The sequence below is a fragment of the Megasphaera intestinihominis genome (assembly GCF_040096415.1).
GTDB lineage: Bacteria > Bacillota > Negativicutes > Veillonellales > Megasphaeraceae > Megasphaera > Megasphaera intestinihominis.
Genome location: NZ_JBBMEU010000001.1, coordinates 1 through 57,671 on the forward strand (window position 1 = coordinate 1; position 57,671 = coordinate 57,671).

52 protein-coding genes (1 of these 52 running past the window's edge) are annotated in these 57,671 nt (G+C 55.9%); 45 read left to right on the top strand and 7 right to left on the bottom strand.

Annotated elements, in window-relative coordinates:
* The first annotated feature begins 336 nt into the window (after positions 1 to 336).
* The 5 genes from WMO23_RS00005 (at position 337) to WMO23_RS00025 (ending at position 4,535) form a co-directional block, all read left to right on the top strand.
* The gene (locus WMO23_RS00005; RefSeq protein ID WP_302511991.1) at positions 337 to 2,028 is read left to right on the top strand and encodes a glutamine--tRNA ligase/YqeY domain fusion protein; all 1,692 of its coding nucleotides are present in this window, start codon (positions 337 to 339) and stop codon (positions 2,026 to 2,028) included.
* Positions 2,029 to 2,126: 98 nt separating this feature from the next.
* On the top strand, positions 2,127 to 2,402 hold the full coding sequence (locus WMO23_RS00010; RefSeq protein WP_014016527.1) for a DUF4321 domain-containing protein: 276 nt from the start codon (positions 2,127 to 2,129) through the stop codon (positions 2,400 to 2,402).
* An 18-nt stretch (positions 2,403 to 2,420) separates the two neighbouring features.
* Positions 2,421 to 2,981, top strand: a complete 561-nt coding sequence (locus tag WMO23_RS00015) for a Maf family protein (RefSeq protein WP_349172980.1) — start codon at positions 2,421 to 2,423, stop codon at positions 2,979 to 2,981.
* Entirely contained in the window at positions 2,978 to 3,667 is a 690-nt protein-coding gene (radC, locus tag WMO23_RS00020; RefSeq protein ID WP_020309747.1) for a RadC family protein, read from the top strand. Before WMO23_RS00015 ends, radC begins: the two co-directional genes overlap by 4 nt.
* A 106-nt stretch (positions 3,668 to 3,773) precedes the next feature.
* Positions 3,774 to 4,535 carry an EFR1 family ferrodoxin gene (locus tag WMO23_RS00025; protein ID WP_349172982.1) on the top strand — a complete coding sequence of 254 codons (762 nt, stop codon included), beginning with the start codon at positions 3,774 to 3,776 and terminating at the stop codon, positions 4,533 to 4,535.
* Positions 4,536 to 4,587: 52 nt separating this feature from the next.
* On the opposite strand, the gene ppx is transcribed toward WMO23_RS00025, so the two are convergent.
* Positions 4,588 to 6,123 carry an exopolyphosphatase gene (ppx, locus tag WMO23_RS00030; RefSeq protein ID WP_020724024.1) on the bottom strand — a complete coding sequence of 512 codons (1,536 nt, stop codon included), beginning with the start codon at positions 6,121 to 6,123 and terminating at the stop codon, positions 4,588 to 4,590.
* 183 nt (positions 6,124 to 6,306) lie between these two features.
* Between ppx and WMO23_RS00035 the strand changes: the two genes are divergently transcribed.
* From WMO23_RS00035 to WMO23_RS00195, 33 genes are all read left to right on the top strand, one after another.
* Positions 6,307 to 7,851, top strand: coding sequence for a Ppx/GppA phosphatase family protein (locus WMO23_RS00035; RefSeq protein ID WP_349172983.1), 1,545 nt, complete (start codon positions 6,307 to 6,309; stop codon positions 7,849 to 7,851).
* A gap of 7 nt (positions 7,852 to 7,858) precedes the next feature.
* Positions 7,859 to 10,015: a polyphosphate kinase 1 gene (ppk1, locus tag WMO23_RS00040; RefSeq protein ID WP_292281951.1), complete on the top strand. Its 2,157-nt coding sequence runs from the start codon at positions 7,859 to 7,861 to the stop codon at positions 10,013 to 10,015.
* A gap of 57 nt (positions 10,016 to 10,072) precedes the next feature.
* The gene (locus WMO23_RS00045) at positions 10,073 to 11,080 is read left to right on the top strand and encodes a resuscitation-promoting factor (RefSeq protein WP_020309743.1); all 1,008 of its coding nucleotides are present in this window, start codon (positions 10,073 to 10,075) and stop codon (positions 11,078 to 11,080) included.
* Positions 11,081 to 11,306: 226 nt separating this feature from the next.
* Positions 11,307 to 12,050: a 30S ribosomal protein S2 gene (gene rpsB / locus WMO23_RS00050; RefSeq protein WP_020309742.1), complete on the top strand. Its 744-nt coding sequence runs from the start codon at positions 11,307 to 11,309 to the stop codon at positions 12,048 to 12,050.
* A gap of 109 nt (positions 12,051 to 12,159) precedes the next feature.
* The gene (gene tsf / locus WMO23_RS00055) at positions 12,160 to 12,807 is read left to right on the top strand and encodes a translation elongation factor Ts (RefSeq protein ID WP_020309741.1); all 648 of its coding nucleotides are present in this window, start codon (positions 12,160 to 12,162) and stop codon (positions 12,805 to 12,807) included.
* Positions 12,808 to 12,887: 80 nt separating this feature from the next.
* Positions 12,888 to 13,613, top strand: a complete 726-nt coding sequence (pyrH, locus tag WMO23_RS00060; RefSeq protein WP_020309740.1) for a UMP kinase — start codon at positions 12,888 to 12,890, stop codon at positions 13,611 to 13,613.
* A 46-nt stretch (positions 13,614 to 13,659) separates the two neighbouring features.
* Positions 13,660 to 14,220, top strand: a complete 561-nt coding sequence (frr, locus tag WMO23_RS00065; protein ID WP_292105450.1) for a ribosome recycling factor — start codon at positions 13,660 to 13,662, stop codon at positions 14,218 to 14,220.
* A 23-nt stretch (positions 14,221 to 14,243) separates the two neighbouring features.
* Entirely contained in the window at positions 14,244 to 14,471 is a 228-nt protein-coding gene (locus WMO23_RS00070; RefSeq protein ID WP_239639542.1) for a hypothetical protein, read from the top strand.
* Entirely contained in the window at positions 14,464 to 15,231 is a 768-nt protein-coding gene (uppS, locus tag WMO23_RS00075) for an undecaprenyl pyrophosphate synthase (protein ID WP_020309737.1), read from the top strand. Before WMO23_RS00070 ends, uppS begins: the two co-directional genes overlap by 8 nt.
* Before the next feature lie 19 nt (positions 15,232 to 15,250).
* Positions 15,251 to 16,078: a phosphatidate cytidylyltransferase gene (locus tag WMO23_RS00080; RefSeq protein WP_020309736.1), complete on the top strand. Its 828-nt coding sequence runs from the start codon at positions 15,251 to 15,253 to the stop codon at positions 16,076 to 16,078.
* A gap of 13 nt (positions 16,079 to 16,091) precedes the next feature.
* Positions 16,092 to 17,237 (top strand): 1-deoxy-D-xylulose-5-phosphate reductoisomerase, encoded by a 1,146-nt coding sequence (locus tag WMO23_RS00085; RefSeq protein WP_301876918.1) that lies wholly within the window; start codon positions 16,092 to 16,094, stop codon positions 17,235 to 17,237.
* A gap of 14 nt (positions 17,238 to 17,251) precedes the next feature.
* Entirely contained in the window at positions 17,252 to 18,274 is a 1,023-nt protein-coding gene (gene rseP, locus WMO23_RS00090) for an RIP metalloprotease RseP (RefSeq protein ID WP_020309734.1), read from the top strand.
* A 15-nt stretch (positions 18,275 to 18,289) separates the two neighbouring features.
* Positions 18,290 to 19,357 carry a flavodoxin-dependent (E)-4-hydroxy-3-methylbut-2-enyl-diphosphate synthase gene (gene ispG / locus WMO23_RS00095; RefSeq protein ID WP_020309733.1) on the top strand — a complete coding sequence of 356 codons (1,068 nt, stop codon included), beginning with the start codon at positions 18,290 to 18,292 and terminating at the stop codon, positions 19,355 to 19,357.
* 3 nt (positions 19,358 to 19,360) lie between these two features.
* Entirely contained in the window at positions 19,361 to 21,094 is a 1,734-nt protein-coding gene (locus WMO23_RS00100; protein WP_292108033.1) for a proline--tRNA ligase, read from the top strand.
* 114 nt (positions 21,095 to 21,208) lie between these two features.
* Positions 21,209 to 21,694: a MarR family winged helix-turn-helix transcriptional regulator gene (locus WMO23_RS00105; RefSeq protein WP_020309731.1), complete on the top strand. Its 486-nt coding sequence runs from the start codon at positions 21,209 to 21,211 to the stop codon at positions 21,692 to 21,694.
* Between the two features lie 101 nt (positions 21,695 to 21,795).
* Positions 21,796 to 22,518 (top strand): hypothetical protein, encoded by a 723-nt coding sequence (locus WMO23_RS00110; RefSeq protein WP_020724023.1) that lies wholly within the window; start codon positions 21,796 to 21,798, stop codon positions 22,516 to 22,518.
* A gap of 41 nt (positions 22,519 to 22,559) precedes the next feature.
* A complete protein-coding gene (gene mazG / locus WMO23_RS00115) occupies positions 22,560 to 23,585 on the top strand; it encodes a nucleoside triphosphate pyrophosphohydrolase (protein ID WP_020309729.1) in 1,026 nt (341 codons plus the stop codon).
* Between the two features lie 40 nt (positions 23,586 to 23,625).
* Complete coding sequence (locus tag WMO23_RS00120) at positions 23,626 to 23,904, top strand: HU family DNA-binding protein (RefSeq protein WP_044504084.1); 279 nt, start codon at positions 23,626 to 23,628, stop codon at positions 23,902 to 23,904.
* Between the two features lie 114 nt (positions 23,905 to 24,018).
* Positions 24,019 to 25,164, top strand: coding sequence for an MGDG synthase family glycosyltransferase (locus WMO23_RS00125; RefSeq protein ID WP_292108035.1), 1,146 nt, complete (start codon positions 24,019 to 24,021; stop codon positions 25,162 to 25,164).
* A 68-nt stretch (positions 25,165 to 25,232) separates the two neighbouring features.
* Positions 25,233 to 26,021, top strand: coding sequence for a sulfite exporter TauE/SafE family protein (locus tag WMO23_RS00130; protein WP_020311575.1), 789 nt, complete (start codon positions 25,233 to 25,235; stop codon positions 26,019 to 26,021).
* A 10-nt stretch (positions 26,022 to 26,031) separates the two neighbouring features.
* Positions 26,032 to 26,769 carry an SDR family NAD(P)-dependent oxidoreductase gene (locus tag WMO23_RS00135; protein WP_020311574.1) on the top strand — a complete coding sequence of 246 codons (738 nt, stop codon included), beginning with the start codon at positions 26,032 to 26,034 and terminating at the stop codon, positions 26,767 to 26,769.
* A 57-nt stretch (positions 26,770 to 26,826) separates the two neighbouring features.
* The gene (locus tag WMO23_RS00140) at positions 26,827 to 27,753 is read left to right on the top strand and encodes a hypothetical protein (protein ID WP_020724167.1); all 927 of its coding nucleotides are present in this window, start codon (positions 26,827 to 26,829) and stop codon (positions 27,751 to 27,753) included.
* An 11-nt stretch (positions 27,754 to 27,764) separates the two neighbouring features.
* Entirely contained in the window at positions 27,765 to 28,109 is a 345-nt protein-coding gene (locus tag WMO23_RS00145) for a YkvA family protein (protein WP_020311571.1), read from the top strand.
* Between the two features lie 261 nt (positions 28,110 to 28,370).
* Positions 28,371 to 28,820 (top strand): acyl-CoA thioesterase, encoded by a 450-nt coding sequence (locus tag WMO23_RS00150; protein WP_020311570.1) that lies wholly within the window; start codon positions 28,371 to 28,373, stop codon positions 28,818 to 28,820.
* Complete coding sequence (gene murI, locus WMO23_RS00155; protein WP_020311569.1) at positions 28,810 to 29,613, top strand: glutamate racemase; 804 nt, start codon at positions 28,810 to 28,812, stop codon at positions 29,611 to 29,613. The genes WMO23_RS00150 and murI overlap by 11 nt, the downstream gene beginning before the upstream one ends.
* Positions 29,614 to 29,650: 37 nt before the next feature.
* Positions 29,651 to 30,193 (top strand): hypothetical protein, encoded by a 543-nt coding sequence (locus tag WMO23_RS00160; protein WP_020311568.1) that lies wholly within the window; start codon positions 29,651 to 29,653, stop codon positions 30,191 to 30,193.
* A gap of 14 nt (positions 30,194 to 30,207) precedes the next feature.
* Positions 30,208 to 30,870: a coenzyme F420-0:L-glutamate ligase gene (locus WMO23_RS00165; RefSeq protein ID WP_020311567.1), complete on the top strand. Its 663-nt coding sequence runs from the start codon at positions 30,208 to 30,210 to the stop codon at positions 30,868 to 30,870.
* A gap of 12 nt (positions 30,871 to 30,882) precedes the next feature.
* The gene (locus WMO23_RS00170) at positions 30,883 to 31,473 is read left to right on the top strand and encodes an XTP/dITP diphosphatase (RefSeq protein ID WP_349172990.1); all 591 of its coding nucleotides are present in this window, start codon (positions 30,883 to 30,885) and stop codon (positions 31,471 to 31,473) included.
* Entirely contained in the window at positions 31,470 to 31,967 is a 498-nt protein-coding gene (locus WMO23_RS00175) for a metallophosphoesterase family protein (protein WP_020311565.1), read from the top strand. The genes WMO23_RS00170 and WMO23_RS00175 overlap by 4 nt, the downstream gene beginning before the upstream one ends.
* A gap of 27 nt (positions 31,968 to 31,994) precedes the next feature.
* A complete protein-coding gene (gene speD, locus WMO23_RS00180) occupies positions 31,995 to 32,759 on the top strand; it encodes an adenosylmethionine decarboxylase (protein ID WP_020311564.1) in 765 nt (254 codons plus the stop codon).
* Positions 32,760 to 32,771: 12 nt separating this feature from the next.
* Positions 32,772 to 33,404, top strand: coding sequence for a class II aldolase/adducin family protein (locus WMO23_RS00185; protein WP_292298847.1), 633 nt, complete (start codon positions 32,772 to 32,774; stop codon positions 33,402 to 33,404).
* A 149-nt stretch (positions 33,405 to 33,553) separates the two neighbouring features.
* Positions 33,554 to 35,257, top strand: coding sequence for an Rqc2 family fibronectin-binding protein (locus tag WMO23_RS00190; protein WP_020311562.1), 1,704 nt, complete (start codon positions 33,554 to 33,556; stop codon positions 35,255 to 35,257).
* Positions 35,258 to 35,358: 101 nt separating this feature from the next.
* Positions 35,359 to 35,679 carry a zinc ribbon domain-containing protein gene (locus tag WMO23_RS00195; RefSeq protein WP_020311561.1) on the top strand — a complete coding sequence of 107 codons (321 nt, stop codon included), beginning with the start codon at positions 35,359 to 35,361 and terminating at the stop codon, positions 35,677 to 35,679.
* Between the two features lie 64 nt (positions 35,680 to 35,743).
* Here WMO23_RS00195 and gltB read toward each other — a convergent pair whose 3' ends face one another.
* The 6 genes from gltB to WMO23_RS00225 form a co-directional block, all read right to left on the bottom strand.
* A complete protein-coding gene (gene gltB / locus WMO23_RS00200; RefSeq protein ID WP_292281993.1) occupies positions 35,744 to 40,306 on the bottom strand; it encodes a glutamate synthase large subunit in 4,563 nt (1,520 codons plus the stop codon).
* Positions 40,307 to 40,493: 187 nt separating this feature from the next.
* Positions 40,494 to 41,174: a uracil-DNA glycosylase gene (locus tag WMO23_RS00205; RefSeq protein ID WP_292106047.1), complete on the bottom strand. Its 681-nt coding sequence runs from the start codon at positions 41,172 to 41,174 to the stop codon at positions 40,494 to 40,496.
* Positions 41,175 to 41,190: 16 nt separating this feature from the next.
* On the bottom strand, positions 41,191 to 42,801 hold the full coding sequence (locus WMO23_RS00210; RefSeq protein WP_292106050.1) for an ArnT family glycosyltransferase: 1,611 nt from the start codon (positions 42,799 to 42,801) through the stop codon (positions 41,191 to 41,193).
* 11 nt (positions 42,802 to 42,812) lie between these two features.
* Positions 42,813 to 44,372 (bottom strand): ArnT family glycosyltransferase, encoded by a 1,560-nt coding sequence (locus tag WMO23_RS00215; RefSeq protein WP_296819046.1) that lies wholly within the window; start codon positions 44,370 to 44,372, stop codon positions 42,813 to 42,815.
* The gene (locus WMO23_RS00220) at positions 44,369 to 44,962 is read right to left on the bottom strand and encodes a DedA family protein (protein WP_292106054.1); all 594 of its coding nucleotides are present in this window, start codon (positions 44,960 to 44,962) and stop codon (positions 44,369 to 44,371) included. The genes WMO23_RS00215 and WMO23_RS00220 overlap by 4 nt, the downstream gene beginning before the upstream one ends.
* Before the next feature lie 90 nt (positions 44,963 to 45,052).
* Positions 45,053 to 46,003, bottom strand: a complete 951-nt coding sequence (locus WMO23_RS00225; protein WP_020309690.1) for a hypothetical protein — start codon at positions 46,001 to 46,003, stop codon at positions 45,053 to 45,055.
* A gap of 129 nt (positions 46,004 to 46,132) precedes the next feature.
* Here WMO23_RS00225 and WMO23_RS00230 point away from each other — a divergent pair, with 129 nt between their 5' ends.
* The 7 genes from WMO23_RS00230 to addA all read left to right on the top strand — a co-directional run.
* Positions 46,133 to 46,855, top strand: a complete 723-nt coding sequence (locus tag WMO23_RS00230; RefSeq protein WP_020309691.1) for an MgtC/SapB family protein — start codon at positions 46,133 to 46,135, stop codon at positions 46,853 to 46,855.
* A gap of 165 nt (positions 46,856 to 47,020) precedes the next feature.
* On the top strand, positions 47,021 to 48,280 hold the full coding sequence (locus tag WMO23_RS00235) for a pyridoxal phosphate-dependent aminotransferase (protein WP_036200726.1): 1,260 nt from the start codon (positions 47,021 to 47,023) through the stop codon (positions 48,278 to 48,280).
* A 372-nt stretch (positions 48,281 to 48,652) separates the two neighbouring features.
* Positions 48,653 to 49,717: an ADP-ribosylglycohydrolase family protein gene (locus tag WMO23_RS00240; RefSeq protein WP_349172995.1), complete on the top strand. Its 1,065-nt coding sequence runs from the start codon at positions 48,653 to 48,655 to the stop codon at positions 49,715 to 49,717.
* 111 nt (positions 49,718 to 49,828) lie between these two features.
* Positions 49,829 to 50,590 carry an IclR family transcriptional regulator gene (locus tag WMO23_RS00245; protein ID WP_296819057.1) on the top strand — a complete coding sequence of 254 codons (762 nt, stop codon included), beginning with the start codon at positions 49,829 to 49,831 and terminating at the stop codon, positions 50,588 to 50,590.
* A 237-nt stretch (positions 50,591 to 50,827) separates the two neighbouring features.
* Positions 50,828 to 51,811 carry a 4Fe-4S cluster-binding domain-containing protein gene (locus tag WMO23_RS00250; protein WP_192813528.1) on the top strand — a complete coding sequence of 328 codons (984 nt, stop codon included), beginning with the start codon at positions 50,828 to 50,830 and terminating at the stop codon, positions 51,809 to 51,811.
* Positions 51,812 to 52,047: 236 nt separating this feature from the next.
* Positions 52,048 to 55,458, top strand: coding sequence for a PD-(D/E)XK nuclease family protein (locus tag WMO23_RS00255; protein WP_349172997.1), 3,411 nt, complete (start codon positions 52,048 to 52,050; stop codon positions 55,456 to 55,458).
* Positions 55,442 to 57,671, top strand: the 5' portion of a protein-coding gene (addA, locus tag WMO23_RS00260) for a helicase-exonuclease AddAB subunit AddA (RefSeq protein ID WP_292281979.1). It continues 1,406 nt past the right edge of the window; the window shows 2,230 of its 3,636 coding nt (coding positions 1-2,230); it begins with the start codon at positions 55,442 to 55,444; the stop codon falls past the right edge of the window. Before WMO23_RS00255 ends, addA begins: the two co-directional genes overlap by 17 nt.

Sequence of the window (57,671 nt, forward strand, 5' to 3'; positions counted from 1 at the left end):
CATGTAGGCGATGGGGAATAACGCTGGCAGTCTGCCATAAAAAATACACGGACATTGGCCGAATTGTAGGGGCTTCCTGTGGGAAGCCCGCCAGAGATATTCGACCACAGCCCGTTCGGGTATAATAACAGAATTTTACGATGGATACGAAAATGGCGATGTCGTCAGTTTGAGTGTCTGCCGCCGCGTTGCGGCATCGGAGTCCGGGCGGCCTGTGAACTGTGCTCTGTGTCCTCATTTTCCTAAATCTACTGGAAACAGTTGCAAAATAGGCGCTAATCACGGTATAATGTGATATTGAAGGCATTTATACATATATGAAAGGGAGATACATCGATGGATAACGAAACGACCAAAAATTTTATTGAAACTATTATCGATGAAGACAACGAAAAGAATACATATGGCAAGCGGGTCCATACCCGTTTCCCGCCGGAACCGAATGGCTATCTCCACATCGGCCACGCCAAGTCGATCTGCCTGAATTTCGGCATTGCCAAGAAATATGGCGGAATAACGAATCTCCGCTTTGATGACACGAATCCGTCGAAAGAAAATACGGAATATGTAGAATCGATTAAACGCGATGTCAAATGGCTCGGTTTTGACTGGGACGACCGCATGTTCTATGCGTCGGACTATTTCGATAGACTCTATGAATACGCCAAGAAATTGATCCGCCTGGGCAAGGCTTATGTCGACGATTTGTCGAGTGATGAAATCCGCGAATACCGCGGCACGTTCAATACGCCGGGGAAGGAAAGCCCGTACCGTAACCGCAGCGTCGAAGAAAACCTCCAGCTCTTTGAAGATATGAAAGCCGGCAAGTTCGCCGATAGCGAAAAGGTACTGCGCGCCAAGATCGATATGGCCAGCCCGAACCTCAACATGCGCGATCCGGTCCTTTACCGTATCGTCCATGCTTCGCACCATCGGACAGGCGACAAATGGTGCATCTATCCGATGTACGACTTCGCCCATCCCGTATCGGACGCCATCGAACGCATTACTCATTCTATCTGCACCTTGGAATTTGAAGCTCACCGTCCGCTGTACAACTGGGTCCTCGAAGACTGGGACGATCCGGAAGGCCAGAAACCGCGGCAGATCGAATTCGCCCGCCTGAATGTCACTAACATGATCACGAGCAAGCGTAAACTGCGCCTCCTCGTCGAAAAGGGCATCGTCAGCGGCTGGGATGATCCCCGTATGCCGACGGTTTCCGGCATCCGCCGCCGCGGCTATACGCCGGAATCAATCCGCGACTTCTGCGAACGCATCGGCGTCGCCAAGGCAGACAGCATGGTCGATATTTCCCTCCTGGAATACTGCATCCGCGAAGACCTGAAGATGAAAGCACCGCGCTTGATGACGGTCATCGACCCGATCAAGGTCGTCCTCACCAATTATCCAGACGGCAAGACGGAAACGATGACGGCCGACAACAATCAGGAAAATGAAGCCATGGGCACGCGCGAAATGACGTTCAGCAAGAACCTTTATATCGAACGCAACGACTTCATGGAAGAACCGGTCAAGAAGTTCTTCCGCCTGGCTCCGGGCAAGGAAGTCCGCCTCAAGTATGCATACATCATCAAATGCGAAGAAGTCATCAAAGACGAAGATGGCAACATCGTCGAACTGCACTGCACGTATGACCCGGAAAGCAAGAGCGGCAGCGGTGCCAACGCCAACCGCAAGGTCAAAGGGACGTTGCACTGGGTCAATGCCGAAGATGCTGTCGACGTCGAAACCCGCGTCTATGACTATCTCTTGAAGGACGACGGCAGCGAGGAAGAAGGGGAAAGCAAGGATTTCCTCGACCAGATCAATCCCCACAGCCTCGACGTATACCACAGCAAGGCCGAAAAGGCATTGGCAACGTATCATGTCGGTGATAAGTTCCAGTTCCTGCGCCAGGGGTATTTCGTCATTGATCCCGATACGACGGCAGACCACCTGGTCGTCAACCGCATCGTCGGCCTCCGCGACACCTGGGCTAAGATGCAGAAAAAGAAAAAACAATAAGCGATTATTAAAAAAGGGGCTGCCTTTCTCAGAATGGATTAGAATTTCATGAGAAAGGGCGGCCCTTTCGTATCTTGCGTGTATAATGGAGGTAGGCCATGAAAACCCCTGGCTCACACAGTCTGTTGTTCTTCTTTATTTTCCTCATCGTCGGCGGTATCCTCGGTGGCATCGTCGGAGAGGCCCTGTATGCTGTTCCGGCCTTGAAGGGTATCCTGCCGGCCCTGACGCAGCATTATGAAATCTTGAATATCCAGAATATTCACCTCAATCTCTATCTCATGGAATTGCAGTTTGGCATCCATCTGGCACCGAATATGCTCAGCATCATCGGCGTCATCCTGGCAGCCATTCTCTTTCGTCATCTTCAATAATTTAGGAGGGATTATTACATGCTCATCTTAGCTTCTGGTTCGCCTCGTCGTCGCGAACTGCTGACGCAGATCGGCGTCGCCTATATGGTCAATCCGAGTACGTACAGTGAAGAATCACCGAAGAAAAAGAATCCGGAAAAATACGTCCAGGCCCAGGCGTTGGGCAAGGCACGCGATGTAGCTGAAAAATTCCCGGGACAGTGGGTCCTCGGCGCCGATACGATTGTCGCCATCGATGGGGAAATGCTGGGCAAGCCCCGCAATGAAGCCGCTGCCGTCGAGATGCTACGGGAATTGTCCGGAAAGAAACACTCCGTCTATACGGGCATCGCTTTGATCAATGGCCATAAGGAATACACGAAGGTCGTCGAAACGAAAGTCTGGTTCCGACGACTGAGTGAAAAGGAAATCAAAGCCTATGTCGCTTTTGGGGAACCGCTGGACAAAGCCGGTGCCTATGGCATACAGGGCCGGGCTGCGGCTTTCGTCGATAAGATCAATGGTTCCTATACCAACGTCGTCGGCCTGCCCTTGTCCCAGGTATGCAAGTTGTTCCACAAAGCCAAGGTCCATGTATGAGCGACCCTTTCCGCAGCCTCGCTGTTTGTGAGAAACCGCGGGAAAAATTCCTCCGTCACGGTCCTTCGGCTGTGACCGACCAGGATTTGCTGGCGATTCTATTGCGGACGGGTACGAAGGGACAATCCGTCCTCGATGTGTCGCGGCAGGTCCTTCATTCCCTGCCAGGGGAAAATATTTGTTATCTCAGTGATACCAGCATCGGCGACCTCTGTCAGATTCCCGGCATCGGGACGGATAAGGCCGTCACGGTCTGTGCCGCCGTCGAGCTGGGACGGCGTATTTCCCGGCAGCACGTAAAGGAAGCGGCGCCTGACTTCAGTACGCCCCAGGCCATTGCCGGCTATGTCATGGAAGATCTGCGCTTTTTGCCGCAAGAGCAGTTCGGCGCCGTCTATTTATCGACGAAGAACCAGCTCATCGCCTATCGCACGCTGACCATCGGCACGATCAATGCCAGCCTGGCCAAGTCGCGGGAAGTCTTCCGCTATGCCCTGCGCTACAATGCCGCAGCTGTCGTCCTGGTCCATAACCATCCGTCAGGCAACCCCGAACCGAGCCACGAGGATATCGTCGTGACCCAGCGCATTGCCGACGCCGGCCAGATCATGGAAATACCCGTCCTCGACCACATCATCATCGGCGACGGGACCTTCGTCAGCCTTTGCGAGCGCGGTTACGTGTAAAGACAAATGTATCAAGACAAATGACAGGGTTTCATGATATAATGGATGTAAAATACCGTCCGCCTGCAAGCGGGAAACTGGCAGTGCGGTCTCTGAGGTGAGCCTTATGATTCTTTACTTTTCAGGAACGGGAAATTCATTATATGTGGCCAAGAAGCTGGCTGAACTGACTGGTGATACGGCCGTGCCGATTTCGGCTATCCATGAACGGTGCCAGCGTATCCAGGATCGCATCATCGGCTTTGTCTTTCCCGTCTATTTCGGGGATCTTCCCGAACCCATACAGGATTTCATCAGACAGGTCCGTTTCCAGAAATCGACCTATTTTTATGGCATTGCTACTTGCGGCAGTGCGCCTGGCCGGTCGCTCAGGACGATGGACCGGATCCTCCGGCGTCAACATTGTTCTTTGTCCTACGGGGCTGTCCTGCCGATGATCGCCAACAGTACTATCGCGTCGCGGCGCCATATCCGCTACGATATGAACCGCCTGGACCACGCCGATGAACTGGTCGATGCCGCAGCCGATAAGATACGCGGGCAGGTCCGGGATACGACGGCCATCCATTCGTCGCTGTCGGCCTGGCTCATGAACCTGGGCCTGATCCGCCATGCTGGGGAACGCTGGCTGACGCCAGCTGTCGATGGGGGACGCTGCGTTGCCTGCGGCCTCTGTGCCCGCATCTGTCCGGTGAGCAATATCATCTGTACGGCGAAAGGGGCCGTCATCGGCTCTCATTGCAGCCATTGCCTGGCCTGTGTCCACTGGTGTCCCCAGCAAGCCGTCACCGTCCATGGTAAACAGATCCTTTCTGAGGACCAGTACCACCATCCCGACGTCACGGCTGAAGACATGATGCGGCGATAAGAGTAAAAAGGGGCTGTCGCATGTGCGACAGCCCCTTTTTTTATCCGGACCCTTACTTCCAGACGAGGAGCAGGGAAGCGCCGAATTCTTTTTTGAATTGTTTGCTCAGTTGTTTCATTTCGTAGTCAGCGGCGTTGTACGTCGAGCCCGGCGCCGTCGTGATGATCATGACGGCGACGTTTTCGGCCAGTGTGACTTCGACGTCGGTGACGATTTGTTCATACGTCAGGTCCGAGGCTTCGGCCAGGGCCAGGATGGTCGAGAGTTTGCGGATCATGATCCAGTCTTCGGCAGAGGCCATGTTGGCGTAACGGTAGGCCCGGATGATCTTGCGGCTGATGCCGTGATGGAAGCCGGCGATGAAGCCCGTAATGATTTGTTCGACCTGGGTCAGGCCGTAGAGCGGGGCATGAGCGATCATGAAGGCCGAATGGCGGGCGTGGTTGTAGAAGTTGATGATCTTGCCGACATCGTGCATGCGGGCGGCTGTCTGCAGCAGGAGGCGTTCCCGCGGGCCGTAGCCGTGGAGCGGCTGGAGCTGGTCGAAGAGCTGGGTGGCAATGCGCGTGACCTGGTCGTAGTGAGCCTGGTTGATGATGATGCCGCTCAGCGTACCGATGAAGTTCTTGACGCTGAAATCGAGGATGTCGTCGAAACGCGGTGACGGCAGCTGGCAGTACGAAGCGTAGTATTCAAAGAATAAACCTTCGCGGAGGCCACAGCCGCTGACGACCATTTCCGGGCTGCCCGTCATGTCGAAGATGGTCTTGATGACGGCTGCACCGGCGACGATGAGGTCAGAGCGTTCACTGGACAGGCCGTCGATTTTCTTGCGGTTGGCACTGGTCCGCGTCGTGATTTCATGATAGAGATTTTCAAAATGTTCCAGGGGCATGATGTAATTATGGAGCTTCGACAGTTCATAATTCGTCGCCCGCTGGTCCATTTTGGCGAAGTTACGGGCTGTACCGCCGATGCCGACGATGGGCAGCTGGATGTCCTCTATCCAGGGGACGGCGGCCATCTTTTTGCGGACGAATTTCATCAGGCTGGCAATGGCTTCGGAATCAGGATTGCCCTGGGTGCCGAATTTTTCCGTCAGTGTGACGGCGCCGATGGGGACCGACAGGGAATGGACGGCTTCTCCGTCGCGGACTAAGGTCATTTCGACGCTGGCACCGCCCAGGTCGAAGATGAGGAAGTCCTTCATGGCGATGGTGTTGATGACGCCGAGATAGCCTAAGTACGCTTCCCGTTCACCGGTGATGACGTTCATGGTGATGCCCGTTTCGGCATTGATGCGCTTCAGGAAAGCTTCGCCGTTGCTGGCATTGCGGACGGCTGCCGTCGCGACGGCCCGGCATTCATGGATGTCCATGACTTCCATGATGTGCTTATAGACATGCAGGCAGGTCAGGGCCCGCTGCATCCCTTCTTCACTGATGACGCCGGTCTGGCTCAGGCCGTGGCCCAGGCGGATGGCTTCTTTTTCCTGATAGAGCAGGGAATAAGACTGGTTGTCGGCAATCTGCATGACGACAAAACGGATGGAGTTAGAGCCCATGTCGATGATGGCTAATTTTTCCATGGTATACCTCGTTTCTGCGGATGTTTATCAAGTTTATCGTTTACCTTTTCCATTATACTACAGAATAGAGAGGCATGCCGAAAATTTTTACAAAAAATATACATACATACGGTGACTTTCATGTATAATAAGAAGAGTATCAGCTAGACAGCAACTATACCGTCAAGAAAAGTGGGGAGAGTAATGGAAAAACAAACCCGGAATGTTTTCGGTATCATCCATATCGGGACGGTCAATATGACCTTGAAGGTCATTGCTTACTCGTCTTTGGATGATATGGAAATCATCGAAAATGTATCCCGAGAAGTAAAATATGGGGAAACGGTATTCCAGCGCCATCACGTCAGTTTTCAGTCCCTGAACGAAATCTGTCAGGTCCTGCTGGGATTCCGCCAGCTCCTTTGCGACTATGATGTCAAAGATGTCCGCGTCCTGTCGACGACAGTCATCAGCGAAGCCGACAACTTGATCAGTGTCCTTGACCAGATCCATATCCGTACGGGCTTCGACGTCGAAGTCATCCACATGACCAAGGAAATCTATTATAAGTTCTTTGGTCTTTATTATAATGTATTGAAAGGCAAATTCAATTTTGCCGATAAAGCCGTCATGCTCCTGGACATCACGTCTGGCGGCGTCGGCCTGACCTGCTGGAAATCGGACCGCCTCTTATTCCAGCAGAATATCCACATCGGCTCCCTGCGCATCCTGGAAAATTTTACGGAAAAACAGCGTGACGAGCTGACGTTCCCGACGGCTGTGCGCGAATATATCTACGGCACCCTTTATCCGCTCTGGAAAGGCGTCCAGCAGTATGATATCAAGTATATCGTCCTGTCTGGCCGCGGAGCCAACTTGGTGGCACGCCTCATGGGCAAGACCAGTGAAAACGGCCTCTTCCTGATCACGCCGGATGAACTGCGCCAGTTCGTCTATTCCTTCCACGGCGTCACGCCGTTCAAGCTCATGAAGCGCTTCGGCCTGTCCCAGAACCTGGCCAATGTCATCATGCCGACGATTCTCTTGTATTATGAACTGCTGCGCATCGTCGATATCGACATGCTGGTCGTCATGCCGACGACCTTTACTGAAGGCTATACCATGTATTATGTGGCCGAAAAGACCCATAACGATTATATGGCCCATGTCCAGGGCCTGCTCCTGGACATGATGCGCCGCCTGGCCAAGAAGTACTTGTCCGATTCCATCCATTCCGCCCGCATCGAAGAATACTGCAACGTCCTCTTCCAGGCGCTGTACCAGTTCATCGGCCTCGATTACAGCTATAATTATCTGCTCCACCTGGCCGCGATTTTCCACGAAACGGGGAAATTCATCAATATCCGCAAACACAACCTCTGCACGTATAACCTCATCAGGGAAACGGACCTCTTCGGCCTGGCCGACGATGAAAAGGAAATCCTGGCCGCCGTCCTCTACTATGCCTTTGACGGTACCTTGCAGGAAGCGTCGCCAGTCTACCATTCCCTGACGCCACGGCAGAAGGTCATTACGGCTAAGCTGACGGCGATTTTCCGCCTGGCCGATTCCCTGGACAAGAGCCATTTAGGGAAAATCAGCGCCATCCGGGCGGAACTCAGGGAAGACGAGATCGTCGTCCATTATACGGCCGATGCCGATATTTCTCTGGAACGCTGGACATACCTGAAAATGGCCGTCGACTTTGCCGAAGTCTTTGGCATTTCGACGAAATTAGTGAAAGGATAAGATAATCATGGCAGATTTTACGGATGCTCAATATTTTTTAAATCGTGAATGTACATGGGTCAAATTCAATGAACGGGTCCTGCGCGAAGCCATCGTCCCGTCCAACCCGCTGCTGGAACAGCTGAATTTCATCGCCATCGCAGCGTCGAACCTGGATGAATTCTTCATGATCCGCGTCGCCGGTGTCAAGCACCTCGTCGAAAGCGGGGTCAAGCACATCGACATCGCCGGCATGACGCCGCAGGAACAGTTTGAAGCCATCCAGTCCATGGTCCATAAGCTGGTCGGCGACCAGTACCGCTACTATGGAGATATCCAGCAGAAGCTGCAAGCTCACGGCCTGCACTTCATCGGCGTCGATGCCCTTGACGATGACCAGCGGCTGTGGCTGGAAAGCTTCTTTGAACGGGAAATCTACCCGGTCGTCACGCCCATGGCCGTCGATTCCAGCCATCCCTTCCCATTCCTGTCCAGCCTGAACCTGAACCTGGCCGTCCTCTTGCGCCGCAAACAGGGGGACCGCTCGGTCAAGACGGCTATCCTGCCGGTCCCGATGTCAGTCATCGACCGCATCATCAAGGTCCCGGACAGTGTTTCGCCGGCTGGCAAGCAGCATGAAGGTCATCAGTTCCTCTTCCTGGAAGACGTCATCGCCGCTTATGCGGAACGCTTCTTCCTGGGCTGCGACATCCTGGAAGTCGAACCGTTCCGCGTCACCCGAGACGCCGACCTGGATATCGACGACGATGCCGAAGACCTCCTGATGGAAGTCGAAAAGAGCCTGAAGAAACGCCGCAAAGGGGCGGCTGTCCGCCTGGAACTGGCTGCTTCGTCGTCGCGCATGATCCGCGACTTCCTGCGCGATGAACTGCAGCTCGAAGAACGGGACATCTATTCGATTCCGGGTCCCCTGGACTGCAAGGTCTTCTTCTCCTTCGTCGGCATCGACGGCTACGATGACCTGCGCTATCCGCCGGTGACGCCGCAGCCGTCGTCGGAACTGGCCGCCATCGACGCGCCTGATTTCTGGTCGGCCATTGCCGAACGGGACATCATAGTCCATCATCCCTATGAAACCTTTGAAACGGTAGAACACTTCATCCAGCTGGCTGCGACGGACCCCCATGTCCTGGCCATCAAACAGACGCTCTACCGCGTCAGCAGCAAGTCGCCCATCATCGTCGCCCTGGCCCAGGCCGCCGAAAACGGCAAACAGGTCACGGTCCTCATGGAAGTCAAGGCCCGTTTCGATGAAGAAAATAATATCCACATGGCCCGCAAGCTGGAAAAAGCCGGCTGCCATGTCATTTACGGCATCATGGGCCTCAAGACCCATTCTAAGATCACCCTCGTCGTCCGCCGCGAAGAAGACGGCATCCGCCGCTATGTCCACTTGGCGACGGGCAACTACAACGGCAAGACGGCCCGCATCTATACGGACGTCGGCATCCTGACGGCCAATACCCTCATCGGCGTCGACGCATCGGCTTTCTTCAACCTCTTGTCGGGCTACTCCGATCCTCCTCAGTGGAATAAGCTGGCCGTTGCGCCGCTCAACCTGCGGGAAACGATTTATCAGGAAATCGATCAGGAAATCGCTCAGGCCAAGGCCGGCAAGAAAGCCGTCATCGTGGCCAAGATGAATTCGCTCCTCGATAAGTACGTCATCGCCAAGCTCTATGAAGCGTCGGCAGCCGGCGTCAAGATCCGCCTCATCGTCCGCGGCATCTGCGTCATCCGCCCTGGCCTGCCTGGCATCAGCGAAAACATCGAAGTCCACAGCATCGTCGGCCGCTTCCTGGAACACAGCCGCCTGTTCTACTTCTACAACGGCGGCAAGGAAGACGTCTTCATTTCTTCGGCAGACTGGATGCCGCGCAACCTCAACGAACGCGTCGAATTGATGACACCTGTCGAATTCCCGCCGCATAAAGAACGGATCAAGCGCATCCTGAAAGTATACTTCGACGACAACGTCAAGGCCTATGCTATGAACAGCGACGGCTCGTACCGCTACCTGGCAGACGAACGCAAGGGCAAGTCTGTCAACGCCCAGGATACATGCCAGCGCGAAGCTGAACGGCTGGCATCGGAACGGAAGAAGGCAGCCCGCCAGTTCCGCAACGTCGTCCTGCGCCCGCGTCCTGCTGAAGAAGACAAGTAAATTGACAAGCCTGCCGGTCTTTGCTACAATGAAAAGAAAAGCATTAGGAGGCATGGCATGGACTGGAAACGATTCAGCATGACTGGATTCAAGAATAAACGACCGATTACACGCATGTACGCGACGATGATCGCCTTATTGGTCATCGTGTCCCTGACAGGGTTCATCGACAGGGGGAAATCAGTGACCCTCGTCGCCGATGGCGAAACCCGCCAGGTATATACCCACGCTGTCAATGAAAAGGCATTGATGCGGGAAAACAATATCGACATCGGTGATTACGATGAAATCGATGTTTCGACGCAGAAACTCGACGACGGCAGCTACGTCAAGGTGCGCCGGGCCATCCCGGTCACCCTGGAGTACCGCGGACAGACCCAGGAAGTCTACACGGCCAAGCACAATTCCCAGGAAGTCGCCGAACAGTACGGCTATAATAAGGAAAAGTACCGCCCTTATGGCGACGTCCAGAAACCGCTCCAGGCGGGGCAGCACATCGTCATCGGCCACGTATCGCGCAAGACCATCACGGAAGATGAAGTCGTGCCCTATGCCATCGAAAGCATCCCTGATGAAACCTTGGGCCAGGGCGAAGAGAAAGTCATCCAGGAAGGGCAGAACGGCCGCAAGCGGGTCAAGCTGAACATCGTCAGCGTCGACGGCCAGGTCGCCGACAAGGAAACGCTGTCGACGGAGCTCATTTCGGAAATGCAGCCTCTGGTCCGCAAAGTCGGCACTAAGGAAACCGTTGAAATCAATACCAGCACAGGTGATGTATCCCACTACCAGAAGATCATCACCATGGAAGCGACGGCCTATCTGCCGACGGACGGCGACGGCCAGTGCATCACCCGCATGGGGACGCGGGCCCGTTATGGCGTCGTCGCTGTCGACCCCAACGTCATTCCCCTGGGCTCGACGGTCTTCATTCCCGGCTATGGCGTAGCCCGGGCCGAAGATACAGGCGGAGCCATCCTCGGCAACCGCATCGACCTCTGCATGGAAGACTACGATGCCTGCATGAACTTCGGCCGCCACACCGTACCGGTCTATGTCCTGAATTAAATTTTTCATTATCCGCTACGAACTGCAAACTTACAACTCAAAGCAAGGGCAGGCATTTGAAAAAATGCTTGCCCTTGTTTGTCATATATGCTATAATACCAAAGGTTTGAATACCAAACCCTAAAATACACACGCTTGGCGAGCTCAGCACTGTGCCCGTTCCCCGTGGGGAAGGGTGAAGATGAGCGATGACCGGGCGGAGGAAAAAACAGGAGGAATTACAATTATGGCAGTAGTATCTATGAAACAATTATTGGAAGCCGGCGTTCATTTCGGTCATCAGACCCGCCGTTGGAACCCGAAGATGGCTCGTTTCATCTTCACCGAACGTAACGGTATCTACATCATCGACTTGCAGAAAACCGTTAAGAAAATGGACGAAGCTTACAATTTTGTCCGCGACCTGGCTGCTGAAGGCGGCAAAGTCCTCTTCGTAGGCACGAAAAAACAGGCCCAGGAATCCATTAAAAACGAAGCAGAACGCTGCAACCAGTACTTCGTCAACGAACGCTGGCTCGGCGGTATGCTCACCAACTTTCAGACCATCGAAAAGCGCGTAAAACGCTTGAAGACATTGGAAAAACAGGCCGAAGATGGCACGTTCGAACTCTTGCCGAAGAAAGAAGTTACGCTCCTCAAACATGAAATGGAAAAACTTCAGAAATACCTCGGCGGCATCAAAGACATGAAGAAACTCCCGGACGCTCTCTTCATCATCGACCCGAAAAAAGAAGAAATCGCTGTTTCTGAAGCCCGCAAACTTCACATCCCCATCATCGCTACGGTTGACACCAACTGCGACCCCGATGTCATCGACTATCCGATCCCGGCTAACGATGACGCTATCCGCGCCGTCAAACTCTTGACCGGCAAGATCGCTGACGCTGTCCTCGAAGGCAACCAGGGCGAACAGACTGAAGAAGGCGCCGCTGAAGGTGCTGAAGCCGCTGAAGAAAAAGCAGCAGAATAAGATTACTCGTTCTTTGAGAACTGAATGGTTATTATAGAAAGGTAAGGAGCCTTTGCTTCTTACCTTTCTTCAAACTGTATAATTCACATTACTTTTAGGAGGAATACTCATGGCTATTACAGCAGCAATGGTAAAAGAATTAAGAACAAAAACCGGTGCAGGCATGATGGACTGCAAAAAAGCATTGACCGAAAGCAACGGCGACATGGAAAAAGCCGTCGACTTGCTTCGCGAACACGGCTTGGCTGCAGCAGCTAAGAAAGCAGACCGCATCGCTGCTGAAGGTTTGGTTTATTCTTACATCCATGGCAACGGCCGTATCGGCGTTCTCGTCGAAGTCAACTGCGAAACGGACTTCGTCGCTCAGACAGATAACTTCAAAGCACTCTGCAAAGACATTGCAATGCAGATCGCTGCTGCAAAACCGGCATACCTCAAACGCGAAGAAGTTCCGGCTGACGTATTGGAACACGAAAAAGAAGTTCTCCGCCAGCAGGCCCTGAACGAAGGCAAACCGGAAAAGATCGTCGAAAAGATGATTGTCGGCCGTATCGAAAAATTCTACAAAGAAAACTGCCTCCTCGATCAGGAATTCATCAAAGATTCTGACAAGACGGTCCAGCAGGTCGTTACGGAAGCCATCGCTAAGATCGGTGAAAAAATCGACATCCGCCGTTATACGCGTTATGAATTGGGTGAAGGCCTGGAAAAACGGAACGATGATTTTGTTTCCGAAGTAATGGCACAAGCTAAATAAGATTGCATAAGAGAACACCCAACCCGTGTTCTCTTATTTTCTAATTGGACTTGTATACCGACAGAGGAGGCACTTCTTTTATGGAATCGAAAAAGTATCATCGCATCGTATTGAAATTGAGCGGCGAAGCACTGGCTGGCAAACAGGGTTACGGCATCGACCCGGAAACGGTCGAAACCATTGCCAAGCAGGTCGTCGAAGTCAATAAGCTCGGCGTCCAGGTCGCCATCGTCGTCGGCGGCGGCAACATCTGGCGCGGCCTGTCCGGCTCGGCTAAAGGCATGGACCGCGTCTCGGCAGACTACATGGGCATGCTGGCTACGGTCATGAATTCCCTGGCCCTCCAGGACGCTATGGAAAAGAACGGCGTCGCTACCCGCGTCCAGACGGCTATCAACATGCAGCAGGTCGCTGAACCGTATATCCGCCGCCGGGCTATCCGCCATATGGAAAAAGGCCGCGTCGTCATCTTCGGTGCCGGTACGGGCAACCCTTACTTCTCGACGGATACGACAGCCGCACTGCGGGCTGCTGAAATCGAAGCCGATGCCATCCTCATGGCCAAGAACGGCGTCGACGGCGTCTATGACAGCGATCCCAAACTCAATCCGGATGCCAAGATGTTCAAGCATCTGACCTATCTCGACGTCATCAACAAAGACCTGAAGGTCATGGATGCTACGGCTACGACGCTCTGCCGCAACAACAACATCCCCATCGTCGTCTTCAACATCGACCAGCCGGGGAACATCGTCAAAGCCGCCAGTGGAGAAGATTTAGGCACTGTAGTCGACAAAGAAGACTAAAAGCTGTATGATATACTTATAAAAATAAAATAAGGAAGTGATTGACATGGAAGTAAAAGAAATCATTGCCCAGCACGAAGAAAAGATGGACAAGACCATCGAAGCCCTGAAACGGGAATTGTCGTCGATCCGCACGGGCCGCGCCAGCACGTCGCTGCTGGACCGGATCACCGTCGACTACTATGGTATGCCGACGCCGGTCAAACAGGTCGCCAATGTGGCCGCTCCGGAACCGCGCATGATCACCATCGCCCCGTGGGAACCGAAGATGCTCGGTGAAATCGAAAAGGCCATCCTCAAGTCCGACTTGGGCCTGAACCCGAACAACGACGGCAAGATCATCCGCCTGGAAATCCCCCAGCTGACGGAAGAACGCCGTAAGGAACTGAGCAAGAAAGTCAGCAAGATTGCCGAAGACTCGAAAGTCGTCATCCGCAATATCCGCCGCGACGCCAACGAAACCATCAAGAAGATGGAAAAGAAGAAGGAAGTCACGGAAGATGACAGCAAAGAAGGTCAGGAAAACATCCAGAAGCTGACGGATAAAAAAATCAAGGTCATCGACGAAATCAAAGCGAAAAAAGAAAAAGAAGTCATGGCCGTATGATGGATATACGGATTTTTATTGGCATGCCGTTACGGTATGCCAAATCTGTATTACAGGAAAAAAATATTCCTTTTGTCATAGAGCGGACGCTGTCGCGGAGCCACTTTTTCCACTGCGACCCTGAGCAGACCTATGTCATCCGCGCCCAGCGGCGGGATGACGGCACAGTCTGCCTCTTGGTCAACGACAGCCTGGAGATGAGCGGATCCGTAGCGGCAGCCCTGCGAAATGGAGACGTACAGCATGATTAACTTTTTTGGCAAAAAGAAGGAAACAGCAGGCTCCGTGTCCGAAGCCATGCTGGATCCGAACAACATTCCCCGCCACGTAGCCATCATCATGGACGGCAATGGCCGCTGGGCCAAGCGCAAGGGCCTGCCCCGCAGTTACGGCCATCGCGCCGGTGCCGATACGCTCAAGCGCATCGTCGTCGCTGCCGACGACCTGGGCATCAAGGTCCTGACGGTCTATGCCTTTTCTACGGAAAATTGGAAGCGCCCTGATGAAGAAGTGTCGTACATCATGAAGCTCATGAAGAGTTACCTGAGCAAGAATCTCCTGGAACTCAAGGAACACAACGTGCAGCTCCACGTCATCGGCGATATGAAGCGGCTCCATCCGGACCTGCAGGATACCTTTTCTCAGGCCGAAGCCGAAATGGCCGCCAATACGGGCCTTATCCTCAACGTCGCCGTCAATTACGGCGGCCGCCTGGAAATCACCCAGGCTGCCCGCAAAGTGGCAGAAGCCGTCCGGGACGGCCAGATCCGCCCCGAAGACATTAGCGAAGCGACGCTGGCCCAGTATCTCTATACGGAGCCGGAAAATGACGTCGATCTGCTCATCCGCCCCGGTGCGGACAAGCGGGTCAGCAATTTCCTCCTCTGGCAGATGGCCTACGCCGAATTCTGGTACACCCAGCTCTGCTGGCCCGATTTCAGCAAAGATACCCTGGTCGAAGCTATTTTGTCCTTCCAGGGCCGGGAACGGCGCTTTGGCGGCTTAAAATAAATCAGGGAAGGTATATGATATGTTGGCAAAACGAATACTGACAGGCATCGTCGGTGGTGCCTTTACGATTTTTGTGATTTACGAAGGGAACTGGCTGTTTTTCCTCATGATGGCCCTGTTATCCCTCGTCGCCTGGTATGAATACGGCAACCTGGTCCACAAGCTCCACGCCGTGACGGCCGACAAGTGCGGTGCCGTATGGCTCGTCGCCATGCTGGCCGCCTATTGGTTCGGCAGCACCAAGGTCATGCTCGTCCTGGCCTTGGGCCTCCTTTTCTGGCTCATGCTGCGGACCGTCTTTTTCCACAACAAGATTAAGCCCGTAGACAGTGCCTATACCTTGTACGGCCTGCTCTATATCGGCTGTGGCTTTCTGGCCATGCTGGCCCTGCGCAGCGGCTCTGTGGCTTCCTTCATGGGCAGCAGCTTCGGCGCCGTCATGTTGGAACCGGCGCGGTTCTTCGTCTTTCTCCTCATCTTTTCGACCTGGGCCAGCGATACTTTTGCCTTTGCCGTCGGCAAGATGATGGGCAAAGTCAAGCTCTGCCCGGCCATCAGCCCCGGCAAGACCCGCGAAGGTGCTATCGGCGGTTTCGTCGGTACCCTGGCCGTGGCCATCATCTTTTCGCTCATCTTTAAATTCTCCGTCCTCCACGCCCTGGCCATTGGCGTCATCATCGGCATCATGGCTCCTTTAGGCGATCTGGTCGAATCCATCTTGAAGCGCGTCTGCGGCGTCAAGGATTCGGGGAACATCATCCCTGGCCACGGCGGCGTCCTCGACCGCTTCGACAGCCTGCTCTTTGCAGCGCCGGCTATGTACGTCTATTTGATGCTGGTCATTTAAAGGAGGGCAGGGAATGAAGGATATTTTGATTTTAGGCAGTACCGGCTCTATCGGGACCCAGGCCGTCGACGTCATCGACGCCCATCCCGAGGCCTTCCGCCTGGCCGGCGTCGCCGCTTATTCCCATTGGCAGGAAGTGGCCCGCCAGGTCCGGGACCATCAGGTGAAATGGGCCTGCATGGTCGACAAAAAGGCGGCTGATGAACTGCGCCGTGCCGTCGGTCCGGCGTGTACTGTCTTTTCCGGCAGTGACGGCCTCTTGAAACTCATCGATGAATGCGACGCCCAGATCGTCCTGACGTCCCTCGTCGGCGCCGCCGGTATCGAACCGACGCTCCACGCCATCGAGAAGGGGATGGACATCGCCCTGGCCAACAAGGAAACCCTCGTCGCTGCCGGTGAACTGGTCATGAAGGAAGCCGCAGCCCGCGGCGTCCGCATCCTGCCCGTCGACAGCGAGCACGGGGCCATCTTCCAGTGCCTCCAGGGGCGCCGCCCGGAAGAAGTGGCCAAACTGCTGGTCACGGCTTCCGGCGGACCCCATTTCCGCCGGCCTGCGTCGGAATTTTCGTCGATTACGGTCGAACAGTGCCTCAAGCATCCGACGTGGAACATGGGTGGCAAGATCACCATCGATTCGGCGACGATGTTCAATAAGGGCCTGGAAGTCATCGAAGCCCACTGGCTCTTCCACATGCCCTTCGACAAGATCGAAGTCGTCATCCAGCCGCAGAGCATCATCCATTCCATGATCGAGTTCATCGACGGTTCTGTCCTGGCTCAGCTGGGCATGCCCGATATGCGCCTGCCCATCCAGTACGCCTTTACCTATCCGGAACGGATGACCGTCCGCGGCGCCCGGCCCATCGACTGGAAGACGCTGGGGACGCTGGAATTCTTCCCGCCTGACGACGAGAAGTTCCCATCCATCGGCCTGGCCTATGAAGCCGGCCACATCGGCGGTACCATGCCCTGTGTCCTCAACGGGGCCAATGAAGTCGCCGTCTATGCTTTTCTGCGTAAAGAGATTTCCTTTACGCGTATTTTTGATATTGTCCGTACAGTCATGGAACGGCACACGGTCTCGCATGACGTCACCCTGGCGTCTATCCGCCAGGCCGATGCCTGGGCCCGCCGCTGTGCTGCTTCCTTGCTGTAGAAAGGGGATTTCCCGTGGGTCTTACTATTTTAGCGACGATCTTCGTCTTCAGTGTCATCGTCTTCGTCCACGAACTGGGCCATTTCGCGACGGCCAAGTGGGCGGGGATGCAGGTCGATGAGTTCGCACTCGGCTTTGGTCCCAAAGTGTACAGTGTACGCCGCGGAGATACAGAATATTCCCTGCGGGCCATTCCTCTTGGCGGATTCAACCGCATCGCCGGCATGACGGAAGAGGAAGACTTGAACGATAAATCTTTCCTGAGCAAACCTGTCTGGAAGCGCATGATCGTCATCGCTGCCGGCGGTATCATGAACTTCGTCCTGGCCATCGTCCTCTTGTGGGGCCTGTTCTTCGTCGTCGGTACGGTGACCGTTTCGCCGGAAGCCGTCGTCGGCTCGACCATCGCCGGCTCACCGGCCGAACAGTCGGGCCTTGCAGCCGGCGACCGCATCGTCCGCATCGGCAACCAGGAAATTTCCAAATGGTCTGATATTTCTCAGGCCGTCGCGCCATACAGCCACGCCGTCGTTACCGTGGAAATCGAACGGGACGGCCAGATCCAGGGCGTCGAAATGGTGCCTGACGTAGACAGCGCCTCGAAGAAAGCCATGCTCGGCGTCATGCCCATGACGACCAAAGAAGCTCATGGCTTCTTTGAATCGGCGGGCATGGCCGTCCAACGGACAGGCAAGCTCTGCCAGCTCATGATCGTCGGCCTCTATGATATGGTGACGGGCCGGGAAAAGGCCGAAGTCGCCGGTCCTATCGGCGTCGCTCAGCTGGCCGGTCAGGTCGCTGCATCGGGCTTTGCCAATTTGCTCATGTTCACGGCCTTCCTCAGCCTCAACCTGGGCATCTTGAATCTCCTGCCCGTACCGCTCCTCGATGGGGGCTATATTATTTTATTGATTCTCGAAGGTATTACGCGCCGGCGGATGCCGAAACGGGCGTTGTACTACATCCAGGTCACAGGGGCCGTCCTCTTGGGCTCCCTGTTCCTCTTCGCCATGTTTCAGGATATCAGCCGCTTTTAGAAAGGCAGGCCTTGCATGAAACGTAGAAAATCTCTTCCCGTCCAGGCGGGCAGCGTCACCATCGGCGGCGATGCACCCGTATCGGTCCAGACCATGTCGACGGTCAACCCGGCCCATATGGCCGAAGCCGTCGTCGATGCCCGCCGCCTGGCATCGTATGGCGCTGAAATCTTGCGCTTCGCCGTTCCCGATATGGAAGCGGCCAAAGGCCTGGCCGCCGTCGTTCAGGCCGTGGATATCCCCATTGTCGCCGATATCCACTTCGATTACCGCCTGGCCCTGGCCGCCGTCGACAGCGGCGTCCAGGCCCTGCGCATCAATCCGGGCAATATCGGATCTGACGACAATGTCGTCAAAGTCGTCGAAAAAGTACGTCCTAAGGGAATCCCCATCCGTATCGGCATCAATACAGGTTCCCTGCCGGAAGATATCCTGGCTCAGAGCGGCGGCCATCCGACGGCAGAAGGCATGGTCGAAGGGGCCCTGCGCCATATCCGCATCCTGGAACGCATGGATTACCGCAACATGGTCATTTCCCTCAAGTCCTCCGACGTGCCCTTGATGATCGAAGCCTATGAAGCCCTGGCCGATAAGGTGCCTTATGCCCTGCACTTGGGCGTAACTGAAGCCGGCCTGGTCCGTGAAGGGAGCATCAAGTCGGCCATCGGTATCGGTACGCTGCTCCACGAAGGCATCGGCGATACGATCCGCGTATCCCTGACGGGCGATCCCGTCGAAGAAATCAAGGCCGGCCAGACCATCCTCAGTGCCCTTGGCCTGCGCCGTTTCGGGCCGACCCTCATTTCCTGTCCGACTTGCGGCCGGACCCAGGTCCACCTCATCGACCTGGCCCAGGAAGTGGAAGAGGCCATTTCTCATCTGACTGTGCCCATCAAGGTCGCCGTCATGGGTTGTGTCGTCAACGGTCCCGGTGAAGCCAGGGAAGCCGATTTCGGCATTGCCGGCGGTAAGGGGAAGGGCATCGTCTTTTCTCATGGCCAGGTCCTGCGCACCGTGCCGGAAGACCGGCTCGTGTCCAGCCTGCTGGAAGAAATTGAAAAAACCATTGCAAAGGAGTCTTAACTCATGTTAGCATCGAAATTGTATAGTCCGACGCTGCGGGAAATCCCGGCAGACGCCGAAATCGCCAGCCATCAGTATATGTTGAAAGCCGGGATGATCCGCAAGAACGGCGGCGGCTTGTATTCTTTCCTGCCTTTAGGCCGCCGGGTCGAACTCAAGATCGAAGCCATCGTCCGCGAAGAAATGAACAACATCGGCGCCCAGGAAATCATGATGCCCATTATGCAGCCGGCTGAAATCTGGCATGAATCGGGCCGCTGGAATGCCTATGGCCCGGAAATGTTCAAACTCGAAGACCGCCATGGCAATCATTTCTGCCTCGGGCCGACACACGAAGAATTGATTACGACCCTGGTCCGCAATGAACTGCGCTCGTACAAGCAGATGCCCGTCACGCTGTGGCAGATGCAGAATAAATACCGCGACGAAATCCGCCCGCGTTTCGGCCTCATGCGCAGCCGTGAGTTCGTCATGAAAGATGCTTATTCCTTCGACGTCGACGAAGAAGGCCTGCACAAGAGCTATCAGGATGAATACGATGCCTATACGCGCATCTTCACGCGCTGCGGCCTGAATTTCAAGCCCGTCGAAGCCGACAGCGGCCAGATCGGCGGCAATCACACCCATGAATTCATGGCCCTGGCCCAGGCCGGCGAAGCCGAAATCGTATCGTGCTCGAAGTGCGATTATGCAGCAGATATTGAAAAAGCCGTTCCTCAGGCCATCGAAATGCCGGCAGAAGACGCCAAAGATGTAGAACTCATCGAAACGCCGAACTGCTCGACCATTGAAGACCTGGCCCAGTTCCTCCACATTCCCGTCGAAAAGACGATCAAAGCCGTCGCTTTCACTATCGACGGCGAAAAGACGGTCCTCTGCATGGTCCGCGGCGACCATGAAGTCAATGACGTCGCCGTCCAGAATTTCGTCGGCGGCAATGTCATCGAACCGGCGACGGAAGACGAATTGAAGGCCCACGGCCTCCAGCCGGGCTACATGAGCCCCATGGGTGCCGATAAACCGGATAATGAAACGTTCTTCGTCCTCGTCGATCCGTCGGCCATGAACGTCCCCAATGGCGTAACCGGTGCCAATAAGGCCGGCTATCACTATCAGAACGTCAATCCGTCGCGGGACTTCAAAGACGTGACGGTCACGACCATCCGCAACATGGTCGCCGGCGACAAATGCCCGCACTGCGGTGCACCCATCGAAATCGTCCGCGGCATCGAAGTCGGCCAGGTCTTTGAACTGGGCACGAAGTATTCCGAAGCCCTCCATGCGACCTTCCTTGACCAGAACGGCAAGGCCAAACCCTACGTCATGGGCTGCTACGGCATTGGCGTCACCCGTACTATTGCCGCTGCCATCGAACAGTTCCACGACGAACACGGCATCATGTGGCCTGTCGCCATCGCGCCTTTTGAAGTGGCCATCGTCCCGGTCAGCAGCAAAGATCAGGATCAGGTCCGCATCGCCGGTGACCTCTATCAGGCCCTGCAGGCTGCCAAGGCCGACGTCCTCCTCGACGACCGTAATGAACGGGCTGGCGTCAAGTTCAACGACGCCGACCTCATCGGCTATCCCGTCCGGGTCACGGTCGGCAAGAAGAGCGCTGCCGAAGGCACTGTCGAAATCAAGATCCGCCGGACTGGCGAACAGGAAGTCGTTCCTATCGACCAGGCCGTCGCCCGCGTCCAGGAAATCTTAGCTGACCTGCGTAGCAAGAATATGTAAATCGAACGCATATGTTATAAAAATATTTCCGTAAAACGAGGAAAAATGCTTGTATTTTTCCTCGTTTTATCTTATAATTTTAATTAGCAAGCTAATCAAAAGAGGGGAAGACGTATGAGATTTGAAGCATTCCCGACGCGGGAAAAATTGGAAAAACACGCCCGGATCATTCCGGAAATCGAACCGTCGGCGGTCCTGGCCATGCTGCGCATCTCCCAGGCCGCTGAAATCATCCGCTCGTCCATCAACGACGTCCTGGCCAAGCAATACCACTTGTCCCAGGGGAAACTGCGGGTCATGATCGTCCTGCACCAGAGCCCGGAAGGTATTGCACCGTCACAGCTGGCTGAGAAGACCGGCGTGACCCGGGCGACGATTACGACCATGGTCAAGCGCATGGTCCGCGACGGATTGACGACGGTCGTCATCGATCAGGAAGACAAGCGGGGCAAAAAGGTCAGCCTCACGGCCCAGGGCCGCCAGTTCATGGACCAAGTACTGCCCGGCCATTATCTGCGCATTTCGACGCTCATGAACCGCCTCAGTGAGGACGAACAGGCCGAACTCATCCGCCTGCTGACGAAACTGAGCCAGAAATGATTTTCTCAGCAAATTTTAACCTGAAAAGCACTGCTTTTCAGGTTTTTTTCATTTTTCCCTGCTACACTGGGGGCAAATGGAAAAAGAAAGAAGGTTTGCCCATGTATCCGACTCATCACTTCCGCCAGGACTTCCATTACTTGTCCCTGCGCTCATCTCTGTTGGAAGAAATCTCTCTGCTCTATGGCCTGCCCCTGGGGCAGGCGAAGGGCCAGGCCGGCCGGATCTGCCGCTGCCGCCGTATGGTCCGGGAACTGCTCGCGGCCTGCCGACAGCAGCCGGACCAGCCGGTATATCCCTATCTTCTGGGCGTCCTCCTGGAACGGGTCGGTCAATGGCCGCTGACCAGCCGCCCCCGATGGGCCTATGACCAGGCCGAGGGCTATTACGACCGGGCCCGGCAGCTCCAGCAGCGGCAGCCTCCCGGCACGTATGACCGCCAGCACTATCTGCGCCCGTCTGTGGCCCTGCTGCGCCTGAGCCTGCGCCGCAGACAGGAGGAGCGGTTCTATGATTGGTGGGACCGCTGCGGCGGCCTGCGCCGCTTTCACCGCGATGTACAGGCCCTGTTCCAGGTGCGCTGGCTCATCGTCAAGGAAGACTATGAACGGGCGGCCTTTACCCTCCGGAATCTGCATGGATTGGCCGGCAGGCATAGCGCTTTTTCAGCTGCCCAGGCCCGAATCCTATCAGATATCGTCACGGCGGCCTGTCAGGGGCCGGGGGCGATACTCAAGGGAACCTATGGCCCGTATGTCCGCCAGGCCCTGTGGGACGCCCTTTTTCCTGCCAGGCCGCGACAAATGACGGACTCCGTGTTATAATGACAGGCATAGGCATATTTGCCGGGAAATGAGGAACTGCTATGGAAATCAAGATCATCCCGCTGGGGAGCGACGACAAGCCCCTGGATTCGTATGGCCAGGACGGCCAGTCTTTTGCCGAGACTTATGCGCCCATCGTTGAGCTGCTGCTGCGCGAAAGCCGCCTCCATGCCGTCGTCCATACCGTCCCGGGTGGACCGGCGATGGCCCAGGCCGTGTGCCGTCTCATCGAAGAGGCCCGGAAGCGGCAGGGGGACGGTGCTGAGGCCATGCCCTTCGACGTAACGCCCATCGTCGACGTGACGGCGCGCCTGCGCCGCGAAGACGGCTGCCCCTGGGACCGGGCCCAGACCCATCGGACCTTGCGCCGCTACCTCATCGAAGAGGTCTATGAAATGCTCGATGCCATCGACAGCCACGACGTAGCGGGCATCCGCGAGGAATTGGGGGACATCCTCTATCAGGTCGCCATCCACGCCCGCATCGCCCAGGAAAAAGGCCTTTTTTCGGCTCAAGATGTCGTAAAAGACGTCACAGATAAGATGATTCGGCGCCATCCCTACGTTTTTAGCCAAAAAAGCCTTGAAAACATAGGTACGAGTATGTTAAACTGGGATAGATTAAAGCAAGGCGAACAACGCCAGCAGCATGCTCACCTGCTGGACGGCGTCGTTCCCGGACTGCCGTCGCTCCTGGCTGCAGATAAACTTCAGGAAAAAGCGGCTAAGACCGGTTTCGACTGGCCCGATGTCCAGGGCGTCTGGGATAAGTTCCATGAAGAATGGGAGGAATTCCGTCAGGCCCTTGGCGAAGGAGATTCCGTCCACGCCGAAGAAGAAGCTGGGGATGTCCTGTTTGTCTTTGCAAATTTATGCCGACACTATCATATAGAGCCGGAATGTGCGTTACATCGGGCTAACTGTAAATTCCGACGCCGCTTTGCTCACGTAGAGGACCGGGTCCGCCAGTCGGGCCGGCCGTGGGATGCTTTTTCGCTGGATGAGCTCGACTCGTTCTGGCAGGAGGCCAAACAGATAGAACGGCAGAAGGAAAATACAGACAGTTAGCGTTACGCAGATGTAACGATTTAAAGGAGGACCTAGTATCATGAACAAAACAGAATTAATCGCTGCAGTCGCACAGAAATCCGATTTGACCAAGAAAGACGCTGAAAAAGCTGTAAAAGCTGTATTCGAAGCTATCAGCGACAGCCTCACCCAGGGTGATAAAGTACAGATCATCGGCTTTGGCACTTTTGAAGTCCGTCAGCGTAAAGCCCGTGAAGGCCGCAACCCGCGCAACAACGAACCGATTCAGATCGAAGCATCCAAGACCCCGGCTTTCAAAGCTGGCAAACAGCTCAAAGATTTGGTCAACAACAAATAAGGTACGATTCCGAAGGGCCGCATGAAAAACGGCCCTTTTCTTTTCTTGCAAATTGTCGTACCATAGTAGTATGAGCTACTAGACTAATGCTGTTTATAAAAGAGGGTATCATGCATGACAAAGAAGAAAGTCCTGATCCTGTCCGCATCCATCGGTACGGGGCATACACAGGCAGCACGGGCGATAGAAGAATACGTCAAGACCATTCCCGAAGAATGTGAAGTGGAACACCTGGATTTCCTGTCCAACGACGTCCTGTCTATCGACAACATCGTCAAGGAAACGTACATCAAGATCCTCGATGTCTTTCCCATGCTGTACGATTTGATGTACTATTCGTCACAAGGATATAAGAAGGGACTCGTCGTCAAGACGCTCTTTGCCTGGGGCCTCAAGCGGCGGATGCTCAGGGTATTGGCCGAAAAGAAGCCCGATGTCCTCGTCTTTACCCATCCCTTCCCGGCAGGGGCGGCAGCGCTCCTCAAGCGCCAGCACCGCCTCGATATCCCCCTGGTCGGCGTCATCACCGATTTTGCCATCCATCAGCTCTGGGTCTATCCTCAGATCGATGTCTACTGCGTCGCCGCGTCCCAGCTCAAGGACCTGCTCGTCGAACAGGGCATCGATGCCGGCAAGATCGTCGTCTCCGGGATCCCCGTGCGCAAGGCCTTTGAACAGGAACGCTGGCATTGGGATGCCGCCCATAAGGCGGATAAGAACGTCCTCATCATGGGCGGCGGCCTGGGCATGGGTTCCATCAAACAGTCCCTGACGCTCCTCGACCGCCTCGACGCCGTCGACAGCTTCACTGTCGTCACCGGCTACAATGCCGATCTCTATGACGAACTGTCCAAGATGCGCAGCGAACTGCATCACGACGTCAACATCCTGGGCTATACCAACCGGATTCCCCAGCTCATGTGCCAGGCATCGCTGCTGGTCACCAAACCAGGCGCCCTGACCTGTACCGAAGCGGCCGCCGTCCAGGTACCGATGGTCCTTTATAGTCCCATCCCGGGCCAGGAAGAAGCCAATGCGACGTACATGCAGGCCAAAGGCTGTGCCCGCTGGGTCAAGAAGCAGGAAGACCTCGTTTCCGTCGTAGCGGACCTGTTGACACATCCCGATAAGCTGGCAGCCATGTCCGAAGCCAGCCTCGACTGCCACCGCGACGGTGCGCGGATCATCGGCAAGGAAATCGTCCGCCTTCTGCGGCCCCAGACAGCGGGAACGGCGGCGGACTTGATATATGAACACTGAGAAAAGGGTCTCCTCGGTTTCGCTCTGCGAAGCAAGAGGAGTTTTTTTCCAAAAGGAGTAATTTTTTCATGGAATTCCAACTTTTTCATACGACCCTGTCGGCGTCGCTGCTGCTCTTCATCATGGCCGGCGGCTTCCTGGCCGGTTTCGTCGATTCCATCGCCGGCGGTGGCGGCCTCATCTCGCTGCCCGTCCTTTTGGCAGCCGGCCTGCCGCCGCACCTGGCCATTGGGACTAATAAATTTTCCGCGACCTTTGGCGCCGTCATGAGCGCCTGGCAGTTCTGGCGGGCTGGCAAGGTCGACATGAGCCTCTTGAAGCGGATCCTGCCGGGGACCTTCATCGGCGCCATCCTGGGTTGCCTGGTCATGCTGCACTTGAAGAGCGAATGGCTCCAGCCCATCATCATCATCGCCCTCATCGCGGCAGCGGTCTTCGTCTTCAGCCAGCGTCAGCTCGGCGCTGCCAGCACGTACAGCGGCAATACCCGGAAGAACGTCCTGGCCGCCCTGGTCATGGCCTCGGCCATCGGTTTCTATGACGGCTTCATCGGGCCGGGGACGGGGACTTTCCTCATCGTCGGCTTTGCGGCCTTGGGCTTCGACTTCGTCACGGCTGCCGGCAATGCCAAGATCCTCAACCTCATGAGCAATGTGACGTCCTTCGTCCTCCTCATCTGGTGGGGCCAGATCCTCTACGTCTACGGCATCGCCATGGCCCTGTGCATCTTTGCCGGCGCCTTCTTCGGTTCCCGCCTGGCTATCCGCCGGGGTACGGGCTTCGTCCGCCTGGTCATGCTGGCCGTCACAGTCGTCCTCATCGGCAAATTGGGCTTATCTTATTTTGGTATTATGTAGGAGGGACGCTATGGATACGGTACTCATCAGCGGCGGCACGTCGGGCATCGGCCTGGCGGCAGCGGCGGTCTTACTGGAAAGGGGCTGGAACGTCGCCATCAGCGGCCGCCATCGGGAAAAAGGGGAGGCCGCCCTGGCGGCGTTGTCTGCGCCGGACCGGACCTGGTATATCCAGGGCGACGTGGCCTGCGACGACGACTGCCGCCGGATGGTCGAAGAGACGGTTTCTCACTTCGGCGGCCTCGACGGTTTGGTCACGTCGGCCGGCGTCTATGAACAAGGCCTCTTGGAAAATGTCACGCCTGCCGACATGCAGCGCCTCTTTTCCATCAATGTCTTCGGGACAATCTCGCTCTGCCGCTATGCCCTGCCGCACTTGCGGCGCCGGCCGGGCAGTATCGTCACCGTCAGCAGCGACGCCGGTCTCCAGGGCAACATCGCCTGCGCTCTTTACGGGGCGACGAAAGGCGCCGTCGTGGCCTTCACCCAGTCCCTGGCCCTGGAAGCGGCACCGCACCAGATACGGGTCAACTGCGTCTGTCCCGGTGACGTGGAAACGCCTATGCTGGAGCAGCAGCTCCGGGACCATCCCGATACGACGCGGGATGCCATGAAAGAGCAGTATCCCTTGTACCGACTGGCCCGGCCCGATGAAGTGGCCAAGGCCATCGCCTTTCTCTTGAGCGATGACGCGTCGTTCATTACCGGCGTGGCACTTCCTGTCGATGGGGGTTTGACAAGCTGGTAGAAACATGGGAAAATATAGAGTATAAATTTTAATACGTTAAAGAATGGGGTGTTTGTTATGGCAGAAGAAGTATACAAAGAAGAAGCCAAGACTGTAGAAGAACTGCAGGCAGAAATCGCCGCATTGAAACAGGAACTGGCCGACATGAAGGCCCAGTCCCAGCCGGCCGACGATGCCGCAGCCAGTGTCGTCAAGGCCATGGAAGAGTCGACAGAAGACAAAGACGTGAAAGTCGAAATGTTGTGCCGCTGGGCTGCAGCCCGGGCCGGTGCCATCGTCATTGCGCCGCTCGTCGGGACCGTCGCCCTCATGGCCAACGAAGTCTATCTGGTCAGCCGCATTGCCAAGGTCTATGATGTCAAACTGAGCGAACGGGCCCTCATCGCCTTCCTCGGCGCCGTCGGCAGCCGCGTCGCCGGCAGCCTGCTGACGACGATTATTCCTTTCAGCGCCATCCAGGTACCTGTCGCCGTCGGCATCACTTACAGCCTGGGCCGCGTCACCCAGCGCTGGCTCAAGGACGGCATGCCTACCGACATGGGTCCCTACGTCGACATGATGGGCGAATGGAAGGATAAGGCTCGGGAACAAGTCGACAAACTCAAGGAAAATCCCTTGAAGAACGTCCCCCTCGGCGATGAAACCATCGACTTCATGAAGAAATGGGGCGGCGTCGCCAAGGACCGCTTCCAGGACGTCAAGGAAAAAGGGGAAGAACTCTATCACACCGTCCGCCATCACGACGACCTGGTCGATGAAATCGTAGAAGAAAAGGTCGAAGAAACCAAGGCCGGTGAAGCCGAAAAGGCAGAAGGAACGGCAGAAACTGCCGAAACTGTGGAAACAGCCGAAGCCACGGCTGAAACGACGGCAGCTGCCGAACCGGAAACGGCAGCGGCTGCAGACGGCGATACGGCGTCTGTCAAAGACAAGGTGAAAGCCGCCGTAGAAGATGCCAAAATCCCTTTGGAAGATAAGAAGTAAGGTGAAGGCCCATGTGGAAGGTACTGCGCTTTTTTGCACGTTTTTATACACCTGGCAAATTCGTCACCTTTGTCCACAAGACAGGGAGGAAGATCCACTTTTTGCCGAAGCTCCTGACGATTTTTTACTGTATGCAGGATGAAGACACGCCGAAATTCATCAAATTGGCCCTCATGGGGGCCTTGGGGTATGTCATTCTGCCCTTTGATTTCGTGCCCGATGTCTTTGCCGGCTTCGGCTGGCTCGATGATGCCGCCGTCGTCGCTGCGGCCCTGCGCCTGGCCGGGACTTACGTCAAGCCGGAACACCGTGAAAAAGTACGTCATATGTTCCCGTTCTTCCGCGTCCGCGTGTGAAGGCGGGGAAAGCCGTCTGAAGGGCTTTGCCATCATGCACGGTCCATTTACTTATCGTTTGTAGTAGGGAGTTTGTAGTTTGTAGAAGATGGCTTTAAATTTAAAAATATTTACTAAAAACTACAAACTGCAAACTTAATACTCAAAAAGCGGCTGTCTTTATGGGACAGCCTCTTTTTCCTTTGACAAACATAGTTCCTCATCGTAAAATAGTATGAGTGTGCATGATGTAAGATGCATATAGTTAGGAGTTAAGAACTTATGATTACTGTCGTTGAAAAAGTGCGGTTCTATGAAACCGACATGATGGGCATTGCCCACCATTCCAATCATATCCGCTGGTTCGAGTGCGGCCGCTGTGAATATCTGGCAGCTGCCGGCATCGATTTGTTCGCCCTGCTGGACCGGGGTATTTCCTATCCCATCAAGAGCGTGTCCTGCGAGTACATCAGTCCCATCAACTATGCCGATACCATCGACATCGAGACGCGGCTGGTCAAGCTGAGCCGGGCGCAGATGGTCTTTTCGTACCGCATCGTCAACCACGATGACCACCGCCTGCTGGCGACGGGGACGACGCAGAACGTCTTTGCCCATAAGGACAGCGGCAAAGTCGCCCGCCTCGATGAAGCCGATTATAAGAAATTACAGGCCATGTATGCCGAAGATAAAGCGGCTGCCCAGGCCGGGGGAGGGGTCCATGGAACGTAATCAACAGCCTATCGGCGTCTTTGATTCCGGCGTCGGCGGCCTGACCGTCGTCGCCAAGCTGCGGATGCTGCTGCCTCACGAAAACATCATCTACGTGGGCGATACCAAGCGCAATCCCTATGGGACGCGGACGCCGGAAGAAATCCTGACCTATACGCGGGATATCCTGCGCTTCATGACGGCCCAGGGCGTCAAGCTCGTCGCCATCGGCTGCAACACCGTGACGGCCGTCGCCTATGATACGGTCGTCCAGGAAGTACCGTATCCCCTCATCGGCATGAGCCGGGGCCTGCGGACAGCGCGGGAAATCAGCGCGACCAAGAAGATTGCCGTCTTTGCCACGCCGCTCACGATTGCCAACCACAGCCATCGCAAAGTCGCCGCCGCCATGGACCCGGACATCGAAATCGTCGAGCAGTCCTGCCCGGCCCTGGCCAATCTCATCGAACGGGGCGTCCTCGACGGCCCGGAAATCCGCGAGCCTTTGAAGCGCTATACGGAACCGGTCCTTCATTCCGGTGCCGATACGGGCATCTTCGGCTGTACCCATTTCCCCTTCGTCCAGCCCTTGTTTGAAGAACTCTGCGGTGATTCCATCGCTTTTGTCGACCCGGCTCATGAAATGGCCCTGGAAACATTGGACGTCCTGAAAAAGGATGGCCTCCTCAACAAGCAGCCGGAACCGGGGACTCTCCGCCTGTGCTTTACCGCAGAGAGCGGCCGCGGCTCCCGCCTGGCCCAGCACCTCATCCCGGCCAATGAATTTACAGCTGAAGAAATTTCCCTCACTTAATGGTTATCAAAATATTATATAAAAGGAGTCTTGCGTCGTGTTTTTCTATGTCTTACTCAATGTTGTCATTGCCGTCATCGGCATTGTCGCTGTCTTGTACCTTTTATTCCGCCTCTTTGCTTGGCGGCAGGGCGATGCCCGCTTCGTCATCGAAGCCCGTCGCCGCAAACCGTTTGAACTGAAACAGATGACCCAGGATACGGCTGTCTTTGAAACGGAAGTCCCCCTCCACAACGCCGGCCGTCAGCTCGGTACGATCATGGACTTCTATCCCCGGACCCTGCTGCCCCGCGAACAGTACGACAAGGTCATCGTCCATTCCCAGCTGGCCAATAAAGCGGCTGAACGCGATGACAACTATTGGGAATCGGTCATCTTCAACCCTGGCGACAAGGGCATGATCCGCGTCACTATCGCCCTGGTCAGCAAAGACGGCAATATCCGCGAAGACCTGAAGACCTTCCCTGACATGCCCATCGATTTGGTATACCAGGTCGTTTCCCGCAGCGAATGGTACATCCATAAAGCCCGCATCACCCTGAAGGCTTCGGAAGTACAGCACGCATTGGAACAGAACTAGGAGGTTTTAACGAGATGGCAGAATTAGAATTAGTACCTGTAAAAACGAGAATCCTTACGGATAAAGATGATATTGTCGACGTCATTGAAGAATATGCAAAAGATATCGTCGGCCCGGACGATTTGGTCTGCTCGGCCGAAAGCGTCGTCGCCATTACCCAGCGCCGCTATACCCGTCCGGAAGAACTGACGCCGTCGTGGCAGGCCCGCCTCATGCGCCGCTTCGTCCCGGGCGAAGGCAGTATGGCCAGCCTCTATGGCATGCAGGCTGCGATGAACCTCGAAGGCGAATGGAAGATGATGTTCTGGTTCTTCATCGGCTTCTTGGCCAAGCTCGTCGGCAAGAACGGTGTATGGTATGCCAAATGCCGCCAGGCATCGCTCACGGACGATGTCACCGGCACCATGCCGCCTTTTGATAAATGCATCGTCTACGGCCCGGCCGAACCGGATAAAGTCGCTGAAAAGATCAAACAGCGCATGGGCTGCTACGGCGCCGTCGTCGCTGACGTCAACGACCTCAAGCGCTCGGCTGTCCTCGGCCACAGCAAAGGCCTGAACACGAAGGAAATCGCCAAAATCCTCATCGACAACCCCTTCGGCAATGCTTCTCAGAAGACACCTATCGTCGTTATCAAGAATTACGCCCAGTTCGTCAAGAACCGGAAGAAGGACTAAGGAGACAGGCCTGTGGCAGAAAAAATCGTACTGGCAACGCATAATGCCGGAAAAATCCGGGAGTTCAAGAGCATCTTGGAACCGTTAGGTTATGAAGCAGTTTCCGTCCACGATGTCATGGCCGATATTACTGAACCGGAAGAAACGGGGAAAACCTTCGCCGAAAACGCCCTGCTCAAAGCGACGTATTACATGAAGGCCACCGGCCTGCCCTGCCTGGCCGACGATTCGGGCATTGCCGCTGACGCCCTCGGCGGCCGGCCCGGCGTCTATTCGGCGCGCTATGCCGGCTTGGACTGCGACGATGAAGCCAATAATCAGAAGCTCATTGCCGACTTGGCCGCCTTTCCGCCGGAACAGTGGACGGTCCACTACATCTGTTCCCTCGTCCTCATCTGGCCTGACGGCCGGATCGTGACGGCTGAAGAGAGCTGTGACGGCGTCCTGCGCGACTTCTATGCCGGCGACAATGGTTTCGGCTATGACCCGCTCTTCTACGTGCCTGAAAAGGGAAAGACCATGGCTGAAATGACCATGGAAGAGAAGAACGCCATCAGCCACCGCGGCAAAGCCTTGAAGAAGCTCGTCGAGGCCTTGTCATGAGTACGGTCCGCGTCGGCCTGGTCAGTGACAGCCATGGTCGTTTTGAATGTCTGTCACGCATGGCCGATGACGCGCCTGACGTGGCGGCTTGGATTCACTGCGGCGACTACTGTGATGATGGCGAAGACCTGGCTATTTATACGGGGGTTCCCGTCTATGCCGTATTGGGCAACAATGATTATATGACTCATACCCATGATCCAGAATGCCGCTGCGTCACCGTCGGCGGCGTTCGCATCGTCGCCATCCACGGTTGTCAGTGGTATGGCGAACGGCGTTGGCAGAAGCTGGTCGAACTGGGCCGTCAGAATCAGGCGGACCTCGTCGTCTTTGGCCATACGCACCGCCGTTTCGCCAAAATGGACGGAGAGATGTGGGTTGTCAATCCCGGCAGTATCGGCCTGCCCCGGGATGGCCGGGAGGGGACGTATGCCATCGTGTCCATCGATGACGGCGTCATTACCGACGTGGCCTTTCATCAAATCGAACGGTAATTCCAGCAGAAATGGATGATAAGATTCATGAAAACGAATAAACTCAAGCTTTACGGGTTCAATAACCTGACCAAGACCCTGAGCTTCAACATGTATGATATTTGTTATGCCGTCAGCCCTGAGTCGCGCCGTCAATACATCGAATACATCGATGAACAGTATAATGCGGAAAGGCTGACCCAGATCCTGCGCAACGTGGCGGACATCATCGGCGCCCACGTCCTCAACGTCGCCAGCCAGGATTATGACCCCCAGGGGGCCAGCGTTACCATCCTCATTTCCGAAGAAGAAGTGCACGATGCCGATGTCGTCTGTCACCTCGACAAGAGCCATCTGACTGTCCATACTTATCCCGAAAGCCATCCCCAGAAGGGCATCATGACTTTCCGGGCCGATATCGACGTGTCTACGTGCGGCCGTATTTCGCCGCTCAACGCCTTGAATTATCTCCTGGACAGTTTTGACTCGGACATCGTCACCCTCGATTACCGCGTCCGCGGCTTTACGCGCGATGTGAATGGCAAAAAGCTGTTCATCGACCACCGCATCAATTCCATCCAGAATTACATCGCCCCGGCTACGCGTAACCGCTATGATATGATTGACGTCAATGTCTATCAGGAAAATATCTTCCATACCAAGATGGTCCTGCACGACTTCGACCTGGATAATTATCTCTTCAATATTACCAAGGATGACCTGACGCCGCGCCAGCAGCAGCAGATACGCCGCCAGGTACGCCAGGAAATGCTGGAAATCTACAACGGCCGCAATATGCCGTCCATGCGCTAAGGAGGCGAGAGCTTGGATACCAAGAAAACACTGTGCCGCATCGGACAGAAAATGAAAGAAGCCGGACTAGTCGCCGCCTGTGATGGCAATATCAGTTTCCGCCGCGACGACGGTACCGTCGTCATTACCCCGTCCGGCGTGCCAAAAGGGGAATTGAAGCCGAAGCACCTGCTCGTCGTCGACCTCGATGGCCATGTCCTGGAAGGGACGGGAAAGGCGTCATCCGAATCGGCTCTCCATTTAGAAATTTATCGGAAGCGGAATGATGTCCGGGCCATCATCCACGCCCATCCCGTCACGGCCACGGCCCTGACCGTAGCCGGCATACCCTTCCGGCCGGACATCGTCACCGAAGGGGCATTGGTCCTGGGCCCGGTACCGACCGTACCTTATGCACCGCCGGGATCGGCAGAACTGGCCACGGCCTGTGCCGAAGCCGCAGAAGGAGCCGACGTCTTCCTCATGGAACGCCACGGCGCCGCCACCGTCGGCCGAGACCTGGAACAGGCCTTCTACCGCCTGGAAACCCTGGAAACCGTAGCCAAGATGTACCGCGATTCCCTCATCTTCGCTGCCGCCAGCAGCCAACAAAAAAATAACCCCGCCGCCAAAGCCCAGCCCTTGAGCTGGTATTTGAAGCAGTGAAAAAAAGGAGCTGTCCCATGAAGACAGCTCCTTTTTGGCAGTCAGCGGCTAGCTGTTAAAAGACGTCCCTCTTCACAGGATACGGCAAAACATGGTATCATTAAAAGGATTGTTTGTTTCAGTGAGAATTACGATAAGGAGGTATCATCATGAATCTGGATGGTATCACATTACATTGCATTACCAACGAACTGGCCGACATCCTCAAGGGCGGCCAGATTTCTAAAATCTATCAGCTCGACGCCCGGTCCCTCTATTTCCGCATCTTCAACGATACGGGCATCCATCACCTGGTCATCACCCTGGACGACTCGCCGCGCCTGTACGTCGCCGATACCATGCCGCCGACGCCGGATATCCCGACGGGCCTCTGCATGTTCCTGCGCAAATATTATGAAAACGGCCGCATCGCGTCCATCGCCCAGCTGCACCTGGACCGGCTCATCGAAATCGCCGTCGACGTCCTCGACATGTCGGGCCGCCTGGTGACACGTAAAATCCATGTCGAACTCATGGGCAAATACAGCAACGTCATCTTTACCGAAGACGGCACCATCATCGAAGCCCTCATCAAGACGGGGAAGAACAAGCAGGCCCTGCGGACCATCGCCCCCAAGGAACCCTATGCCTTCCCGCCGAACTTCATGCGCATGGATCCCTTTGCCTTTTCGGCCCAGGAACTGACGGACATGATGGAAACGGGTACGGACGAACCGCTCAAGACGTGGATGCTCAAGCGCTTCAACGGCATGAGCACCATCGTCCTCAACGAACTGTCCCACGATTCGGGCATCGATGCAGGGCGGCCCGTCGGGGACCTGTCGCCGGCAGACCGTTTCGCCTGGTGCCGTACAGTCGAAGCCTTTGGCAAGCGCCTGGAAGGTATGTCCGGGGCTTACGTCTATACGGTCAAGGGCAAGGAAGTCATCTTCCCGCTGGAACTGCACAGCCTGGCCCAATATCCGCGGCGCCACTTCAGCCTCATCGAGACCTACCTCAGCGAATACCAGGCCACGCACCGCAGCCTCAACGGCGAACAGGAACAGCTGCAGAAGAAGGTCGGCAAGCTCATCGAAAAGCAGAAGCGCAAGATCAAGCGCATTGCCAGCGAAATGAAAGAAACGAAGAAAATGGATACGTACAAGCTCTACGGTGACCTGCTCATGATCTACGCCTACGAAAAGCACGACCATGAAAAAGAAGTGACTGTCCAGAACCTCCTGTCGGAAGACCAGGAAAAGGTGACCATTCCCTTGAATCCGGCCTATTCCATGACGGACAATGCCAATCGCTATTACAAGCGCTACACCAAGATGCGTAACCGCAAGCAGATGTCGGCCCAGCTCCACGAAGAGAACCAGAAACACCTGGACTATCTCTATTCGCTGGAATACGCCCTGGAAAACACGAGTACGAAAGATGAGATCGCCGATATCAAGGCCGAAATGAAACAGATGAACCTCATCAGCGGCCACAACCGGGACAAGCTCAAAAAAGAATCGGCCCAGGATATCCTGACCCTCCAGGCCGACGGCCTCGATATCTGGGTCGGCCGCAACAACCGGCAGAATGACTTCCTGACCCTGAAGAAAGCCCATCCCTATGACCTCTGGTTCCACGTCAAGAACCAGCCCGGCTCCCACGTCATCCTGGCCTGCCACAATGTGACGCCGACGGATGCCCAGATCGAACGGGCTGCCCAGCTGGCCGCCTACTACAGCAAAGCCCGGGAAAGCTCGAAAGTCGAAGTCGACTGCACCCTCGTGCGCCACGTCAAGAAACCGGCCCACGCTGTCCCGGGCTACGTCATCTTCACCGACCAGACGACGTATATGGTAGAACCAAAAAAATGATAATTTGTGGCTCGTAGTTCGTGGTTCGTAGGGTCAGCGAAGCTGACTGAGAGGTTGCCTTTTATCACAGTTTCGCCAGAAGACTCCTTCCTCTTATCAGCTTGAGCTATCTGCGCAGTACCTTGAAACAGCTGTGTGAACGCTACGGGATAACCTATCTGGAACAGGAAGAATCGTATACTTCTCAGGCCAGCTGCCTGGACTTGGACGATATTCCCGTATACCAGCCGGATGTCCCCTATACAGGAACGTTCAGCGTGACACGAATCCAGCGCGGCCTGTACCGTTTCGCCAACGGCAGGACGGCCAATGCCGACATCAACGGCGCCGCCAACATACTCCGTAAAAGTAAGCAGAACTTCGATTTCGAGGGACTGTGTAAGGGGCTTTTGGACAGCCCTTTGAGAATAAGGCTATCCTGATTTCAGGAGGAAACTTAAACAGCAACCTTCTCAAGAATCTCCCGCTTCTATAAGCGGGAGAGGTTCAATTCTTTCCGTTCTTTCCGTGTTTCTTTTCAAAAGCAATCATGTGTGCTTCTTGGTCGGTATGGCCTTCGGCTTCTGCCTGGGCGATGAGGGCGACCATTTCTTCATAGGCTTCAGGAATGACTTTGGTCAGGTGAGTGACGGTGTCGTCCCAGTTTTCCAAGAGGATGTGGCCCAGATTGCTGTCCGTGTAGTGGACGTGTTTTTCCAGCATGGCTTTGACAGCCGCTTTTTCGTCGTCGTCGGTGAGCGGTTCCAGTTTGACCAGGTCGGTGTTGCATTTATTCGGGTCCAAGTCGTAGACGTAGGCGATGCCGCCGGACATGCCGGCTGCAAAGTTGCGCCCTGTCTGGCCGAGGATGAGGACCCGGCCGCCGGTCATGTATTCGCAGCCGTGGTTGCCGACGCCTTCGACGACGGCACTGATGCCGCTGTTGCGGACGCAGAAGCGTTCACCGGCTGTGCCGTTGATGTAGGCTTCGCCGCTGGTGGCACCGTAGAAGGCGACGTTGCCGATGATGATGTTATCTTCGGCAGGGAATACCGATTCCCGCGGCGGCGATACGATGATCTTGCCGCCCGACAGGCCTTTGCCCAGGTAGTCGTTGGCATCGCCTTCCAGGGTCAGCGTCAGGCCACAAGGGATGAAGGCGCCGAAGCTCTGGCCGGCAGAGCCGACGAAGGACAAGATGATCGTGTCTTCGGCCAGGCCTTTTTCGCCGTAGCGCTTGGTGATTTCACTGCCCAGGATGGTCCCGGTGACGCGGTCGGTATTCTTGATGCGCAGGCGGGCCCGGATATGTTTCTGTTCTTCCAGGGCCGGCCGGCACATGCGGATCAGTTTGGACATATCCAAGGTCGTATTGATCTTGTGGTTCTGGGGCGTCGTGAAATGCTGGCCGACCGACGCATCCGTGTACGGACGGTACAGGAGGTTCTTCAAGTTGACCGTCTTGGCTTTCCAGTTGCCGAAGTGATCGCGCTGTTTCAGGCAGTCATAGCGGCCGACCATTTCGTCGATGGTATGGAAGCCCAGGCGGGCCATGATTTCCCGCAGGTCCTGTGCGACGAAGCGCATGAAGTTGATGATATATTCCGGTTTGCCCTTGAAGCGTTTGCGCAGTTTTTCATCCTGCGTGCAGACGCCGTACGGGCAGGTGTTGAGGTGGCAGACGCGCAGCATATGGCAGCCGATGGCCAGGAGCGGTGCCGTACCGAAGCCGAAGACTTCAGCGCCGAAGAGGGCGGCAATGGCGACGTCGCGGCCTGTGAGCAGTTTGCCGTCGACTTCCAGGGTGACGCGGTCGCGCAGGCGGTTGAGGAGCAGCGTCTGCTGGACTTCGGACAGGCCAATTTCCCAGGGCAGGCCGGCATGGCGCAGGCTCGTCCGCGGCGAAGCGCCGGTCCCGCCGTCGTAACCGCTGACAACGATATCGTCGGCCTTGGCTTTGACGACACCGGCGGCAATCGTGCCGATGCCGGCTCCGGACGTCAGTTTGACGCCAATCGTAGCCTTGCGGTTGGCATTCTTGAGGTCAAAGATGAGTTCGGCCAGGTCTTCGATGGAGTAAATATCGTGATGCGGCGGAGGCGAGATGAGGGCGACGCCTGTCGTAGCATGACGGGTCTTGGCGATATCCGGATAGACTTTATTGCCCGGCAGATGGCCGCCTTCGCCCGGTTTAGCCCCTTGGGAGCACTTGATCTGCAATTCATCGGCGTGGATGAGGTAGTCGCTGGTGACGCCGAAACGGGCCGATGCGACCTGTTTGATGCGGTCGTTCGTTTCCGTATCGAAACGGGCCGAGTCTTCGCCGCCTTCGCCGGTATTGCTCATGCCGCCCAGGCGGTTCATGGCCGTAGCGACACATTCATGGGCTTCCTTGCTGAGGGCGCCGTAACTCATGGCACCCGTGCGGAAGCGCTTGACGATGGAATCGACAGGTTCGACTTCTTCGATAGGGATGCTGCTGCCGGCAGGATATTCAAAGTCCAGGAGGTCGCGCAGGCGGAAAATGGTCTGACGGTTGACATGGTCGGCGTATTTTTTATACGTTGCGTAGTCGCCGGTCTGGACGGCTTTCTGCAGGAGCTGGACCGTTTCCGGGTCGATGATGTGCGGCTGGCCGCCCTTGTGGTACTGGTAGAAGTCGCCCCGTTCCAGTTTATCTCCCGTGCTGTACGCTTCTTGGTGGCGCAGGACGTTTTCCTTGGCGATTTCAGCGATGCCCAGGCCTTCGATGCGGGACGGCGTGTTGCAGAAATATTTGTCGATCAGGTCCTGTTTGATGCCGACGGCTTCAAAAATCTGTGCGCCGTGGTAGCTGTGGACTGTCGAAATGCCCATCTTGGACATGACGGCCAGGATGCCTTTGACGGCGGCGTCGATGTAGTTCTGTTTGGCCGTTTCGTAATCGATTTTCTGGAGCTTCTTGTTGGCAATGAGTTCCTTGATGGATTCCAGGGCGATGTACGGGTTGATGGCCGTAATGCCGTAGCCGATGAGGGTACAGAAATGATGGACTTCGCGCGGTTCGCCCGATTCCAGGATGAGGCCGACGTCGGAGCGGACGCCCTTGTCGATGAGATAATGGTGCAGGGCTGCCGAGGCCAGGAGGGCCGGAATGGCGGCCATGCGCGAGTTGACGCCGCGGTCGGACAGGACGAGGATGTTGGCGCCGTTCTTGATGGCCTTCAAGGCATCGATGCAGAGCGATTCGATGGCCGTTTCCATGCCTTCAGAGCCGCTGTTGACGGGATAGAGCATGGACAGCGTAGCCGCCCGCAGTTTCGGCGTCATGAGGGACTTGATGACCGACATCTGTTCGTTGGTCAGAATCGGGCCTTTGAGGTACAAGGCTGCCGTCGACGCTTCGTTCGGTTCCATGATGTTGGCGACGTTGCCGGCCATGACAGCTGACGACATGACCGTCTTTTCGCGGACACCGTCGATAGCCGGGTTGGTGACTTGGGCGAAATTTTCCTTGAAGTAATCGTAGAGGAGCTGAGGTTTGTCGTTGAGGACGGCCAGGGGGACGTCGACGCCCATGGAGTCGATGGCGTGCTGGGCATCGCGGGCCATGGGCAGGATGACCTTGTCCATATCTTCCTGGGTATAGCCGAAGACTTTTTCCTGTTCCTTCAGGTCATAAGGGATGATGGCATCGCTGTTGGCGATGTTCTGACCCGTCATGAGGTCGTCGAGGTTGACGATGTGTTCTTTATACCATTCGTCGTAAGGGTGTTCCGTCGCGATTTCGTGCTTGATTTCGTCGTCGTCGATGATGCGCTGTTTCTGCGTATCGACGAGGAGCATCTTGCCCGGTTCCAGGCGGCCCTTGTAGAGGACGTCTTCCGGCGGGATGTTGACGACGCCGACTTCAGAACTTACGATGACCCGGTCGTCGCGGGTGACATAGTAACGGGCCGGACGCAGGCCGTTGCGGTCGAGCATGCCGCCGATGACCGTGCCGTCGCAGAAGCCGATGGCAGCCGGGCCGTCCCACGGTTCGAGCATGAAGTTGTGATAGCGGTAGAAATCGCGCTTTTCGTCGCTCATGAGCGGATCCCGTTCCCACGGTTCCGGAATCATCATCATCATGGCATGGGGCAGGGAATGGCCTGTCATGTACAGGTATTCCAGGCAGTTGTCGAACATGGACGAGTCGCTGCCCGTATCGTCGACGACGGGGAAGACTTTTTCCATGTCCGGGAAGAAGTCCGATTTCGATTTGCCTTCACGGGCGTTGAGCCAGTTGATGTTGCCCTGGATGGTGTTGATTTCCCCGTTGTGGACGATGTAACGGTTCGGATGGGCCCGGGCCCAGCTGGGGAAGGTATTGGTACTGAAACGGGAATGGATGAGGGCCATGGACGTGACGAAATCCAGGTCCGACAGGTCGAGGAAGAAGTGGCGCAGCTGCATGGACGTCAGCATGCCTTTATAGACGATGGTCTTCGATGACAGGCTGGCGATGTAGAAGTCCGTGCCGTTTTTCTGGCTTTCCGGGACGATGGCTTTTTCTGTCAGCTTGCGGATGATGTATAATTTCCGTTCAAAGTCCATCTGGGTCTTCATGGTCGGGTCCTTGCGGATGAAGACCTGCAGGAAATGAGGACACGTCTGTTTGGCAATGTTGCCGATCAGGCTTTCATCGACAGGGACATCGCGCCAGCCGAGGATGGACAGGCCTTCGGAGCGGACGATGTCTTCAAAGGCTTCCATCTGTTTATGACGGAATGTTTCATAACGATGGGCAAAAATCATGCCGACGCCGTATTCACCTTCGTCAGGAAGGGAAAAGCCCAGGACTTCACATTCGCGCTTGAAGAACTGGTGTGGAATCTGGACCAGGATGCCGGCGCCGTCGCCACTGTTGGCGTCAGCCCCTTCGGCACCGCGGTGACGGAGGTTTTCCAGGATCGTCAGGGCATCGTCGATGATGCCGTATGATTTTTTCCCCTTTATATTGGCAACGATACCGATGCCGCAGGCATCGTGTTCATAAGACGGATCGTACAGGCCTTGCGGGCGCGGCAGATCGCGCATTTCTTTATTCATACGTAATCCCCCTTTGGGTATACAAAAACGAGCCGTCACTGTATGAGAGAGAAGGCTCGTATATACTGTGGTGTACCTATGATTATAAACAATTTGTGAAGTCGATGCAATGATTTTTCTGAATGTTTTTGCTGAAACGCCGACAATTTTAATGTAAAAATCGAATTTTACCGATTTTTTAAAGGAATTATCGAGAAAAACGTGTGAACTGTTCCCGAAAAAGACCGGCTCCGCCGTTGGCCGGGTGGCGCATGGCGATGGCCGGGAAGCCGGCATTCTGCAAGGTTTCTGCTGACTTCCTGCCGATGGCGGCCAGGCGTATATCCGGCCGGCAGTAGCTCAGCAGGGCTTTGGCGTACACGAGGCCGTCGGCCAGCTCACTGTCCGTCGGCGTGCGGTTGGAGAAGGGCGAGGTCTTGTGGGGATGGAAGGGGAAGATATTCCATAATAAGACGTCGCGCGGGTCCAAGCCGTTGTCGACGATGGCTCCCCAGACGTAGGTATCTGTCGGCTCGTTCATGCCTTTTTCCCGCTGAGGACGGCTGGTCATGAAGGCGCTGTCGGGGCGGCTCGTGCGCTGGCCGCGGTGGCCCAGGATGACGTCAGCATGTATCTGTTTGTGTTCGTCCAGGAGCATGCGTTCGCAGGTAATGGGGATGCCTGTGAAGCGGCAGCCCTGGTATCCGGCGGCTTCGGCGATGAGGACGATGCGGGCCCGGGTCAGGCGGGGCGCCAAATATTCCCGCAGCTGCTGGCAGCGGATGGCTGGCGCGTCCGGACTGATGTCGCAGGAGACGTCATATTCGGACCAGGGATTGAATACGCCGGGATGATGGTAGGCACAGAGTTTGTCGATGAGTTCTTCCATGGAAAATCCTCCTATCCTAAGGGCTGGGCTTGAAGATATAATACGGGCCGATCCGGCCTACTTTCCGGGTCAGGCTGAAAAATTCCGAGGCTTTATAATCTTTATATTTCCCTTCCGGGACGACGAGGGTCAGGTTCTGGTGCTGATTCAGGCTGGATAACACCTGGTCTTCGGAAGCTGTCGGGTAGACGTGTTTCTTAGCCCATACGGCATCGCGCCGGAGCCGGGCATTTTCGTCGTAGTCGGCCGGTGCCGTCCAGTATGCCGTCTGTCCCGTATAATAAGGATAGGACGTGCGGTACTCTTCAAAGAAATAGACCGGGGCCGCATCGTTCAGGACGGTCAGGGATTGGGCGGACCGGTATTGATAAAAGGGGACCAGGACCTGGAAGGTCACGATCAGGTAGGTGATGACTGTCGTCGTAATCAGGAAGAAGGGCAGGGCCAGATAGGCTTTCTGCCACCACGCCAGCCAGGTCAGGATAGCCATGATGGCCAGGAATACCGTCAGCAGCAACAGGCCTTGGACGGGGAAAGGCGCTTTATCCGCAAAGGCCACCAATACGGCGAAGAGCAGGCTGTAGACGGAGGCCGGGATGAGGGCTGCCAGCCAGGCATAGCGGGCGTCCTCGTCGAGCCAGGCCTGCATCGTGCGGGCGCCCAGGTATAAGAGAGGCCAGTTGGCGATATAGGCATAGGTTGGGTATTTCGTTGCCATGAGGCTGTAGAACAGGATTGTCCCGAGGGCCCAGATGGCCATGAATACGTACTCATCGTGATGACTGCGCCGCCGCCACAGGCCGTAGAGGCAGGGGCCGGTCCAGGGCAGGAGACTGATTGGGACGAGGACGAGGTAGTAATACCAGACGTCGTATTCGGGATGTTCCGATACGGTCGCCCGGACGACGTTGTTGAAGCCCAGCAGGCCATCGATGAAATCCATGCCATGGCGGCTGTACATGGGGCCATACCAGATCAGGCAGAGGAGCAGGAAGAGCACGATGCCTGCCGGCGGGAACAGCCTTTTAAGGTAATCGGGCCGGCGCTGGATGGCGGTAAAGAGAAGCAGGAACAGGCCGGGCAGGACCAGGCCGACCGGGCCCTTGGTCAGGACGGCACCGGCAGCCATGACGTAAGCCCCTGTCATATAGCCTTTCTTCCCTTCTGTCAGGCCGATATAGGCGAAAAACAAGGTAGCGCCACTGAAGAAATACAAGGGCTGGTCAGTGATGACGGAGCGGCTGACGAACCAGAAAATCAGGGATGTCACGGTCATGGCGGCGAAGAGGATGGCTGTCGTGCGGCGGCCCGTCTGGCGCAGGGCGAACCAGGCAGCCAGGGTGCAGGAAGCGGTGCCGAAGAGGACAGCTGGCAGGCGGGCTGCCAGATCCGTCGTCCCCAGGAGGCTGTAAGACAGGCTCAGGAGCCAGTACAGGAAAATGGGCTTATCATACCAGTACGTGCCGTAAATCTGCGGGGACAGCCAGTCGCCGCTGCGGACCATTTCCAGTGCCGTCAGGGCGTAATTCGATTCGACCGGGTCCGTGACGGCCAGCTGAGATATGCCGACGGCCAGGAAAAGGAATGCTGCCACGAAGATGATGGTCAGGAATGTGCGCTGTTTCATGGGGACACCTCCTAAGGATGGTTGATGAGGATGACTTGTGTCGGCGTTTCGGCGGCGATGCCGAAGCGGTCAATCAATTGCTGGGATTTGGCCAGCTTATGGAAGGTCGATTTCGACATGACCAGGAAAATCTTATCCTTCTCTGCGAGCAATTCTTCCAGGTCCGGGTCCTTGACGGGGCCCCATTCCGTTCCGTACATGCCGCTGTAATAGGCGATGCCCGGGCGCAGGAATTTTTCGATATAGAGTGGGGAATGGCCGTCATAGACATCCGGCAGGATTTGGGCTGTCTCGTAAGATGTGACGTGGCCTTTGAACTGGGGGATGATGAAGCCGAAAGCCGCCCAGGAGAAACAGATCATCATCACGATGCCTGCCACGAAAGCCGACCGGTAGCGGCGGCGCCACAGACACCAGGCCGGGAGGAATAATGCCGCTGCCAGCAGGCCCGAACCCCAGGCGATGGCCGGTCGGAAAAAGGCGGCGTTTTCGTGGAGCGGGATGGCATTGCTGGCGAGCAGCAGCAGGCCCAGGATATAGAAGGATACCAGCAAGGGCCGCGAAAATTTCCTCTCGATATAGCAGCGGTACCAGTACCAGCCCAACAGATATGCCGTCGGCGGGAACATCGGGGCGATATACGTGACCAGCTGGGTCTTGGAGAGGGAGAAGAAGACGAAGGTAAAGGCCGCCCAGACGAAGCAGAACCGGAGTATGTCGCGGAAGGGGTCCCGCTTGTGGAACAGCCGCCGGATTGTCGGGAACAGGGCCGCCGTCCAGGGCATCATGGCGGCGAAGAGGATGGGGATGAAGAAGAAGAGACTGTTCTGTCCCGGATGTTCCGGCGCCGCGAAGCGGGTGATGTTGTGATAGCCGATGAAGGTGTCCAGGAAGACTTCGCCGTGGACCCGGTACATGAGGATATACCAGGGGAGACCGACCAGGAAGGCCAGCAGGATGCCCTGGGGAATCTTCATATGCTTCAAGAGCGGCCACTGCCGCGTCCAGGCCAGATAAATGAGCATGATGAGCGCCGGGAACGCGTAGCCGACAGGGCCTTTAGCCAGGAGCGACAGGCCGCAGAAGATATAGGCTATATAATAGTTTTTACGGTAAAAGGAAACCATGGTCACGGTCAGGGTGAACATGAGGGTCATGTCCGTGACGGCAGCCTTGCCGATATACATGAAGCCGGCACTGGTCACCAGGAACAGGGCCGACAGGAAGGCGATGGGTTTATTGAATAATTCCTTCCCCTGGACGTAGACGTACATCGTCGTTGCCATGGCCATGATGACGCTGGGCAGGCGGGATGCGATGTCAGAGACGCCGAAAAAGCTGTACGACAGCATTTCCAGCCAGTAGAAGAGCGGTGGTTTATCGTACCAGTACTGGCCGAAGATGCGCGGTGACAGCCAATCCCCAGCCAGGAGCATTTCCCGCGCCGTTTCGCCGTAGACCGGTTCGTCCGGGTCCATGAGCGGGGCAGCACCTAAAAATGGCAGCAAGATCATTGCTGCCACTAAGGCGACGGTCAGGCCGTAACGATGTGTTAAGAACCATTGTTTCATGATGCATTTCTCCGGCGGCGTCTATGCCATACGAATACGACGGTGGCGACGACACAGACGGCGATGACGGCCATGAGGAAGATGTGGTTGTACTGTATGAGGTCCCGCCAGTGACTGCCCAGGAGGGAGCCGGCCCATACGAGGAGCAGCGTCCAGGGGATGGTGCCGATGACGGTGAAGATGGCGAATTTCCAGAAAGGATAGCGGGCGACGCCGGCCGGGAAGGAAATAAACGTGCGGACGCCGGGCAGGCAGCGGCAGATGATGACGGCAATGCCGCCGTACTTGTTGAACAAGTCTTCGGCCATGCGGAATTTACGTTCGTTGAAGAAGATGTATTTGCCATACTTTAACAAGAGCGGCCGGCCGCCATAAGAGCCGAGCCAGTAACTGATGACCGAGCCGACGAGGCCGGCGACGCAGGCTACGGCAAAGGTCGTCCAGAATGAAAAGATTTGCTGGGAAATGAGGAAGCCTGCAAATCCGAGTACGACTTCACTGGGGATGGGGATATTGGCGTTTTCCAATGCCATTGCCACGAACATCGCGATGTAGCCGTACGATTCCATGAGTTGTAATAATGTATCCAAGTAGGCACACTCCTTATCGATAATGTAAAGAAACAAACTTGCTATCTATCATAGCACAGATGGCCTGCCGGGGCTAGTGTCCGCCAGCTATTATCCCTTGCTTTTAAAGCATGGGATGTGGAACAGGGCGTAACGGCAGAGCAGATAGCCGTAGATGGCCAGGACCAGGGCCGTAATGACGACCTTGAGCCATACGGCGACGGCCAGGGGCTGTAAGAACCACATCGAATGGAGGATGATCGGTTCGCTGACGAAGAACAGGCCGTAGGAAATGCGGTGCAGCGTGTGGGACCAGGCCGAGTGCTTATCGAACTGCTGATGGAACCAGGCCGTCAGGCCAAGGACGGCGGCGACGAGCAGTAAAGCCGGCGTCAGCGCTGTCAGGATAGAGGCTCCCTTGCCGGGCATCCAGGCGGCATAGACGCCGACCATGATGGCGAAGCCGAAGAGGCTGCTGCTTTTAGGCTGATAGCCAGACGGCGTGAACCAGCGATGGCGGAAGGTGTAGACCCCTAGGGCAAAGGCAAAGAGGGACAGGACCAGCCAGTCCGGGCGGATCCGGGCGATGTAAGGGATGGCCAGGGACTGAGGCAGGAAGGCCTGACAGAGGAAGAGGGCGGCTGCCAGCAAGACGAGGAAGCCCAGCAGGAAAGGAACTGATGGCTTCGAGGCGATGCGGTGCTGCAAGACCTTATGGTTGACATGCTTGATCAGGGACAAGCCGGCAAAGAGCAGGAAGAGCCAGAGCGGGACCCACGACGTGACCGGCAGGGCTGATGTGACCAGCTGTTCTTCGATGCCGAAGAGGACTAAGACGAGGCCCGGCCAGCCCAGACGTTTCCATTTATCTTTCAAGAAGAACGATATCGTGCGGATGCGCAGGGCCGAAGCTCCGAAGTAGGCACTGATGAAGAAGACGATGGAAATGGCGACGACGGCACTCTCTTCGTAAAAGGCTGTCCAGGATTGTAGCAATAAAGCGGCCAGCGTCAATACGACGGCGGCACTGCGCAGATTATCAAAGCAAATGAAGCGGTTCATGATCATGACCTTCTTTCTCCGATGCGGGGAGAACATTTTGCTTGTTCTCTGCTGCATCTATATATTATAATACCATTATAACGTTTTCTTAACGGATGTAAAAATTATTTTGAAAGAAGTTGAGCCTCTATGATTTCTACGGAAGACAGCATCATCCGCCTGATTATGGCCCTCATCCTGGGCGGACTCATCGGTTATGAACGACAGGCCCAGAGCAAGTCGGCAGGCCTCAGGACACATACCCTGGTCTGTGTCGGCTCCTGCCTGTGCATGATCATATCTATCAATATTGCCATGGATTATTACTTCACCTTTGGCTATAATAACTCCGACCCGGAACGGATTGCAGCTCAGGTCGTATCCGGCGTCGGCTTCATCGGGGCCGGTACGATCCTGGCCAACCAGAAAGACCGCAGCGTCCGCGGCCTGACGACGGCTGCCGGCTTATGGGCCGTATCGGCCATCGGCCTCGTCGTCGGTGCCGGCTATCTCGTCATAGCCTGTGTGGCGACGGCGCTGATTTTCCTGGTCCTGACCGTCTTCGTCCGCCTCGATGCCCGCCTGGAAGGGCACTTCCGCAAGCGCTATGCCATGCACCTGGTCATGAAGAACAACATCGGCCAGGCCCGGAAACTTTCGACTTTTATCCATGACCACCACATGCATATCAAGACCTTCCATTCCCATAATGATGACGATGCACCCTTGGCCGACATCGACCTGGAACTGACGGCGGCTCATTACATGGATGAAACGGAAATCGTCAGCCAGCTCCTGGCCATGAAGGGCATCAAACAGGCGACGTTCCACGTCGATGCCGGTGCCAGACACGACAGCGAAGACCACAAATGAATATTGTATACAATATTCATGCTGTGTATACAGTATTTTAGGCTTTTCGCTATATAAAAACTCTTTTCACAGTGCTATAATGTAGGACGTCAGGACATTTGGAGAGAACAAGTGTCCACTAAACACGAACTATTATGCAGAGAGGGGTTTTTTACGATGACGATTATGGCAGCAGCAAGCAGAGAAGGTAAGACATTACGTGACGTGGTATTCGCCGCTGGAGCGGCAGCCCGGGAAGCGGCAGCGCAGTACGGGGCGGATAAGGTCGTCAATGCGACCGTCGGCTGTTATGCCGGCGACGATGAAAAACTGGCTTGCCTGCCTGTGGTAGAACAATTATACCGCTCTCTGCCTATGAGCGATTTCATTACCTATGCACCGCCGCTGGGCCTGGAAGGCTATCGCCAGGCCGTCATCGACGAAACCTTTGAAGGCTGTCGTCCCGATGGCTATGTCGATGCTGTGGCTACGTCCGGTGGTACCGGTGCCATCCATATCGCCATTGCCAACTATTCAGAAGTCGGCGATGCCGTACTGACGACGGACTGGCGCTGGAACATTTATGACTGCCTGTGCCAGGAAATCGGCCGCGACCTGCACACCTTCTCGATGATGGACGACCAGGGCCATTTCAATACGGCGGCGTTCTCGGCTGCTGTTTCCAACATCCTGCGCCGTCAGGATTCGCTGCTCCTCATCCTCAACACGCCGGCCAACAACCCGACGGGCTTTGCCCTGTCCGATGCCGAATGGGCCGATGTCCTCGAAGTCTGCCGCCTCCATGAAAAGAATGGCAAGCGCATCAGTATCCTCGTCGATATCGCCTATATCGCCTATGCCGGGGAAAAGGACCGCGTCCGCTCGTTCATGAGACAATTCGCCGGCCTTCCGGAACACATCTTTACCATGTTCGCCTTCAGCATGTCCAAAGGCTATACTATGTATGGCCAGCGCGCCGGCGCTCTCGTCGGCTTGTCGTCGAGCAAAGCCGTTATCGAAGAGTTCGCCAATCTGGGCAAATATTCGGCCCGCACGGCCTGGTCGAACATCAACCGCGCGGCCATGACGCTCCTGACCAAGATCCGCAGCGACCGCGACCTCATGGCCCAGCTCGAATTGGAACGCATGAGTTTTGCCAAGAGCCTGCGCCGCCGTGCCGACATCTTCACCTATGAAGCCGACCGCTGCGGCCTGCCGTATGTGCCCTATAAAGGCGGCTTCTTCATCTCCATTCCGACGCAGCAATCGGCTGCCGTCTGTCAGGCCTTGGAAGCCGACCTGGTCTTTGCCGGTCCCCTGGCCCAGGGCGTCCGCCTCGGCGTCTGCTCCATCCCGGAAATCAAGATGCAGGGCCTGGCCGCCATCGTAAAGAAAGCCCTCGACCGCGTAGAAGGCAGAACCGACCTCCTCGCAGCGGGGAAATGAGTTAAAATGTTGGTGGCTCGTGACTCGTGGCTCGTGGCTAACTGCTAACCACTAACAACTTAAAAGAGGCTGTCGCATTAAGACAGCCTCTTTTTGAGCTTTAAGTTTGTAGTTTTTAGTTTGCAGCAAATGGTAAAAAAATTAAAGTCAGCTTCTACAAACTACAAACTCCGTACTACAAACTATAAAGTAAAAGGGGCTTTGCATGATGGCAAAAATCTTCGTGCGACAAGCCCTTTTTTTATTTGCAAATTCCTATCATAACCTGTATAATGAACGTATAAGCTTTTTATTATATACTACTTGAACGAAATTGTAAAGTTTTTTGAGAAAAAAAGACTCGGACGACAGACGAGGATAGGAGGATGCTACATGGATGGACTAGATCGGTTTATGGGTTGCATGTTTGGCGGCGCCGTAGGCGACGCTTTGGGGTTTGTCATTGAATTCGACGATTTGAAGACGATTCATAAGAAATACGGCCCTTATGGATTGCGCACTGTTTTAAAATCGGCTAAAAATGGCAATAAGAGCCTTATCTCAGACGATACGCAGCTGGCGTTGTTCACAGCTGACGGCATGCTCTGGGCCGACCACGACGGATTGGAACCTTCAGATGGCCTGTACCGGGCGTATATGCGCTGGTATTATACGCAGACCGAACGCATCATCCATCCGGAACAGGAAAAATGGATGAAGCGCCAGCCTCATGAAGTCGATTTCGACTACGACATCATGGGGGAAGAGGCCCTCTTTGCCCGCCGCTCTCCGGGCAAGATCTGCCTGACGTCGCTGGCGTCGGGGAAAAAATTGACCCGTCAGGAACCGCTGAACCACAGTTGTGGCAGCAGTACGGTCATGCGGGCTGCGCCTATCGGCCTGTTTTATGCCGGCGACCCGGAAAAAGCCTTTGCCGTCGGCTGCCAGGCTGCCAGCCTGACCCACGGTAGTCCGGAAGCCTATTTATCGACGGCCACGCTGAGTGCCATGATTGCCTCCCTGGCAGCTGGCAAGAATATCAGCGCTGCCCTGGGAGGGGCCCTGCGCATCCTCCAGGCTGATCCGGAAGGGACGCCGCTCATGAAGACTATCCTGCGAGCTGTCGACGAAGCCGTCACCGACCGCAATCCAGTGCGCTCCATGAAGAAGCTGGGCCTGGGCAAGAAAGCCGATGAAGCCCTGGCCCTGGCCGTATACTGCGTCCTCAAGACGGGCCATCTGAAAGACGCCGTTCTCATGGCCTGCAACCAGGATGGCGATAGCGATACGTGCGGCGCCATCTGCGGCAATATCATGGGTACCCAGGATGGGGTCCAGGCTATCCCCAAGAGCTGGCGCGGCAATTTGGAATGTGACGACTTGATCCGCAAGCTGTCGCAGTGCCTGTACGACCATCATCAGACGTCCCAGGAAGAAAGCGAAGCGGTCAGCCACTAGCACTCTCCGGCTGGGGCCTGGCGTTTCCCTCTTGACATTGCGTCTGTATTCCATATAATGAAATATATTAATTTCTTGGCGTCGTGACGATGCCGAATCGGGGGAACGAGGATGATTGAATCGATTGACCGGGCCCTGGCCGTTTTACAGCTTTTTTTAAAGGAAGAAAGGCCCCTCAGTGTGACCCGTATCAGCAAGCTGATGGACCTTCATAAGAGTACTGTCAGCCGCACTATGGATACGCTGGAGCGCCGCGGCTTTGTCCAGAAAGACAGTGAAACAGGGAAATACTGGCTGGGGCTCCAGGTCTATGCCCTGGGGATGCTCTTCCGGGAAAAGGATGCCTTCCCTAAAGTCGCCTATCCGTATGCCAAGGCCCTGTCCCTGCAGTGCAATGAAGGGGTCCATATTACGACCTTTGCCCATAATGGGGCTTCCTATCCGCAGCACATCATTTTAGAGAAGATCAAGTCGCCCAGGACGATTGATACGGCACCGCCTATCGGTGCCGTCCGTCCGGCGTATTGCTCGGCCTCGGGCAAGTGCCTCTTGGCTTTTTCGCCGGAATACCTGCACACTTATACGGGCTGCACGCTGCAGAAGTTTACGGAATATACCATGACCGACTGGAGCGACCTGCTCCAGGAACTGGAGAAGATCCGCTGCCGGGGTTACGCCGTGGAACGGGAAGAAGTCGAACTCGGCATGGCCTGCATTGCTGCGCCGATTTTCCATCATGGAATCATTACGGCGGCTATCAGCGTATCCGGGCCGGCAGACCGGCTAACGGCGGAAGGACGGGACCTGGCCATCGAAGCTGTCAAAAAGACGGCGGCCGACATTAGCCGGGCTTTAGATTCAAAGGAAATGTAAGGATTTCTTTAGAAAAATAAAATAATGTTTATGATGAATTGTTTGGTATAAAAATTATGCAAAATGGGAATACGCAACATGCATTTGCAGAAATGGACTTTTATGGTACAATAAGCGTGGATACTACATTCGGGTCACAAGATTGTCTGCTGTGAGGTGAAAAAATACTTTCCTTTCCATCTTGCTGCAGTGTGGGAACAGCTTGGGATCTTATCCACGATTCGAGGCGAAAAAAGAATGAAAACAACAATCAGCATGGCCGCAACAACTGTACCGCGTGTGGTCCACCCGTATAAGACACGGAACGGCGGCGCTACCGTCACGGTTTTCGTGCCCTATAATTGTCACAACCATTGCCCGTTCTGCATCAACAAGGCGGAATATGAAGATATGACGGGTTTTTCTGAAGAAGCCATCTGCCAGAGCATCCGCCTGATGGACAGCTTGACGCCGTTCTGTGATTTCGTATTCACTGGCGGTGAACCTTTTGCCAATATGGAATCGCTGCAGCGCATGCTGGACTGTATTCCTGTGACACACAAGGTATATATCAATACGACGCTGCCCGTCTTTGAGAATCAGTCAGAAGACGACATCGTCGCTTTTACGGAACGCAACCGTCATAAGATCACCTGCATCAACGTATCGCGCCATATGCAGCACTATGTACAGGAATCGAATGATGGCCTCCTGAGCCGTCTGGCTGTTCCGTTCCGCATCAACTGCGTATTGTACAAGAAATATCCGGCAGACCAGCTCAAACCGTATCTGGAACGGTTCCGCAAGATTGATGGGGCATCAATCCAGTTTCGTTTCGACTATACGGAAACGACGCCGGATAATTTATATGAAGAAGGCCATGACCATATCCTTCATGACCTGAAGAAAATCGCCGATTATACGGGCCTCGACGGCTGCCGTATGCGCTGCGGTTTCCATTTCGATTACAAAGGCATGGAACTGACCTATCATAAGACCCTGCCGTACAGTACGGTCATCGAACGGGATGAACGGGACGATAAGGAATACGATATCCTCTATGATATTCTCATCAAGCAGACCGGGGCCATCCATTCCGATTGGGACGGGACGCCCTTGGACATCGAAGCCTACCGCAATGTCGTCTTTGAACCGTATGACCTCAAATGGATCCAGCGGTCGCGGACGGGCCTGAGCAAACGCCTGCCCTTCCTCAAGACGGCCTGCGCCATTTTCCATTGATTTTTTGCCGCGTGAAGGCGTTGGCCGGCATGCGTGGTTCTTTTAATTTTAGTTTGTAGTGCGGAGTTTGTAGTTTGTAGAAGATGGCTTTAAATTTAAAACCATTCGCTAAAAACTACAAACTTAAAACTCAAAAAGAGGCTGTCTTCATGCGACAGCCTCTTTTTTACTGTTCTTTTCCAGTGGAAATCGGGTATAATAGAGATAATCGATTTTTTATGTAAGGAGGTACGTTCATGGCCGTTACAGTATTATTGGGCAAGGCGGGAAGCGGCAAATCGACGCAGTGTTATCGGGAGATACAGGCCTGCGCGGCTGCCGGTGGCAAGACCCTGCTCCTTGTCCCGGACCAGGCGACATATGGTGCCGAACGGCATCTCGCCGAAAGTTCCGATGGACAGGGCTTTTTAGGGACGCAGGTCGTCGGCTTTTCCCGGCTGGCTTATAAAGTCTTCCAGGAACGGGGCCTGGAACACGCGTCGCTGTCGGAGTTAGCCCGCAAAATCATTTTGCAGCGCCTGCTGCACAAAGGGGAGAAAGAATTTTCCGTCTTGCAGACGGCGGCCAGGCAGCCGAATTTTGCCGATACGGCAGGCCGCTTCTTATGGGAATGCCGGTCTTTCTGCGTTACGCCGGAAGCCCTGCGCCAGGCGGCTGAAGCCGTCCCCAGCCCGACCCTGTCGCACAAGCTGGAAGATATTTCCCGGCTCTATGAAGCGTATCAGGCCTTTCTGGCAGACCACTTCGGCTCGGCAGATGATACGATGACTCTGCTGGCCCGGGAAATCGGGCATTATTCCTTCCTCCAGGGCGCCCATGTCTGGGTCGATGGCTTCCAGTGGTTCACACCGCAGCAGATGGAAATCCTGCGGCAGATAGAGCGCGCAGCCTCGAAGGTGACGATTACCCTGACCATCGATGAAGCGCATCTGGCACAGCAGCTGCGGGAAACGGCCTTGTTCCACCGGGCTTACGAAGTCTATCGCGATATAAAGACACTCTTTCCCCATATGGAAACGGCTGTCGTCGAAAAGCGGCCGGCCGGCCCGCTGACGGCCTTTCGCGATGCTTTTTTCCAGACCGTCCCGGCCAGCATGGACCGGCCCGTATCGGCCCTGGAAATCTGGGAATGTCCCGACAGGGATGGAGAAATCGACAGCGTTGCCCGGAAAATCGCAGCGCTCTGCCGTCAGGGCTATCGTTATCGCGACTTCCTGGTCCTGGCCCGGACGAGTGACTTGTACCACGACCGGGTCGAACGCATTTTCCGGCGCTATGGGATTCCCTGCTTCAGCGACTATCGCCGGCCTATGACCAGCCATCCCGCCGCCGAGGCCATTTCCGCCCTGTTCGGCGTCTTCCGCAGCCGCTGGTCTCATGAGTCGCTCTTCCGCCTGCTCAAGACGGACCTCTTTCCCGTCAGCCGCCATGACGTCGACGATTTGGAAAACTATTGCCTCGCTTACGGCATCCAGGGGCGTCACTGGCTGAGGGATGCTGAGTGGACTTACGGCCGCCGGCAGGAACAGCCCCAGGTCATCGACGAACGGGAAGAAGCGCACCTCCAGCGCATGAATGCCATACGCCAGCGCGTGCGGGACATTTTGTTCCCCTGCTGGGAAGAAGCCCAGGAAGAACATAGCCTGCGCGACTGGTGTACCTTGTTGTATCACTGGCTGTGCCGGCTGGACATCCCGTCAGTACTGCGCCAGTGGCAGGAAGAAGATGAGCAGTCGGGCCTTGCCGAAGAAGGCAAGGAGCACGAGCAGGTCTGGAAGCGTATCGGGACGTTCCTCAATGAAATCGTCAGTCTTTGCGGTGACGATGAAACGGACCTCGATGAATTTTCCCAAATCGTCGAAGATGGCCTGGCCAATTTGAAGTTCAGCCTTATCCCGCCGACGCTGGATCACGTCACTTTGACGGCTGTCGAACGAGGCTATACGATGCAGGCCAAGGTCGTCTTTCTCTGCGGTGTCAATGACGGCGTCTTCCCTCAGCATAGCCAGGAAGAAGGGCTGTTCAGCGATAAAGAACGGCACCGCCTGGCTGATCTGGGCATCGTCCTCGGACCGGGGAGCCGCTTCCGCTCTTTCCAGGAACGCTTCTTGTTCTATTTAGGGGCGACCCGGGCTGCGGAACGGTTCATCATATCCTACGTCGTCGCTGACGATGACGGCAGTGCCATGGAAAAAGCGTCGTGGATCCATCAGCTCCGGGATAAAGGCTATGTAGCTGACATCATCCGCCAAGAGGCCAAGGTACAGCCCGGCCGGGAAGGGGATTACCTGCTGGCCCTGCCGGCGGCTCTCGATTACCTTCCCGGTCACTTGCGGCCGGCTGCCAATGGCGAAGCTGTCGGGGATATATGGTGGGCCCTCTATGACTGGGCCTGGCAGCATGGCTGGCGCCATCAGGCCGTGCGCGCCGTCCAGGGCCTGTTCCATACGAACCTGCCTGTCACCCTGCCGGAATCGTTGGTGCGCCGCCTCTTTGCGCCGGACGGGACGCTGCGCGGGTCGGTCACTAAGTTCGAGCAGTACCGCAGCTGTCCTTTTGCTTATTTTTCCCGCTATGGCCTTGGCCTGGAAGAACGGCCGCGCTATCAGTTCGCTGCACCGGACCTGGGCATGCTGGTCCACGGCGCCCTGCGCATCATCGGGGAACGGCTGCTGCGGGAACAGAAACAGTGGCATGACATTCCCGACGCAGACGTCCCGGCCATCTGCCGCCAGGCGACGGATGAACTGGCGCCGCAGGTCCAGCACGATATCCTCATGTCCAACGCCTATTTCGCCCAGATAAAGGAACGGCTCATCCAGACCCTGACCCGGACGGTACGACGCCTCAGCGCTTTCAGTGCCGTTTCCGATTTCCATATGGAAGGGCTGGAAAAATCCTTCGGCCGTCCGGGCAGTCCCTGGGAAGCCCTGCGCTTTACCTTGAAGAATGGCCTGCAAGTCGTCGTCACCGGCCAGATCGACCGCATCGATACTTTGCGCCAGGGGGACCATAAATACGTCGTCATCATCGACTATAAGTCCGGCCGGAAACAGCTCGACATCAGCCAGATTTTCACGGGCCTGGAACTGCAGCTTTTGACGTATATGTTCGTGGCTTTGCTGAATATTGGCGGCGATGCCATTCCGGCTGCCGCCCTATACTGTTACGTCCGCAATGATAAGGTATCCCTGGAATACCGCGTCAGTGAGGAAGACAAGAAGAAACTCTACGATGCCAAAGGGAAGCTGACCGGTTTCTACCTCGACGACGGCCAGGTCATGCAGCAGCTGGATACGTCGATGCAGGGCTTTTCCGATTTCCTCAACTTGCGGCTGAAAAAAGACGGGACCCTGAGCGATTCGTCCCACACGCTCTATAATGAAGCAGGCTGGAGCCACCTGCTCGACTGGGCGGCCCGGCAGATACGCGATATTGCCGGCCATATCGGCGACGGTGATATTTCCATCCATCCCATCCTCATGGGCCAGCAGGCGCCGTGCAGCTATTGCCCTTACCGGCCGGTCTGCCGGTTCGATGTCGCCGTTGCCGGCAATACGTATGACGCGGCGGGACGGGAAGATACAGACGAGATGATTCAAAAGATGTTTGATGAAGGAGATGACGAACATGGCCTGGACGAATGAGCAGCAGGCAGCCATCGACAGCCGGGGGCAGACGCTGCTCCTGTCGGCGGCGGCCGGTTCCGGGAAGACGGCTGTCCTGGTGGAACGCATCATCCGCCGCCTCCTGGACAAGGAATATCCCATTGATATTACGGAATTACTGGTCGTCACCTTTACCAAGGCCGCCGCGGCCGAAATGCGCGACCGCATCGGGACGGCCCTGATGAAGGCCTTGTCGGAAACGAAGGATCCCCGCGTCGAACGCCAGCTGGCCTTATTGCCATCGGCCCAGATTTCGACGCTCCATGCTTTTTGTCAGCATGTCATCCGTAAGTATTTCTATACCATCGACCTGGATCCGGCTTTTTCCATTGCCGGTGAAGAAGAATTGAACCTCTTGCGCCGCCAGGTCCTGGAAGACGTCTTCTTGTCTTACTATGAAGACGATGAGAAAGCGTCCATCCTCTATCCGCTGGCCGATATGTTTGGCAGCGACCGCGGCGATGACATCCTCATGGATACAGTAAGCCGCATGTATACCTATGCCCGCAGCCTGGCCTGGCCGGAACATTGGCTGAAAGAGGCGGCCCGAGCTTATGACGTGGCGCCGGACGCCGTCATCGACGATATGGTCTGGGCCGGCCCCATCAAGGATGCCGTCCGCCGTATCCTTGAAGAAGATGCCCACCTCTATGACGGCGTGCTCTATCACCTGCGCCAGCGCGAAGCCTTTGCGCCGGCCTGCGATACCTTCGTGGCTGAACAGGCAGCTCTCCGGCAGGCCGCCCAGGCCCGGTCCTGGAATGATTTGAGCCGCTTTGTCCGGGCCATCGACTTCCCGCGCCTGAAGTCACTGCGGAAATTATCGGATGACGATAAAGCCGTCTGGGAACGGTGCAAGAAAGTGCGTGACGATGTCAAGAAAGACGTGATCAAGACCTTGCAGTCCGTCTATTTCTCGGCGACGCCGGAAGAATGGCTCGACGGCATGCGGGCCATGAAACCCGTCATGGATGGCCTGGTGACGCTGACCCTGGATTTTGCCAAAGCTTATGGGGCGGCGAAGAAGGAAAAGGGCTGGATCGATTTCAGCGACTTGGAACATTTCTGCCTGCAGATCCTCCTCGCCCCCGATGCATCGCCGGAACATCCCGTGCCGTCGGCGGCAGCCGAAGAGCTGCGCAGCCAGTATGAAGAGGTCTTCATCGACGAATACCAGGATACGAACGGCGTCCAGGAACTCATTACCCGCCTCGTTTCCGGTGAGGACAACCGTTTCATGGTCGGCGACATCAAGCAGAGCATCTATCGCTTCCGCCTGGCCGACCCGACGCTGTTCCTGGAGAAATACCAGTCTTTCAGCCGCGATGAAAAAGCCGTGCAGCACTGCATCGACCTGGGGCGGAATTTCCGCAGCGTTCCGGTCGTCCTCGACGCCGTGAACGCTGTCTTCTCGCGGGCCATGACGGCAGAAGCGGCCGGCATGGATTATGGTGAACGGGAAAAACTCTACGCCGGCCGGCAGGCTCCGGACGATGAACGCTGGATCGGCGGGCCTGTCGAAGTCGACATCGTGCCGACGCCGAGTGACGAGGAAGACGACGACGGCAGCACGGCCTTTGAAAAGGAATGCCGCTTCATTGCCGGCCGCATCGGCGAGCTCCTGGCCAGCGGCCGCATGGCAGCCCGCAAAGACGGCACGCTGGAGCCCTTGTCTTATCGCCATATCGTCGTCCTCCTGCGCTCCATGGCCGGCAAGGCCGACGTCCTCATCCAGGCCCTGCAGGAAGGAGGCATCCCGTCATATGCCGAACAGAGTGGCGGTTATTTTGCCGCCGTCGAAGTCCAGGTCATGCTGGCCCTCCTGCGCTGTATCGATAATCCCGAACAGGACCTGGCCATGGCGGCTGTCCTGCGGTCGCCTTTGGTCGGCCTGGATGAGACGGCCCTGGCCGGTGTCCGCCTGGCCGGTGACGGGACGCTGTGGCAGAACCTGCCGGCCTTTGTTGCTTCGCTGCCCGACGGCGTAGATGAAAAAGAGGACCTGCAGCAGTTCATGGCCGCCTTTGATTCGTGGCGCACGTACAGCCGCCGCCACGGCGTGGCAGAACTCTTGCAGCGCCTGTATGATGATACGGCTTATGTCGACTTCGTCGGGGCCATGCCTGGCGGCGACGTGCGCCAGGCCAATCTGAAAGCCCTGTACGACCGGGCCCGGCAGTACGAAGAAGCCG

Bases quoted from the DNA above. Each gene is read 5' to 3' on its own strand.
- WMO23_RS00215 (WP_296819046.1), bottom strand. From the start codon at position 44,372: ATGAAACAATGGTTCTTAACACATCGTTACGGCCTGACCGTCGCCTTA.
- gltB (WP_292281993.1), bottom strand. From the start codon at position 40,306: ATGAATAAAGAAATGCGCGATCTGCCGCGCCCGCAAGGCCTGTACGAT.
- WMO23_RS00145 (WP_020311571.1), top strand. From the start codon at position 27,765: ATGTGGAAGGTACTGCGCTTTTTTGCACGTTTTTATACACCTGGCAAA.
- WMO23_RS00225 (WP_020309690.1), bottom strand. From the start codon at position 46,003: ATGAACCGCTTCATTTGCTTTGATAATCTGCGCAGTGCCGCCGTCGTA.
- murI (WP_020311569.1), top strand. From the start codon at position 28,810: ATGGAACGTAATCAACAGCCTATCGGCGTCTTTGATTCCGGCGTCGGC.
- rpsB (WP_020309742.1), top strand. From the start codon at position 11,307: ATGGCAGTAGTATCTATGAAACAATTATTGGAAGCCGGCGTTCATTTC.
- WMO23_RS00250 (WP_192813528.1), top strand. From the start codon at position 50,828: ATGAAAACAACAATCAGCATGGCCGCAACAACTGTACCGCGTGTGGTC.
- WMO23_RS00085 (WP_301876918.1), top strand. From the start codon at position 16,092: ATGAAGGATATTTTGATTTTAGGCAGTACCGGCTCTATCGGGACCCAG.
- WMO23_RS00080 (WP_020309736.1), top strand. From the start codon at position 15,251: ATGTTGGCAAAACGAATACTGACAGGCATCGTCGGTGGTGCCTTTACG.
- WMO23_RS00150 (WP_020311570.1), top strand. From the start codon at position 28,371: ATGATTACTGTCGTTGAAAAAGTGCGGTTCTATGAAACCGACATGATG.
- ppx (WP_020724024.1), bottom strand. From the start codon at position 6,123: ATGGAAAAATTAGCCATCATCGACATGGGCTCTAACTCCATCCGTTTT.
- WMO23_RS00035 (WP_349172983.1), top strand. From the start codon at position 6,307: ATGGAAAAACAAACCCGGAATGTTTTCGGTATCATCCATATCGGGACG.
- ppk1 (WP_292281951.1), top strand. From the start codon at position 7,859: ATGGCAGATTTTACGGATGCTCAATATTTTTTAAATCGTGAATGTACA.
- WMO23_RS00010 (WP_014016527.1), top strand. From the start codon at position 2,127: ATGAAAACCCCTGGCTCACACAGTCTGTTGTTCTTCTTTATTTTCCTC.
- uppS (WP_020309737.1), top strand. From the start codon at position 14,464: ATGATTAACTTTTTTGGCAAAAAGAAGGAAACAGCAGGCTCCGTGTCC.
- WMO23_RS00110 (WP_020724023.1), top strand. From the start codon at position 21,796: ATGTATCCGACTCATCACTTCCGCCAGGACTTCCATTACTTGTCCCTG.
- WMO23_RS00165 (WP_020311567.1), top strand. From the start codon at position 30,208: ATGGCAGAATTAGAATTAGTACCTGTAAAAACGAGAATCCTTACGGAT.
- mazG (WP_020309729.1), top strand. From the start codon at position 22,560: ATGGAAATCAAGATCATCCCGCTGGGGAGCGACGACAAGCCCCTGGAT.
- WMO23_RS00175 (WP_020311565.1), top strand. From the start codon at position 31,470: ATGAGTACGGTCCGCGTCGGCCTGGTCAGTGACAGCCATGGTCGTTTT.
- WMO23_RS00125 (WP_292108035.1), top strand. From the start codon at position 24,019: ATGACAAAGAAGAAAGTCCTGATCCTGTCCGCATCCATCGGTACGGGG.
- speD (WP_020311564.1), top strand. From the start codon at position 31,995: ATGAAAACGAATAAACTCAAGCTTTACGGGTTCAATAACCTGACCAAG.
- tsf (WP_020309741.1), top strand. From the start codon at position 12,160: ATGGCTATTACAGCAGCAATGGTAAAAGAATTAAGAACAAAAACCGGT.
- WMO23_RS00105 (WP_020309731.1), top strand. From the start codon at position 21,209: ATGAGATTTGAAGCATTCCCGACGCGGGAAAAATTGGAAAAACACGCC.
- WMO23_RS00025 (WP_349172982.1), top strand. From the start codon at position 3,774: ATGATTCTTTACTTTTCAGGAACGGGAAATTCATTATATGTGGCCAAG.
- WMO23_RS00255 (WP_349172997.1), top strand. From the start codon at position 52,048: ATGGCCGTTACAGTATTATTGGGCAAGGCGGGAAGCGGCAAATCGACG.
- WMO23_RS00130 (WP_020311575.1), top strand. From the start codon at position 25,233: ATGGAATTCCAACTTTTTCATACGACCCTGTCGGCGTCGCTGCTGCTC.
- WMO23_RS00005 (WP_302511991.1), top strand. From the start codon at position 337: ATGGATAACGAAACGACCAAAAATTTTATTGAAACTATTATCGATGAA.
- ispG (WP_020309733.1), top strand. From the start codon at position 18,290: ATGAAACGTAGAAAATCTCTTCCCGTCCAGGCGGGCAGCGTCACCATC.
- WMO23_RS00045 (WP_020309743.1), top strand. From the start codon at position 10,073: ATGGACTGGAAACGATTCAGCATGACTGGATTCAAGAATAAACGACCG.
- WMO23_RS00015 (WP_349172980.1), top strand. From the start codon at position 2,421: ATGCTCATCTTAGCTTCTGGTTCGCCTCGTCGTCGCGAACTGCTGACG.
- WMO23_RS00205 (WP_292106047.1), bottom strand. From the start codon at position 41,174: ATGGAAGAACTCATCGACAAACTCTGTGCCTACCATCATCCCGGCGTA.
- frr (WP_292105450.1), top strand. From the start codon at position 13,660: ATGGAAGTAAAAGAAATCATTGCCCAGCACGAAGAAAAGATGGACAAG.
- WMO23_RS00240 (WP_349172995.1), top strand. From the start codon at position 48,653: ATGGATGGACTAGATCGGTTTATGGGTTGCATGTTTGGCGGCGCCGTA.
- WMO23_RS00140 (WP_020724167.1), top strand. From the start codon at position 26,827: ATGGCAGAAGAAGTATACAAAGAAGAAGCCAAGACTGTAGAAGAACTG.
- pyrH (WP_020309740.1), top strand. From the start codon at position 12,888: ATGGAATCGAAAAAGTATCATCGCATCGTATTGAAATTGAGCGGCGAA.
- WMO23_RS00120 (WP_044504084.1), top strand. From the start codon at position 23,626: ATGAACAAAACAGAATTAATCGCTGCAGTCGCACAGAAATCCGATTTG.
- WMO23_RS00070 (WP_239639542.1), top strand. From the start codon at position 14,244: ATGCCGTTACGGTATGCCAAATCTGTATTACAGGAAAAAAATATTCCT.
- WMO23_RS00210 (WP_292106050.1), bottom strand. From the start codon at position 42,801: ATGAAACAGCGCACATTCCTGACCATCATCTTCGTGGCAGCATTCCTT.
- WMO23_RS00235 (WP_036200726.1), top strand. From the start codon at position 47,021: ATGGCAGCAGCAAGCAGAGAAGGTAAGACATTACGTGACGTGGTATTC.
- WMO23_RS00190 (WP_020311562.1), top strand. From the start codon at position 33,554: ATGAATCTGGATGGTATCACATTACATTGCATTACCAACGAACTGGCC.
- WMO23_RS00245 (WP_296819057.1), top strand. From the start codon at position 49,829: ATGATTGAATCGATTGACCGGGCCCTGGCCGTTTTACAGCTTTTTTTA.
- WMO23_RS00100 (WP_292108033.1), top strand. From the start codon at position 19,361: ATGTTAGCATCGAAATTGTATAGTCCGACGCTGCGGGAAATCCCGGCA.
- radC (WP_020309747.1), top strand. From the start codon at position 2,978: ATGAGCGACCCTTTCCGCAGCCTCGCTGTTTGTGAGAAACCGCGGGAA.
- WMO23_RS00230 (WP_020309691.1), top strand. From the start codon at position 46,133: ATGATTTCTACGGAAGACAGCATCATCCGCCTGATTATGGCCCTCATC.
- WMO23_RS00135 (WP_020311574.1), top strand. From the start codon at position 26,032: ATGGATACGGTACTCATCAGCGGCGGCACGTCGGGCATCGGCCTGGCG.